This window comes from Archangium sp., from assembly GCF_045802675.1.
Classification (GTDB): domain Bacteria; phylum Myxococcota; class Myxococcia; order Myxococcales; family Myxococcaceae; genus Archangium.
The window spans coordinates 1-56,805 of record NZ_JBJMQO010000052.1; the positions used below are offsets into that span (position 1 = coordinate 1).

Annotated in this window: 47 protein-coding genes and 2 pseudogenes (1 of these 49 only partly in view); 19 read left to right on the top strand and 30 right to left on the bottom strand. The window is 67.6% G+C overall.

From position 1 onward, the window contains the following. Positions 1-456 (bottom strand): dihydrofolate reductase family protein (locus ACJ8AN_RS15455; protein WP_407756118.1); only part of this gene is annotated, 456 nt, incomplete at its 3' end. A 386-nt stretch (positions 457-842) separates the two neighbouring features. Next, complete coding sequence (locus ACJ8AN_RS15460; RefSeq protein WP_407756119.1) at positions 843-1,655, bottom strand: hypothetical protein; 813 nt, start codon at positions 1,653-1,655, stop codon at positions 843-845. Positions 1,656-1,944: 289 nt separating this feature from the next. On the opposite strand from ACJ8AN_RS15460, the gene ACJ8AN_RS15465 reads away from it, so the two are divergent. Beyond that, positions 1,945-2,109, top strand: coding sequence for a hypothetical protein (locus ACJ8AN_RS15465; protein ID WP_407756287.1), 165 nt, complete (start codon positions 1,945-1,947; stop codon positions 2,107-2,109). A 124-nt stretch (positions 2,110-2,233) separates the two neighbouring features. Here the strand turns inward: ACJ8AN_RS15465 and ACJ8AN_RS15470 are convergent. Then, positions 2,234-2,611: pseudogene (locus ACJ8AN_RS15470) on the bottom strand (class I SAM-dependent methyltransferase); the annotation flags it as partial. Positions 2,612-2,746: 135 nt separating this feature from the next. Here ACJ8AN_RS15470 and ACJ8AN_RS15475 point away from each other — a divergent pair. After that, on the top strand, positions 2,747-3,436 hold the full coding sequence (locus ACJ8AN_RS15475; RefSeq protein ID WP_407756120.1) for a hypothetical protein: 690 nt from the start codon (positions 2,747-2,749) through the stop codon (positions 3,434-3,436). 177 nt (positions 3,437-3,613) lie between these two features. Here the strand turns inward: ACJ8AN_RS15475 and ACJ8AN_RS15480 are convergent, their stop codons facing one another. Further along, positions 3,614-4,750: a hypothetical protein gene (locus ACJ8AN_RS15480; protein WP_407756121.1), complete on the bottom strand. Its 1,137-nt coding sequence runs from the start codon at positions 4,748-4,750 to the stop codon at positions 3,614-3,616. Positions 4,751-5,338: 588 nt separating this feature from the next. On the opposite strand from ACJ8AN_RS15480, the gene ACJ8AN_RS15485 reads away from it, so the two are divergent. Continuing rightward, positions 5,339-6,556, top strand: a complete 1,218-nt coding sequence (locus tag ACJ8AN_RS15485; protein WP_407756122.1) for an adenylate/guanylate cyclase domain-containing protein — start codon at positions 5,339-5,341, stop codon at positions 6,554-6,556. A gap of 3 nt (positions 6,557-6,559) precedes the next feature. Here ACJ8AN_RS15485 and ACJ8AN_RS15490 read toward each other — a convergent pair whose 3' ends face one another. Both ACJ8AN_RS15490 and ACJ8AN_RS15495 read right to left on the bottom strand, forming a co-directional pair. After that, positions 6,560-8,749 (bottom strand): hypothetical protein, encoded by a 2,190-nt coding sequence (locus ACJ8AN_RS15490; protein WP_407756123.1) that lies wholly within the window; start codon positions 8,747-8,749, stop codon positions 6,560-6,562. 37 nt (positions 8,750-8,786) lie between these two features. Beyond that, a complete protein-coding gene (locus ACJ8AN_RS15495; protein WP_407756124.1) occupies positions 8,787-9,722 on the bottom strand; it encodes a carbohydrate kinase family protein in 936 nt (311 codons plus the stop codon). A gap of 303 nt (positions 9,723-10,025) precedes the next feature. Here ACJ8AN_RS15495 and ACJ8AN_RS15500 point away from each other — a divergent pair, with 303 nt between their 5' ends. The 6 genes from ACJ8AN_RS15500 to ACJ8AN_RS15525 all read left to right on the top strand — a co-directional run bounded on the left by ACJ8AN_RS15500 (position 10,026) and on the right by ACJ8AN_RS15525 (position 17,482). After that, complete coding sequence (locus ACJ8AN_RS15500) at positions 10,026-11,435, top strand: M20/M25/M40 family metallo-hydrolase (RefSeq protein WP_407756125.1); 1,410 nt, start codon at positions 10,026-10,028, stop codon at positions 11,433-11,435. Between the two features lie 43 nt (positions 11,436-11,478). Further along, a complete protein-coding gene (locus ACJ8AN_RS15505; RefSeq protein ID WP_407756126.1) occupies positions 11,479-13,026 on the top strand; it encodes an ABC transporter substrate-binding protein in 1,548 nt (515 codons plus the stop codon). Then, positions 13,023-13,934, top strand: a complete 912-nt coding sequence (locus ACJ8AN_RS15510) for an ABC transporter permease (protein WP_407756127.1) — start codon at positions 13,023-13,025, stop codon at positions 13,932-13,934. The genes ACJ8AN_RS15505 and ACJ8AN_RS15510 overlap by 4 nt, the downstream gene beginning before the upstream one ends. Further along, positions 13,931-14,752 carry an ABC transporter permease gene (locus tag ACJ8AN_RS15515; RefSeq protein WP_407756128.1) on the top strand — a complete coding sequence of 274 codons (822 nt, stop codon included), beginning with the start codon at positions 13,931-13,933 and terminating at the stop codon, positions 14,750-14,752. Before ACJ8AN_RS15510 ends, ACJ8AN_RS15515 begins: the two co-directional genes overlap by 4 nt. Before the next feature lie 496 nt (positions 14,753-15,248). Further along, complete coding sequence (locus ACJ8AN_RS15520; protein WP_407756129.1) at positions 15,249-16,007, top strand: 2OG-Fe(II) oxygenase; 759 nt, start codon at positions 15,249-15,251, stop codon at positions 16,005-16,007. A 164-nt stretch (positions 16,008-16,171) separates the two neighbouring features. Beyond that, the gene (locus tag ACJ8AN_RS15525; RefSeq protein WP_407756130.1) at positions 16,172-17,482 is read left to right on the top strand and encodes a hypothetical protein; all 1,311 of its coding nucleotides are present in this window, start codon (positions 16,172-16,174) and stop codon (positions 17,480-17,482) included. 114 nt (positions 17,483-17,596) lie between these two features. On the opposite strand, the gene ACJ8AN_RS15530 is transcribed toward ACJ8AN_RS15525, so the two are convergent. Further along, a complete protein-coding gene (locus tag ACJ8AN_RS15530) occupies positions 17,597-17,821 on the bottom strand; it encodes a hypothetical protein (RefSeq protein WP_407756131.1) in 225 nt (74 codons plus the stop codon). Positions 17,822-17,998: 177 nt separating this feature from the next. On the opposite strand from ACJ8AN_RS15530, the gene ACJ8AN_RS15535 reads away from it, so the two are divergent. Both ACJ8AN_RS15535 and ACJ8AN_RS15540 read left to right on the top strand, forming a co-directional pair. Next, the gene (locus ACJ8AN_RS15535; RefSeq protein ID WP_407756132.1) at positions 17,999-18,742 is read left to right on the top strand and encodes a hypothetical protein; all 744 of its coding nucleotides are present in this window, start codon (positions 17,999-18,001) and stop codon (positions 18,740-18,742) included. Between the two features lie 105 nt (positions 18,743-18,847). Beyond that, the gene (locus ACJ8AN_RS15540; protein ID WP_407756133.1) at positions 18,848-19,522 is read left to right on the top strand and encodes a hypothetical protein; all 675 of its coding nucleotides are present in this window, start codon (positions 18,848-18,850) and stop codon (positions 19,520-19,522) included. Positions 19,523-19,711: 189 nt separating this feature from the next. Here ACJ8AN_RS15540 and ACJ8AN_RS15545 read toward each other — a convergent pair whose 3' ends face one another. Beyond that, positions 19,712-20,767, bottom strand: a complete 1,056-nt coding sequence (locus ACJ8AN_RS15545) for an alpha/beta hydrolase family protein (protein WP_407756134.1) — start codon at positions 20,765-20,767, stop codon at positions 19,712-19,714. 116 nt (positions 20,768-20,883) lie between these two features. On the opposite strand from ACJ8AN_RS15545, the pseudogene ACJ8AN_RS15550 reads away from it, so the two are divergent. Continuing rightward, positions 20,884-21,012 (top strand): annotated as a pseudogene (locus tag ACJ8AN_RS15550) (NAD(P)-dependent alcohol dehydrogenase); the annotation flags it as partial. 1,019 nt (positions 21,013-22,031) lie between these two features. Here ACJ8AN_RS15550 and ACJ8AN_RS15555 read toward each other — a convergent pair. The 8 genes from ACJ8AN_RS15555 to ACJ8AN_RS15590 form a co-directional block, all read right to left on the bottom strand. Next, positions 22,032-22,511 (bottom strand): DUF2019 domain-containing protein, encoded by a 480-nt coding sequence (locus tag ACJ8AN_RS15555; RefSeq protein ID WP_407756135.1) that lies wholly within the window; start codon positions 22,509-22,511, stop codon positions 22,032-22,034. Continuing rightward, positions 22,505-23,755, bottom strand: coding sequence for a hypothetical protein (locus ACJ8AN_RS15560; RefSeq protein ID WP_407756136.1), 1,251 nt, complete (start codon positions 23,753-23,755; stop codon positions 22,505-22,507). Before ACJ8AN_RS15560 ends, ACJ8AN_RS15555 begins: the two co-directional genes overlap by 7 nt. 344 nt (positions 23,756-24,099) lie before the next feature. Next, on the bottom strand, positions 24,100-25,056 hold the full coding sequence (locus tag ACJ8AN_RS15565) for a DUF2381 family protein (protein WP_407756137.1): 957 nt from the start codon (positions 25,054-25,056) through the stop codon (positions 24,100-24,102). An 85-nt stretch (positions 25,057-25,141) separates the two neighbouring features. Further along, complete coding sequence (locus ACJ8AN_RS15570) at positions 25,142-27,358, bottom strand: serine/threonine protein kinase (RefSeq protein ID WP_407756138.1); 2,217 nt, start codon at positions 27,356-27,358, stop codon at positions 25,142-25,144. Between the two features lie 181 nt (positions 27,359-27,539). Continuing rightward, positions 27,540-27,947, bottom strand: coding sequence for a helix-turn-helix domain-containing protein (locus ACJ8AN_RS15575; RefSeq protein WP_407756139.1), 408 nt, complete (start codon positions 27,945-27,947; stop codon positions 27,540-27,542). Next, positions 27,944-28,423: a helix-turn-helix transcriptional regulator gene (locus tag ACJ8AN_RS15580; RefSeq protein ID WP_407756140.1), complete on the bottom strand. Its 480-nt coding sequence runs from the start codon at positions 28,421-28,423 to the stop codon at positions 27,944-27,946. The genes ACJ8AN_RS15575 and ACJ8AN_RS15580 overlap by 4 nt, the downstream gene beginning before the upstream one ends. Continuing rightward, positions 28,407-29,612, bottom strand: a complete 1,206-nt coding sequence (locus ACJ8AN_RS15585; RefSeq protein ID WP_407756141.1) for a serine/threonine-protein kinase — start codon at positions 29,610-29,612, stop codon at positions 28,407-28,409. The genes ACJ8AN_RS15580 and ACJ8AN_RS15585 overlap by 17 nt, the downstream gene beginning before the upstream one ends. A gap of 35 nt (positions 29,613-29,647) precedes the next feature. After that, positions 29,648-30,259: a hypothetical protein gene (locus ACJ8AN_RS15590; RefSeq protein WP_407756142.1), complete on the bottom strand. Its 612-nt coding sequence runs from the start codon at positions 30,257-30,259 to the stop codon at positions 29,648-29,650. Between the two features lie 616 nt (positions 30,260-30,875). Between ACJ8AN_RS15590 and ACJ8AN_RS15595 the strand changes: the two genes are divergently transcribed. From ACJ8AN_RS15595 to ACJ8AN_RS15605, 3 genes are all read left to right on the top strand, one after another. Next, a complete protein-coding gene (locus tag ACJ8AN_RS15595) occupies positions 30,876-32,333 on the top strand; it encodes a hypothetical protein (protein WP_407756143.1) in 1,458 nt (485 codons plus the stop codon). Continuing rightward, positions 32,334-32,849 carry a hypothetical protein gene (locus tag ACJ8AN_RS15600; protein WP_407756144.1) on the top strand — a complete coding sequence of 172 codons (516 nt, stop codon included), beginning with the start codon at positions 32,334-32,336 and terminating at the stop codon, positions 32,847-32,849. A 435-nt stretch (positions 32,850-33,284) separates the two neighbouring features. Next, entirely contained in the window at positions 33,285-34,058 is a 774-nt protein-coding gene (locus tag ACJ8AN_RS15605; protein ID WP_407756145.1) for a hypothetical protein, read from the top strand. Here ACJ8AN_RS15605 and ACJ8AN_RS15610 read toward each other — a convergent pair. Then, the gene (locus ACJ8AN_RS15610; RefSeq protein WP_407756146.1) at positions 34,025-34,759 is read right to left on the bottom strand and encodes a fatty acid desaturase family protein; all 735 of its coding nucleotides are present in this window, start codon (positions 34,757-34,759) and stop codon (positions 34,025-34,027) included. The genes ACJ8AN_RS15605 and ACJ8AN_RS15610 overlap by 34 nt on opposite strands. 145 nt (positions 34,760-34,904) lie before the next feature. Next, a complete protein-coding gene (locus ACJ8AN_RS15615) occupies positions 34,905-35,879 on the bottom strand; it encodes a sterol desaturase family protein (protein ID WP_407756147.1) in 975 nt (324 codons plus the stop codon). Positions 35,880-36,228: 349 nt separating this feature from the next. Here ACJ8AN_RS15615 and ACJ8AN_RS15620 point away from each other — a divergent pair, with 349 nt between their 5' ends. Beyond that, positions 36,229-36,783, top strand: coding sequence for a YceI family protein (locus tag ACJ8AN_RS15620; RefSeq protein WP_407756148.1), 555 nt, complete (start codon positions 36,229-36,231; stop codon positions 36,781-36,783). Between the two features lie 84 nt (positions 36,784-36,867). Then, positions 36,868-37,890: a pirin family protein gene (locus tag ACJ8AN_RS15625; protein WP_407756149.1), complete on the top strand. Its 1,023-nt coding sequence runs from the start codon at positions 36,868-36,870 to the stop codon at positions 37,888-37,890. A 114-nt stretch (positions 37,891-38,004) separates the two neighbouring features. On the opposite strand, the gene ACJ8AN_RS15630 is transcribed toward ACJ8AN_RS15625, so the two are convergent. From ACJ8AN_RS15630 to ileS, 3 genes are all read right to left on the bottom strand, one after another. Then, positions 38,005-39,051 carry a hypothetical protein gene (locus tag ACJ8AN_RS15630; RefSeq protein WP_407756150.1) on the bottom strand — a complete coding sequence of 349 codons (1,047 nt, stop codon included), beginning with the start codon at positions 39,049-39,051 and terminating at the stop codon, positions 38,005-38,007. Positions 39,052-39,233: 182 nt separating this feature from the next. Further along, on the bottom strand, positions 39,234-39,935 hold the full coding sequence (locus tag ACJ8AN_RS15635; protein WP_407756151.1) for a hypothetical protein: 702 nt from the start codon (positions 39,933-39,935) through the stop codon (positions 39,234-39,236). Between the two features lie 224 nt (positions 39,936-40,159). Beyond that, on the bottom strand, positions 40,160-43,903 hold the full coding sequence (gene ileS, locus ACJ8AN_RS15640; protein WP_407756152.1) for an isoleucine--tRNA ligase: 3,744 nt from the start codon (positions 43,901-43,903) through the stop codon (positions 40,160-40,162). Positions 43,904-44,101: 198 nt separating this feature from the next. Between ileS and ACJ8AN_RS15645 the strand changes: the two genes are divergently transcribed. Both ACJ8AN_RS15645 and ACJ8AN_RS15650 read left to right on the top strand, forming a co-directional pair. Further along, positions 44,102-44,962, top strand: coding sequence for a fatty acid desaturase family protein (locus ACJ8AN_RS15645; RefSeq protein ID WP_407756153.1), 861 nt, complete (start codon positions 44,102-44,104; stop codon positions 44,960-44,962). A gap of 163 nt (positions 44,963-45,125) precedes the next feature. Then, a complete protein-coding gene (locus ACJ8AN_RS15650; RefSeq protein WP_407756154.1) occupies positions 45,126-46,439 on the top strand; it encodes a PPC domain-containing protein in 1,314 nt (437 codons plus the stop codon). 60 nt (positions 46,440-46,499) lie between these two features. Here ACJ8AN_RS15650 and ACJ8AN_RS15655 read toward each other — a convergent pair whose 3' ends face one another. From ACJ8AN_RS15655 to ACJ8AN_RS15695, 9 genes are all read right to left on the bottom strand, one after another. After that, a complete protein-coding gene (locus tag ACJ8AN_RS15655; RefSeq protein WP_407756155.1) occupies positions 46,500-49,238 on the bottom strand; it encodes a glycoside hydrolase family 44 protein in 2,739 nt (912 codons plus the stop codon). Further along, positions 49,238-50,842 carry an exopolysaccharide biosynthesis glycosyltransferase EpsD gene (gene epsD / locus ACJ8AN_RS15660; protein WP_407756156.1) on the bottom strand — a complete coding sequence of 535 codons (1,605 nt, stop codon included), beginning with the start codon at positions 50,840-50,842 and terminating at the stop codon, positions 49,238-49,240. The genes ACJ8AN_RS15655 and epsD overlap by 1 nt, the downstream gene beginning before the upstream one ends. After that, the gene (locus tag ACJ8AN_RS15665; protein ID WP_407756157.1) at positions 50,839-51,510 is read right to left on the bottom strand and encodes a hypothetical protein; all 672 of its coding nucleotides are present in this window, start codon (positions 51,508-51,510) and stop codon (positions 50,839-50,841) included. The genes epsD and ACJ8AN_RS15665 overlap by 4 nt, the downstream gene beginning before the upstream one ends. A 95-nt stretch (positions 51,511-51,605) precedes the next feature. Next, entirely contained in the window at positions 51,606-53,132 is a 1,527-nt protein-coding gene (gene wzy / locus ACJ8AN_RS15670; protein WP_407756158.1) for an exopolysaccharide repeat unit polymerase, read from the bottom strand. A gap of 38 nt (positions 53,133-53,170) precedes the next feature. Further along, the gene (gene epsU, locus ACJ8AN_RS15675) at positions 53,171-54,364 is read right to left on the bottom strand and encodes an exopolysaccharide biosynthesis GT2 family glycosyltransferase EpsU (RefSeq protein WP_407756159.1); all 1,194 of its coding nucleotides are present in this window, start codon (positions 54,362-54,364) and stop codon (positions 53,171-53,173) included. Positions 54,365-54,377: 13 nt separating this feature from the next. Next, positions 54,378-55,886: a GumC family protein gene (locus ACJ8AN_RS15680; protein ID WP_407756160.1), complete on the bottom strand. Its 1,509-nt coding sequence runs from the start codon at positions 55,884-55,886 to the stop codon at positions 54,378-54,380. A gap of 6 nt (positions 55,887-55,892) precedes the next feature. Next, positions 55,893-56,291, bottom strand: a complete 399-nt coding sequence (locus tag ACJ8AN_RS15685; protein WP_407756161.1) for a PleD family two-component system response regulator — start codon at positions 56,289-56,291, stop codon at positions 55,893-55,895. Between the two features lie 21 nt (positions 56,292-56,312). Further along, entirely contained in the window at positions 56,313-56,486 is a 174-nt protein-coding gene (locus tag ACJ8AN_RS15690; RefSeq protein ID WP_407756162.1) for a hypothetical protein, read from the bottom strand. A gap of 12 nt (positions 56,487-56,498) precedes the next feature. Next, positions 56,499-56,805 carry the 3' portion of a hypothetical protein gene (locus ACJ8AN_RS15695; protein WP_407756163.1) on the bottom strand. It continues 911 nt past the right edge of the window, so the window shows 307 of its 1,218 coding nt (coding positions 912-1,218); its start codon lies off the right edge, out of view; its stop codon occupies positions 56,499-56,501.

A 56,805-nucleotide genomic window follows, 5' to 3' on the forward strand; every position in this document is an offset into this window, starting at 1 on the left:
GGTCGGGCCGTGGCCGGCGATCCTGGGGTGGACGAGGAACTTGTACTCGTCGATCAGATCCAGCCGGTCCAGCTCGGTCGCGAGCTTGCCGCTACCGAGGAGCACGCCGGACGGGGTTGCATCCTTGAGCTTCTGCACAGCCGTGCGTAAGTCGCCGGCGATGTGGTGGCTATTGGTCCACGGGAAGTCCTTTCGCGTCGACGACACCACGTACTTTGGCTTGTCCTCCAGCTTGATCGCCCACTCGCGCATCGCTGGCGGCGCCGACTCATCGCCCCGGGCGACCGCCGGCCAATAGCTCTCCATCATCTCGTAGGTGACGCGGCCCCACAGCATCGCCCCGCCCTCGTCCATGAGGCGGGTGAAGAAGGCGTGTGTCTCGTCGTCGGCGATTCCCTCCTGGTGGTCGACGCAGCCGTCCAGGGTGACGTTGATGCTGAAGGTCAAGAGTCCCATGCGGCCAGTCTAAGCACACAGCGGGCTGAATCACGGCTCGAACGATGCGAGTACGTCTCGCCCTTCGGGCAGCGGTCCTCAGCTTCAAGACGAGCGGTCCCTGGGTCCTCCCGTCCGGGCGGCACCGCGTTGGGACGTCGCGCTGCGCAACACTTGAGCGTCGTGAGGGCCTGCCGTGTTGCACGTATGTCGCAGGAGCCTGCGGAATGACCTGGAACGGGGTGGGACAGGACGGGACGCGGCGGGATATCAACTCACAAGCATTCCGGGCGGTTACGAGGTAAGGGCGCGATTCTGCTGGGAGTTTCGCACCGCCCGGCGTGGGTTCGATTCCCGCCGCCTCCACTTCATATCTCCCGGAAAGGTTCAGCTTCCGGAATGGACAATCACCTGCTCCGCGCCTTTTCCTGCGCTGCAATTCTCTCCTGCTCCCTCCGCCAGTCTTCCAAGATGGAGATGGGGTGCAGCGAGCGGTAATCGATCTTCTTGTGATACAGCGCGAGATGGTGCTCGCCCGCGATCTGCATGAAGACAGACAGGGGTGGAACAGGGTGACCCTTCCACCAGACCGCTGCCTCCGCAAGGGTGTCGAACGAGGCCTCCGAGGCAGGCATCCCGCGTGACGTGACGGCCTCGATGAATCGTTCCAGTGCGTAATCACGTCGGAGGGCACGCACGTCCCTCTCACGAGAATAGAAGACCTCCAGATAGTCATTCCCCACCAGGATATATGCGCTGCTGGGCGGCTCGGGGAGGTTCCTCAACCAGGTCTCCGCCTCGTCGCGCGTCTCGAATCGGGCGATGACTGGAGGAGGATTGCGGTAGAAGGTCTTCAAGTAGTCGTGAAATTCCTCGCATTGGCCTGTTGAAGCAATGAATTCGAGCTGAGCCCTGGCGACCTGGATGAGCTTCTTCTTCTTCGCGGCTCTCAGGGGGTCGCCGATTCGAGAGAGCGTCTGCCAGGCTCCGCTTGCCTCCTCGCCATTCTCGCCACGCCAAGAGGTTCTCACATCGACAGCACGGTCTGCGGGTGGGCGTGCGAGATAGTCCTCGAAGCGATAGAGCTGGCCTGTTCGCCAGATGAAGAAGCCTGCCTCTTTCAGGAGACGGTATGCCTTGGGGTCGCCGGGTGGCTGGAGCTTCTGCCACTGGTCGGAAACCAGTGCTTCCGATGCGGAGAGCAGTTGGGAGATCGTCACGGTGTCTCCGGCATCAACTCGAACCCCGAGGGGTTGCCTGAGGAAGCCATCAACACGACCGGTACGAAGACGAGCGCAGCCCCACCTGAAGTGCCGACCACGGGCAATGAAGGTGACGCCGGCAATGACGATGACGGTACCAGCCAGGAGATGAGCACGTACCTGGACAGATCCTGTACCCCAGTGGGACCGAGGACTGGGGACCGAGTCACACTACAGGAAACAAGGATCAGGCCGAGCAATGAAGCGCCAAACCTCTGCGTAATAGATGGTTTATTCATTGAGGGCGTTGTCGGCGAATGGAGCGCCTTCGGGCTCGAGATGCCCTCGCGTCTTCGGGCTTCCCAATCTGCTCCAGGTGCTCAACCGGCTGGTGGAAGCGGGCAACACGGTGCTGATCATCGAGCACAATCTGGACGTCATCAAGGCCCGACACGGCGGCCCCGCGGCGTGAGCGTGCGGCATGACAGGGCGGCGGCTTCGCTTCCCGCCGCCTCGAAGAGAGGTTGCCCGCCAGGGTGAGGGCTGGAGCGGAGGGGCCGGGGCGGTTCGCGGACAGGGCCGACCGAGCAGCGTGACTACGTTGTCGCAACGAGCAGCTCTTCCGAGTTGTCGGGCGGACGAAGACCATCGGTCCTGCCGGCGAAGTAGCGCCGGGCAAGGGCTTCCGCCGACACGTGCTGGACATCTCGAAAACCCGCTTCGCGGCCCAACGCGAGCATCTCCGTAGGCGTGAAGAAGCTGATGAAGGGCGTACCGTTTGCTCGCGCCCCCTCCGCCGCTCGCATGATGCCGGGGCGAACCTCGGGGTCCGCCAGCTCAATCGGCAGCATGAACGACATGGCGAGCGTCGAGCCCGGCGCGAGCGCCGCGACCTGGCGCAGCGTGGCCTCTATCGCGTCCTGGGTGAGGTACATGCTCACGCCGGTAGAAGCCACGACCGCCGGCCGGCTGGCGTCGAAGCCCGGCGCTGACGGCCTACCGCGCGCGGCGCAAGGACTCCTCGTCGTAGATTGCTCGGCAGTGAATTATTTCCACGGCGAGTGCGTCCACGGGGCCGCTTCACTCAACCCTTGCTGAAGGACCCCCCCATGTTTCGCTCCTCCGCCCGCATTGCCGCTGGTGCCGTCCTCGCCTCCGCCCTGCTCCCCCTGAGCGCCCTTGCCGCCGAGCCCCTGGAGTCCCCGGCGCCAGCGCCGGACGTGGCGCCCCTCGAGCGCAAGCAGCCCCTCGTCGTCGTCCACTCGGGCGTTGCCGGCCTCTGGGGCCATGGCACGCAGAGCTTTGGCATCGGCGCCGTGGTCGAGCCGAAGTGGAACATCACCGACTCCATCGCGGCGGGCCTCCGGGTGGATGGTGGCGTCGTGTTCGGCGGCCGGATCGTGCCGCGGGGCACCACGTCGGTCGCCATGGGGGCCATGGTGGGCACGCTCCTCAAGGGCGAGTACCTACTGGGCAGCAGCGGCGTGCGTCCGTTCGTCGGGCTGGGGGCCGGCATGTATACGCTCGTGAGCCAGGGCGCCGCCGTGGGCGACGAGGGCGCGGGCGTCAACCAGTCCGTCGGCCGGTTCTATGGCCTCGCGCCGCAGCTCGGTGTCGACTTCGGCGGCGTGCGGCTCGGGGTGACCTACAATTACATCGTCGGCGGGGCGATCCTCCTCGAGCAGGACGTCAACGCGGGCCTCTCGGCGCAGAAGCTCCCGCGCAACTACATCCAGCTGGAGCTCTCCTTCCGGTCGATCAAGATCGGCGGCCCGCGCGACCTCGTTGGCGGCCCCTGAGTGGCACCGGGGACTGAGCGGACGCGCGGCTGGCGTCAGCTCTCCGGGGACCATGCGTGACACCGCCACTTCCTACACTCGCGCGCTGGAAGTGCACCTTCGCCAGTGGATTGCCGTGGTGGGTGCGAAGCCATGGCAAGGTTGGCGGCGAACGTCCCCTCTGGCCTGTTCGACAGCTCAGTTCATCCCTCCTGAATGCGCGACGGAGGTCCACCCCTTCGCTGATGAAAGATAGAGCTCGTTCGAGTGGACTCCGGCGTCGCCGTACCAGACTGAGTAGTCATCCACTCCGTCGTTGTTGATGTCGCCCACGGAAGAGGTGCCGGCAGAAGCGCTCTCGCCCATGCGGAAGACCACATCGGTTGCTCTGCCCGTGGCGCGAAAAGAAAAGCGGCACTCGGTTTGGGAGCACTCCCGGGAGATGTTCTTGTCCTCCGCCCCTTCCGTCTGTCGAGGTGGGCGGTACGGGCCGGTTCGGATTCCCATGACCCCCGGTCCGATGACGGGTCCTTCGCACGGACTCCGGTACCGATAGTTCGGATGTGGGTTCGTCGCTTCCGGGTGGTACCCGACTCCAGCGAGCGTGACCTCGATGAGCTCGCCGAGTGCTTCGATCTTCTTCGCTTCTTCGCAGAGGACCCGCGCTCCTGGATTCACAGGAGTGTCCGACTCGAACGCCTCCTGGCTCGCGTTCGCGAAGAACCTGTCGCTCCCCTGGTGGTTGAATCTCCAGGTGGTGTTCCCGAGGTCATCGATGTCCCTCGTCGATACGTGCTCGATGAGGGCCTGGGTGACCGACGAATCCGCGCTCTGATCGCTGTAGAGGGTGTAGCCCTTGATGACGTCGGCTCCGGGGGCGCGCCTGGCACTGCCGATGAGGGTGCGGACGCGGTGCGCCCCAGCAGGGCTCAGGAAAACGAAGTCGGAGTTGAATCCGGAGAGGAGGACGCCCTTCCCGAAACGAGCTGTCAAGCAGGCGTGGAGTTTCTGGGTGGACGCGCAGGAACCTTCCTGGCGTTTGGGTTGCGTTGCCTGCGCTGCTCGCCGGATCTCCTGCACCTGAGCCAGAGCCATCAGCGCCACATCGCAATCACCTTGCGCACCGGAGGTCAGCACGCACTTTCGCGAGAGCCAGGTGAACTGCGATTGGTAGTAGTCGAGGACGCGCCGGGTTTTCTCGGGTCCTCCTGGGGCAGCTTCGACGAGCGCGCGCTTCGCTTGAAGCTCTGCCTGCTCCTGCGCCTCGAGCTCCTGCGTGGTCCAGGGTTGCGAACGCATCAGCTCACGCGGCGCGTAGCCGGTCGCGTTCCGCACGCTCCCGAACTCACAGCTCCACAGTGGAACCGCTGCCTGCGGTTCTGTCGTCGTGCACTTCGCGTTGATCGGAACCGTGGCTGCGACTTGTGGCGGGTCGGCGTCGCCTCTCGAGTGGCTCAGGTCAAGCGTCGCAGACGATACATAGAAGACAGCGGGCGTCGGAGCGGAGGCCCGCGCCGAGGACACCGACACGTTCGCGCAGAGGGCACCGAACAGTAGGAGCGAGCGGGAGGCCGAAAGGCGCGAGAGCGGGATCATTGTGGTTCACGGACCATTCGGGTCGCGTGTGGATGCGAAGGGCCTACGAGTCGTCTGATACCATTCTCGGGACCGGTAGGCGCGGGTTCGCTTCCCGCCGCCTCGAAGAGAGGTTGCCCGGGTGAGGGCTGGAGCGAGGAGGGGCCGGGGCGGTTCGCGGACAGGCTTCGTCGGAAGCAGTATTCCAATGCGGCCGGAGCAACTGTGTCCAGTGCCAAAGGACACGAGCAGCGCCGGAGCGCTTCACGCCCGTCACCCACCAGGGGCATCCCATCCCTGTGCCGGGGACTGAGCGGATGCGCGGCTGGCGTAAGCTCTCCGGAGACCATGCGTGACACCGCCACTGCCTACACCCATGCGCTCGAGGAAGAGCGACTCCGGGGCGCCGACCGTCTGATGTCGTTGCGCGTCCTCGGGATGCTCGGCTGGTTCCTGGCCATGGCGCGCGAGCCGAGTCAGTCGGCGGGGGCCTCCGTGGTCCCCTGGGTGGGCCTCGGCCTGGCCGCGGCCACGCTGCTCTGGCTCCTCGCCCGGCGCTTCCCCGGGGTCCGCCGCGCCAGCTTCGCCGCCATTCCGCTGCTGGACCTGCCCATCGTCTTCTTCGCCCAGTCGCGCGGCATCGCTCGCAGCTCGGTCCCCCTGCTCGCCGTCGGGTTCACCGCCTGCCTGTTGATGAGCATCATCATCCTCTCGCAGGTGTCGATGCGGCCCCGCACCATCCTCGCCACCGCGCTGGCCAGCATGGCGGTGGAGCTCGTCCTCCTGGTCCGCTACCACGTGGGCGGCTACTGGCTGAACGTCGTGCTCCTCTTCGGGCTCGCCGCGGCGCTGCTCGTCTTCGTCTCCGGCCGCAATCAGGCCCTGCTCCGGCTCGCCGTCCGCGAGCAGCTCATGCGGGACCGGCTGGTGCGCTACTTCTCTCCCCTGGTGGCCGAGCGCATCATCGCCTCGGGCGCGGGGACCCAGGAGGGGGAGCACCGTGAGGTCACCCTCGTGTTCGTGGACCTGCGCAACTTCACGTCCCTGGCCGAGGAGATGGAGGGGGCGCGCGTGGTGGCGCTCCTCAATGCCTACCACCGCGCGATGGTGGAGGTGCTGTTCCGGCATGGGGGAACGCTCGACAAGTTCCTGGGCGACGGAATCATGGCGTACTTCGGTGCGCCCCTGGAGCAGCCAGACCATGCGCGCCGCGCGGTGGCGTGCGCGCTGGAGATGGTGGAGGCCCTCGAGCGGCTGAACGCCGAGCGGGTGCGCTCGGGCGAGGTGCCGCTGCGGCTGGGCATCGGCATCCACACCGGGCGCGTGGTGCTGGGGGACATCGGCACGGACGAGCGGCGTGAGTACACCGCCATCGGCGACGCGGTGAACGTCGCCTCGCGTATCGAGGGGCTCACCAAGGCCCACGGCGTGCCGGTGCTCGTCTCCGAGGAGACCCGGGCGCGTGCTGGTGGCGCCTTCGGCTGGCACGAGCTGCCGGCCTCGGCCCTCCGGGGGAGGACCGGGCCGGTGCGGCTCTGGGTGCCGGTGTCCTCACGAGCGGGGTAGGGGTCAGCGGCCGCGATAGAGCCACAGCCCGCGCTCTACCGCTCCGCCGCGCATCAATGCGGCGGTGAACGCGTGGATGAGCCCCTCGTCGGTGAACGCCGTCGCGCCGGGCGTGTAGAACGGCAGGGAGAGCACCGTCTCCGCCTGCGTGTGTCCGTCCGTGAGGTTCAGCTCGAACCGCTGCAGCTTCTGGCGCTGCGCATCGGGCGCCCAGACGGTGACCTTCTCCGCGTCCGCCCTCGCCGCGGCGAGCATCGGGAAGAGCCCTGACGCGATCAGCCTCGGCTTCAATGGCGGTCCCTGGTCGGGAAATTCCGCCGCCACGAGGCCTCCGGGATGGGAGACGACCACGAACGTGCGCCCCGCGCCGCGCGCGACCCGCACAGGTCCCGCCTGCAGCTCGAGCTGACCGCGGTCGACGACCGAACCCTCCGCGTTCACCTTCGCGTACGGGACCACTTTCACGAACGGGTTGGCGCCGTTGCCCGCGGCGATGAGCCAGCCACTGCCGGTGGTCGCGGCCGAGATGACGGGATAGGTCGCCTCCGGGGCCGGGCTCAGCGTCGGCACCGGCTCGCCCACGGGCTTGCCCTCGGCGTCCACGCGAAGCGTCGCGAGGTACATCGAGGTCCGCGAGCGCGTCAGTCCAAGCAGCAGGTGCCTCTCTCCCGGAAGGAAGAACGCCGCCTCGCCGGGGATGGTGGAGAGCGGGCCGGTGAGGCTTCCATCGGCGGAGACGCCGTAGAGCAGCGTGAGGGCGCCGTTCGGGCCCCACCCCGTCGCCGCGACGAGCTGCTTTCCCCCGAGGAACGCGGTCTTCAGCGCGCTCAGCGAGTTGCCCGCGGACTCGGGGAGCGTCACCGCCGGGCCTCGCTTCGCCACCGCGAGCGACTGCGGATCCAGCACGTTCACCGAGATGTCTCGCCGGTTTCCGAGCACTGCCATCAGCTGGCCGGTGGGGGACCAGACGAAGTCGATTCCGGTGGCCTCGAAGGCCTGGCGCACGACGCGAGCGGGGGGACCGTTCGTCGCATCGCACGTCTGCGCGTCGATTTTGCAGTCGGCGGTACACTTCAGCGCTCCGCTCCGAAATCCGAGCGCGGCGCACGAGACGCCCGCGACGTCCTCGCCATCGCAGGCCTCGCTACCTTCGCGCCGGCCGTTTCCGCAGACCTCCGCGGGAGGCTGCGCGCCGAGGCCTTCGGGAAGTCCCACGTACCTCGAGTCGACCGGGTCGCCCGCCGGGGAGCCGGGGCAGGCCCGGAAACCCCCCTTCGAGGCCTCGGTGAGATCGACGTTCGGCTCGAGCCGGAGCCCCGCGGGCTCGAAGTCCGTCAACGCGAGGAGGCCGCCGTTGGCATCGAGCACGAGCTTCTGTCCGAGCTCGACACCGTACCCGTAGCGCACCGGCATCGAGCTCTGCTGCGGCGGCATCCCCCGGTAGACCACCTCGCAGGGGAGGCTCGTCTCCACCATCCGCATCACGCGGCGGTGGAAGACGACGCTCAACGTCTTCGTCTTGTCGTCCCAGAGCGGAAGGAGCACGTCCGTGACCTGCTCGCCCGGACCGGGCGCCGGCTTCGGCTTGAACGTCTTCTGCTCCTTCGCGAGCAGCGACTGGATGGCGCCCCGCTGCGTACCGAGGAACCGATCGAACTCCGCCCGGGCGCTGTCGAGCAGCTGCACCGCCGTGCGCGGATAGCCGGCCTGTCCTTCGACGATCCGCACGTTCGAGGCCTCGACATTCGCGTTCGCCGTGAGCGCGCTGCCGAAACCGTTGCCGACCTCGACCTCGGCGAGGTGGGCCTCCGTCTTCAGCCCGTAGCGGTTCTGCGAGCCGGGAGCGAGCTCTTCCCCGTTCACGTGAAGGACTCGCACGCCGATCTCCGAGCCGTAGAGCTCGTAGGCGCGCTTCACGCCCTTCGGGAAGACATACGCGTTCGGAACGGCCGCCACCGCCTCGCCGATCCACTCGGTGCTGCGCCCCCACTTCGACTCCGCCGGCATCACCAGCACCACCACGTGTCCGGGCATCGGGGTGAAGCCGAAGCTCGGCAACGTGCGGTCGAGCATGCCGCTGCCGGGCTCGTGCTTCTCGGTGAAGTTCGGAGCGCGGGAAGGGGCCGGCGCCGTGGCGCAGACGGCGAGCCCCAGTCCGAGTACGGCCAGCGTCGTCACGGGTGAGCGAGTCATGCGCGCTCGACGCTAGCGCAGTCCGGGAGTTTCCTGCTCAGTCGAGCGCGTAGCCGAACTGCTCGCGGAACTCCGTGGCGAATTCGTCGTAGGTGAACTTCTGGTTCTGCGTGCCGGGGTGCCCGACGGTGAGCGCGCCCATCAGCGAGGCCATGCGGCCGCAGGTCGGCAGGTCGAGGCCGCGCATCAGGCCGAGGATCAGGCCGGCACGGTAGGCGTCGCCGCAGCCGGTCGGGTCGACCACCTCCCGCTCGCGCGCCGGCGGGATGTCGTGGCATGTGCCCTGCGCGTGGATCCGCGAGCCGCGCGGGCCGAGCGTGGTGATGTAGGCGCGGACCTTGGAGGCGATGGTCGCCTCGTCCCAGCCGGTGCGCTCCTGCAGCAGGTTGGACTCGTAGTCGTTGACGACGACGTAGTCGGCCAGCTCGATGAAGTGGCGGAACTCGTCGCCGTTGAACAGCGGCATCATCTGGCCGGGATCGAAGATGAAGGGGATGCCGCAGTCGTGGAATTCACGCGCGTTCTGCAGCATGGTGTCGTGGCTGTCCGGCGCGACGATGCCGAAGGTGACGCCCTTCACGTCGCGCACGTGGTAGTCGCGGCTGCGGCTCATCGCGCCCGGATGGAAGGCGGTGAGCTGGTTGTTGTCGACGTCGGTGGTGATGAACGCCTGCGGCGTGAACATGTCCTCGAACACGCGGACCTGATCGAGGCGGATGCCGCACTTCTCGAAATGCGCGCGGTAGGGCGCGAAGTCCTGGCCGACCGTGGCCATCGGCACCGGGTCGCCGCCGATGAGCTTGAGGTTGTAGGCGATGTTGCCGGCGCAGCCGCCGAACTCGCGGCGCATCCGCGGGACCATGAAGGACACGCTCAGGATGTGCACCTTGTCCGGCAGGATGTGGTTCTTGAACTGGTCCGGAAACACCATGATGGTGTCGTAGGCCAGCGAGCCGCAGATCAGCGCAGACATCGATACCTCCCCGAGGCAGCCGCGCCGCGCCCGGCGCAGTGCGTAGCGTAGCGGTTGGCCCTCGCCGCGGCCAGCCGTCCCCGATGCAGGAGAGGAGGAGGCGAGCATGGCGCCGTGCATCAAAGGAATGGGGGCAAGGTCGATGGGAGCGGGTTGGAGCGGAGAGGCAGAGGAAGGCCGCTGAGGGGAGCCCAGGAGAAGGGCGCCATGGCGGTGCACTCCGGGTGTAGTCCGGTATGGCCCTCTTCCGCACGCACCCCGGACATGCTTCAACAGGCCGCGACCATGTCGGGAGGCAGGCAGATGAAGAATTGGGTGGTGGCAGCCGGGGCGATTGGCCTGCTGGGGGCAATGCCGGCGGCGGCGCAGGAGCTGCGCCCGGACCAGGTGAAGTTTCGCGAGCTCTACAAGGAGCTGGTGGAGACCAACACCACGCTCTCCTCCGGCAGTTGCACCCTCGCCGCCGAGCGCATGGGCGCCCACCTGAAGGCCGCCGGCTATGCGGATTCCGAGCTCACCTATTTCTCGGCGCCAGAGCATCCCAAGGAGGGCGGGCTGGTGGCGGTGCTGCCCGGCACCTCCAGGACGGCAAAGCCCCTCCTGCTTCTGGCCCACATCGACGTGGTGGAAGCCAGACGCTCGGATTGGCAGCGCGATCCGTTCACGCTCGTCGAGGAGAACGGCTATTTCTACGCGCGCGGCACCGCGGACGATAAGGCCATGGCTTCCATCTGGACCGATCTGATGGTCCGCCTGAAGCAGGAAGGCGCGAAGCTCGAGCGGACGGTGAAGCTCGCGCTCACCTGCGGCGAAGAGACCACCGGTGCCTTCAACGGCGCGCAATGGCTGGCGCAGAACCGCCCCGGCCTGATCGCCGCCGAGTTCGCGCTGAACGAAGGGGGCGGCGGTCGCACCGACGGCAAGGGCCAGCTGCTCGTCCAGAACATCCAGGTGGGTGAGAAGGCGGTTCAGAACTATCGGCTGGAGACGACCAGCCCGGGCGGTCACAGCTCCATACCCGTTCCCGACAATGCCATCTACGAGCTCGCCGACGCGCTGGTGAAGCTCCGCGACCATGAATTCGCGGTCCAGCTGAACGACACGACCCGCGCCTACTTCGCCAAGGCGGGCGCGGCTCGGGGCGACGAGCTGGGCCAGGCGATGGTGGCGATCGCCGCCCATCCGAACGACAAGGCGGCCGAAGCGGTGTTGAATCGCGACCGCACCTATCATTCCTTGCTGCGCACGACGTGCGTGGCCACGCTGCTGGAGGGCGGGCACGCCAACAATGCGCTTCCGCAGCATGCCGAAGCGAACGTCAATTGCCGGCTCTTCCCCGGCAATACGGTCGAAGCGACGCAGGCGGCACTCGAACAGGCCATCGGCAATCCCAAGGTGACGGTCACCCGGGTGCCGCCGATCCGGCCGCTGGCGAAGCCGCCGCCGCTCGAGCCGAAGGTGATTGGCCCGATGGAGAAGCTGGCGGCCAGATACTTCCCCGGCGTGCCGGTGATTCCCTCCATGACGACGGGCGGCACGGACGGCGTCTTCCTCGGCGCGATTGGCATTCCCGTCTATGGCGTGCCGGGGCTCTGGTTGGATCCGGACAGCAACGGTGCGCATGGTCTCAACGAGCGCATGGAGGTCCGGGCACTCTACACGGGTCGCGACTATCTGACGGAGCTGGTGAAGACCTACGCCAACACCCATTGAGGCGTATGAGAGGAATGAGCACTGTGACACAACGAGGGCGCTGATGGCCCCGCCGCTCCGCCCCCTCGTCCTGGCACTCCTCGTGGCGCTCATCCCCGGCTGTCGCTCCGAGCGGCCGCCCCCGGGCATCACCGTGCTCATCGAGTCCCCACCCGAGAGCCTCGACAGCCGGCTCACGCTCTCGGCCACTGGCCAGCGCCTCGCCCAGCTCATCACCCCGGGCCTCATCATCTCCGACGACAGCGGCACGCCCGTGCCCGACCTCGCCGAGTCCTTCCGCGAGCTGTCCCCCACACTCGTGGAATTCACCCTGCGCCCGGGGCTCACCTTCCACGATGGCAGCGCCCTCACCGCCGAGGATGTGAAGGCCACCTATGACAGTCTGTGGGACGCGGCCATCGCCAGCCCCCGGGCGGAGCGCTTCGCGGCCCTCGAGCGCGTCGAAGTGGTGGACGCGCGCACGGTGCGCTTCCATCTGCGCCGGCCCTACACGCCGCTCATCACCGACCTGTCCCTGGGCATCCTCCCCGCCGAGCGCGTCTCGGCCGCGGACAAGGAAGCCCAGGGCCGGGCTCCCATCGGCGCGGGCCCCTTCCGTTTCGACTCGCAGCCGGACGAGGACCACCTCACGCTGGCCCCCTTCGCCGGCCACTACCGCGGCGCACCCGCCATCCCCCGGCTGTACTTCCGCGTGGTGCGCGACGAAACGACGCGCGTGCTGGAGCTGCTCAAGGGACGCGCGGACCTCGTCCTCAATGCGCTTTCTCCCGCCGTGCTGCCCGCGTTGGAGCGCGAGCCCTCGCTGCGCATCCTCACCAAGGCGGGCACCGGCTTCGCCTATCTGGGCTTCAACCTGCGCACCGGTCCGCTCGCGGACGAGCGGGTGCGCCAGGCCCTCTGCCACCTCGTCGACGTGGGGCCGCTCGTGCACTACAAGTTCCACGGGCTGGCCACTGCCGCCAATGGCATGCTCCCGCGCTCGCACTGGGCCTGGGCTCCCGTCGAGGGCTGCAGGTATGACCCGGCCGAGGCCGCGCGATTGCTGGACGCGGCGGGCTACCCGGATCCGGACGGCCCCGGCGGTGCGCCCCGCCTCTCGCTCCAGCTCAAGACGAGCACCGACCGTTTCCGCCGCTCCGTGGCACTCGTCCTCCAGGAGCAACTGGCGCGCGGCGGCGTGGCCGTGGAGGTGCGCTCGCTGGAGTTCGGCACCTTCTTCAACGACATCCGCCGCGGCAACTTCGAGCTCTTCACCCTCAAGTGGGCCTCCGTCATCGAGCCGGACCTGATGCGCAGCGCGTACCATTCGGGCGGCGTGCCCTCGGAGGCCAATCACTGGGGCGGCTTCAACCGCGGCGCGCTGCGGGACGAGGCGTTGGATGCCCTGCTCGACGAGGCCAGCCGGGTGTCCACCCCCGAGCGCAAGGCGCTCTACGCGCGGATTCAGGAGCGGCTGGACACGCTGGTGCCCGTGGTGCCCCTGTGGCACGAGGACTCCGTGGCCGTCGCCTCGCGGCGGCTCCAGGACTTCGAGCCGAGCGCCCATGGCATGTTCACCCCGCTGGCGCGGGCGAGGATGGTGGAGCCATGAGACGGCTCGCCGCGGCGGCGGTGACGCTGGTGGGGGCGCTGCTGCTCGTCTCGCTCTTCCTCCACCTCGTGCCGGGGGACCCCATCGACGTGATGCTCGGCGAGCAGGCCACGAGCGTGGACCGCGAGGCCCTGCGCCACGCCGTGGGCCTGGACCAGCCCGCCTGGCTCCAGCTCTGGAGCTTCACCCGGGACCTGCTCACCGGGGAGCTGCGCACCTCGCTGCCGCCCTTCCAGAAGAAGGTGCTGCCCTCCATCGGCGCGGCGCTGCCCTTCACGCTGCTGCTGGCGCTCGCGGCCATGAGCGTGGCCCTGGTGCTCGCCCTTCCGCTCGGGGTGGCCGCCGCGGCGCGCCGGGGCACCCGGGTGGACGCCGCGGCCATGAGCGCGGCCGTGGCCGGCGTGGCCCTGCCGCGCTTCTGGCTCGGGCCGGTGCTCATCATCGTCTTCTCCCTGAAGCTGGACTGGCTGCCCGTGTCCGGCGCCGACTCCTGGCGGCACCTCGTGCTGCCCGCGCTCACCCTGGGCACGGCGCTCGCGGCCTTCCTCGCGCGCATGACGCGCGCCTCCATGCTGGAGGCCCTGCGCGAGGACTACGTCACCGTCGCCCGCGCCAAGGGGCTGAGCACGCGCGCCGTGCTGTGGCGCCACGCCTTCCGCAATGCGCTGCTGCCCATCCTCACCGTGCTCGGACTGGAGTTCGGCGCCCTGCTCGGCGGCGCCATCGTCACCGAGAAGGTGTTCGCCTGGCCCGGCATGGGCACCCTGCTGCTGAGCGCCATCGAGAAGCGCGACTACAACACCGTGCGCGCCACCGTGCTCGTCTTCACCTGCTGCTACGTGCTCATCAACACGCTCACGGACGTGGCCTACGGGCTCGTCGACCCGCGCGTGCGGAGGCGCGCATGAGGCTCCGCCGTCTCTCCGCGGGCGGACGCTTCGGCCTCACGGTGGCGGGGCTGTTCGTCCTCACCGCGCTGCTGGCGCCCGTGCTCAGTCCTCTCCCCCCGGACGCCATCAACCTCGCCCGGGAGCTCGCTCCGCCCAGCCTGGGCTACCCGCTCGGCACGGGGGAGAACGGCATCGATCTCCTCTCCCACCTCCTGTACGGCGCCCGCGTCTCGCTCGTCGTCGCCGTGTTCGCCGTGGCGCTCTCGGCGCTGGTGGGGACGGTGCTCGGCGGCCTCGCGGGCTACGTGGGCGGACTGCTGGACGAGGCGCTCATGCGGCTCACCGACGTGCTGCTCGCCTTCCCCGGCATCCTCCTGGCCATCTTCATCACCGCCGTGCAGGGGCCCTCGCTCACGCATGTCGTCTTCGCGCTCAGCTTCACCGGGTGGACGGGCTACGCCCGGCTGGCGCGCGGGCTGGTGCTCACCCTGCGCGAGCGCGACTACGTGCAGGCCGCGCGGGCGCTCGGCGCCAGCAACGCGCGCATCCTCTTCCACCACGTGCTGCCCAACGCCGCCGGGCCCCTCGTCGTCCAGGCCACCTCCGCGCTGCCCGGCGCCATCCTCGCCGAGGCCTCGCTCAGCTTCCTCGGACTGGGCGCGCCGCCGGGCACGCCCTCGTGGGGGGCGCTGGTGGACCAGGGCACCCAGTACCTCCTCGTCGCGCCCCACGTCGCCCTCTTCCCCGGCCTCGCGCTGGCGCTCACCGTGCTCGGCTTCCACCTGCTCGGCGATGCCGTGCGCGATACGCTGGACCCCAAGCACCTGGAGCGTTAGGCCCCACGGCCCATCAGTGCTGGCCGCGCCGGGTGGAGAAAAGGCGCTTGAGGCCATGGTGCAGGCCGGGGGTGCTGCGCTTGAACCCGGTGTCGACCAGGTCCACCACTGCGCGATGTAGAGCACGCTGCCATCATCGCTCACGGGGACGCCCGCGAGCCGGCTCAGCTTGGGCAGGCCCAGGCTGATGACGCGCTCCTGCTGGTGGGGCAGGAACTCCCGCTGGCTGCGCGGCCCGTAGGCGAGGAAGAAGTCACAGGCGAAGAAGCGCCGGTAGTGGCTCCAGAACTGGAAGAAGCCGTGCTGGAAGGCGAGCACCGGCACGCCCTCCAGCTACGACCTGGGCGCCCTGTAGCGCCCGCGGGTATGCTTCAGCCCTTGAGCTTCCATTCGCGATTGCCTCGGACGGAGAAAGATTCTTGGTTCAGGCGGCGACGAGCGGCGAGATCACGAGGGTGATCAAGTAAAAGGCCGGCAATTTCGGCGGAGAGGTCCGGTGAGCGTCGCAACCATCGAAGAAGGCCCGTTGCTGGGCCCGAGCTTCTTCCTCTCCCGTACGGCGCTCCGTTCGCTCGCGCTGGCCCATCGTGACACCTACGGCGCGGCACGGCCCTATCCTCACGTCGTCATCGACGGCTTCCTCGGGGAGCGGCTCGCGTCAGGACTGGCAGAGGTCTTCCCGGGCGCAACCGAGGCGAGCTGGAAGCGGCGCGATCACCAGGAACAGGCGGCGCGCCTGGGACAGCTTCAGCGCAAGGCGTTCGAGGGCGTGCACGGAGCGCTCCGGCACCTGCTCTCGGAGCTCTCGAGCATGTCGTTCCTGGACTTCCTGGAGACACTCACCGGAGTCCAGGGGCTCATCGCGGATCCACATTTCCGGGGTGCCGGGCTGCACCTCACGCTGCGTGGGGGCCATCTGGCGCTTCACGCGGACTTCAACCGTGACCGCTTCCGTGCGCTCTCGCGGCGGCTCACCGTCCTCTACTACCTGAACCCCGGCTGGGAATCCGCCTGGGGCGGCGACCTCGAGCTGTGGAATTCCGACCTCTCCAGGTGCGAGACCCGGATCGCTCCGCTCCTGGATCGGCTGGTCGTGATGGCGCATGGCGATGACTACTGGCATGGCCACCCGGCCCCGCTGGAGTGTCCCGAGGGACGGGGCCGAGCCGCGGTCGCGGCCTACTTCTATACGGCGGAAGCATCCCCGGACGCGCCGGAGGCCCACAGCGCCATCTGGGCGCCAACGCGTTCCTAGTCCTCGGGCGTGAAGCGCTCACTCCCTGGCCTGAGTGGCAGGCCAACTGCCGCCGCTGTTCATCTCAGCACTCCCGACATCCCTGGAGAACAGCGGCTGGCCCGTCCCGCCACGTGCACCGTTCGGGGTGCGGGAGCCCTCTCGGCTCCGGCAGGAGGGGAACCATGAACCGGCAATGGACATGGATGGGGATGTGCGGAGCACTGGTGCTGGCGGGACTCTCGGCCTGCGGCGGTGCCTCCGCGCCCGAGGATGCGACGGAGCCCTTGGCGGCGCTCTCCCAGGAGCACCGGGAGCAGTCGTCACCGCCGGAGCCGAAGTGGGTGCGCAACATCCTCGCCACCAGTGCGAGCGAGACGGTGGCCCTCCGGCATGACCCGCGAGGCAATGTCGTCGTCCTCGTCACGGACATCGGAGGCCCCATCGACTTTGGCGCCGGGCCCATCAGCCCACCGGCCTCGGCTTCGAGCTCGCGCATCGCGGGGCTCGCCCGGTACGCGCCCGATGGCCACCTGCTGTGGGGCATCGTCCTCGCGGGCGAGTCCACCCCCGAGCTGCCCGCGGCCGGCGCCTTCGGGGCCGCGCTGGCGGTCGATTCGAAGGGCAACATCCTGCTCTCCCTGAATGTCGGTGGCCGGCTCGTCCTGGAGGGCGTGACGATGACGACGGGCGAGTACCTGCTGAAGCTCGGCCCGGACGGGCACGCCCTCTGGGCGATCCGGCTGCCCACTCGCGCGCGGAAGGTCGCGGTGGACGGGAATGACTGCATCGCGATTACCGGCTCCCTGGAGGGCGCCACCGGATTCGACTTCGGCGAGGGCCCCATCACGGGCGCGGACTTCCATGCGTTCGTCGCGAAGTATTCCTCGCGGGGCAAGCTCAAATGGGTCTTCGTCGACGACGTGATGGCCAGGCCGGCCTCACTCACCGCGGACGAGCACGGGAACTTCTACTTCGGCGGCTTCCGCTTTCCGGAAGTTCCCATCGATGCCGGCACACCCTACCTGCGCAAGGTCTCCTGCTCCGGCGAGGGCGAGTGGTCGCACGCGCTCGAGGGCGCCACGGGGACCGTCTCCGACCTCGCGGCGCGCGACAACCGCGTCGTCGCGGTGGGCTTCTTCCTCGGCTCCTTCGAGTTCAAGGGGCGGACGTTCACCGTGGAACCTCCAGAGCTTGCGGACGGCTTCGTGCTCGCCTTCACGGGCAGCGGCCACGAGCGCTGGGGACAGAAGCCGGTGGGTCTGATCGCCTCCGTCGACATCGACCACCGCGGTGGAGTGCTGGTCGCGGGTTCCGCGGGAGCCTTTCCCGACCCGCCGCTGTTCATCGCCCGCTACCGCCTGGACAACGGCCGCGAGGACTGGTCGCGCATCTTCAACGAGTTCCGGCGCGGGGTGGACTCCTCGGTGAACAAGAAGGGAGAGCTGGCCGTCACCGGGAATGGACCCCTCTACGTCATCCAATTCGGCCGCTGACTCCTGAGGGAGGAGTCACCGCGCCTCGACGGCGAGGTCCAGGCGCGGCTCGGCCCGAGGGCCAGCCAACAGAGGGTTCCTGGCTGTCTTGCTCCTCAACAGTCGCGAGTCAACCTACGGCGCTGTGCCCGCGGGACTTTGCTCCCGCGCCGCTTTCCGAAAAAGCCGGGCCGAGGTGAGCCACAGCGCGACGAAGAACCCCGTCAGGATCGTCCGTACCCAGGTGTAGCCCAATCCGGCGATCAGGGCGATGACAGCGACCAACGCCTGAGCGAGCGCCGTCCCGACCAACGCACGTGCCATTGCATGTGGCTGGAAGCGCGCGATGATGGCACCCACGAGTCCGACGGCAGTCCCCCCAGTGCGGAGTCTGGGGTTGGATGAGGGGACCGCCACCCAGCTCGAAGCGCTCGCCCGACTCTGGCCGGGTGAGGAAGAGCGCCACGGGAAGGGTGAGCAGGAAAAACGGTTTTATGAGAAGATGCGGTTCTCCCTCGTTTTACCAGGAGCCGCGACATGTCCCCCCCCTCCCGAGAAGACGCCCCGCCGCGCCGCACGACCCGCTGGATTGTCCTTGGCTGGGTGGCGGTGCTGACGGTGGTTGCCTGGCACCACATCCCCAGCGCCCACGCCAACCACACGCATACGGGCAGCACCCAGCTCCACATCGCCACCATCCACGGCAACAACGGCACCAGCACCGGCCCGGGAGATCAGGACGAGCAGTACTGCGTCCAGTCGCGCACCGCGAGCATCGACGGCACCCACATGGCGAGCTTCATCGAGGAGACGCTCACCAAGCTCACCAACATCTGGGACGGCACCGCCAGCTGGCGCGTGGACCTGTGGCGCACCTCGAAGTTCTGCTTCGACTACGACTCGGCCACGCGCGCCACCATCGAGTACGAGTACCACATCAAGGACGACTGGTACGAAGTCTCCCTCTGCGGCGGCTACTACAGCTGCGTCGTCTTCGACAACGCCGTCTATGACGGCTACCACACCCACTACAAGTGGGGGTACTCGTACCTCCAGACGGAGCACGTCAACGGCTACGACACCCGCGCCCGCAAGTTCATCAACCACGAGACCGGTCACATCCTCGGCCTGATGGACCCCAGCTACAACGGGGACTGCATGAACAGCGTCATGCACAACGACCTGTACTCGAGCATGGGCTGCACCGACCCCGTCTGGTACCCCACCGCCAGCGACAAGTCCTCCGTCACCCGGGTCGCCGACCGCACCAACACCTGGTGAGCCCGCCGCGCGTCCCCCGCTGTCTGGCTTGTGTCTGGCTTGTGTCTGGCTTGAAAAACCTTTCGCGTCCCGGATGGGATGCCCCCGCTGCAAGGGATTGAAACCATGAGAAAGTTCGCACGACGTGAGTTGCTCCACGTGGCCGCGATGCTGAGCGTGCTCGTATTGGGTGTGCGCTGCGCCGGAGAGCCGGACGACACCGGGTCCGAGGACTCCCACCTGCTGCTCGACAACGCGCTGCTGGTGGCCGAGCGCCGGGGCCTCCAGCTGTGTGTGGAGCTCGCGCCCTCGCTGGAGGGCCGGAGCCAGGAGCTGATGGAGAAGCTGAAGGCGGACGTGGCGGCGCTCGAGGCCCGCCACCCGCTCTGGGAGAAGGCCGGTTACGCCCAGGCCCCGGTGCGCCTCCAGCGCGGGTGCCCCGGCGCGGCCCTGCCCGCGGGAAGGCTGGAGAGCAAGGGCGGCCTGGCCGGCCCCGGCGTGAGCGCTCGCCCGAGCCCCTTCCGCACCTTCCTCTACGTCCTGGATGACGCCCAGGCGCAGGCGGTGCTCGGGGACGAGCCCGCCATCCGCGCCCGCGCCGAGCTGATGAAGGTGGAGGACCATGTGCTGGCGGAGGTGTCCACCGCGCTCGTCATCCGCGCCTCGGCGCTCGGGACGCCCGCCTTCCGGGAGACGTTGCTGCCCACGGGCGTGGGACTGCGGCCCCTGAGCGAGCCCGCCGAGGTCCCTCAAGCCGACTCCCTGCCCAAGTCCTCCGAGGGCAGCGGGGTGGGCCCGTAGCTCCAGAACGACGGGGGAGGCCGCCTCGTGGCGCCTCCCCCTGGGACTTCCGAGTCGTCGGGACGCCCGGAACGGTGGCCCTGGCGCGCTCGGCGGGCCTGCAGGTGCCGGCGCTGAAGAAGGACCAGTCCGCGTCGTAGCCGCGAGGGCCGGAGGCCGCCGGGTGTCCCCGGTGGCCTCCCTTCCTTGCTACCGAAGGTCGAGCGGGTGGCCCAATTTCTCGGAGAAGAACTCGAGCGCGTGGGCGTGCTCGAAGACGATCTCCCGGGGCTGCTCGGTGAGATGCCCGTGCTCGGGCACGATCATCAGGGAGACGTCCTTGTGCAGCCGCCGGGCGGCTCTCACGAACGTGTCCGCGTCGGAGAGGGACACCTTGGGGTCGCGGCCACCGAGCATAAGCGCGATGGGGCCTTCAATCCTGTCCACGTAGGCCGCTGCCGAGGTTGAGCGCATCAGGTCCGCGTCCACGCCGGGATCGCCATACTCCGCGGACCGTTGTGCTCTCAGGCCCTCCGGCGCGTGCTTGAAGAAGGAATAGAGGTCTGTCTTCGCGGAGAACGCGAAGCCGGCATCGTACACCCCGGCGAAGCGGGTCATCGCGACGAGTGTCTCGTTGCCGCCGAAGCTCCACCCCAGCACCCCTACCTTGGGCGCCTTGCCGTCGCGGGTGAAGCGCTTCCTCAGGAACCTTCCGCACGCCTCGATGTCCATCTGGGCCTCGAGCCGCTTGGGGCCGTCGTCGGCGTGACGCCACTCCTCGCTGCAGGATGTCCCCCGGTTGTTGGGCTCCGCGAAGATGTAGCCCGCCCTCAGGAAGAACTCGGCCCGCCAGTGGTACCGGGGCCGTGCGCATCCGCCGCTGTAGTGAACGATGACAGGACACGCTCGGTCCGCGCACGGGGGCGGTACGCGAAGGATGATGGGAATCCACACCTCGCCGTTCTGGCAGAACTCTTCCGTGCCCGAGGCACTCCACCGAAGCGTCCTCCCTTCATCCGCGAGGATTTCGGCGAGGCGCGCGGCAACCTTCGCGTCGGGCTCTCGCCGGGGGTACGTCTCGAGGAGTTCCTGCGCCGACCGTTCTCCCGAGACGAGCGCCGAGCCCAGGTACGCTGGGTCGTTTGCCGCGTCGGGATGTGCTCCCAGGACGTGAGTTGGAGCCGGGGGTTGGCCCCCTGAGTGGGAGCAACCGGACAGCCACACCGGCAGAAGGAGGCCAAACAGCCTCGACACAGGGAGCTTCATCGCAGTCGCCTCGCAGGAGAAGAGCAACTCCCCACCCGGCGCGCGGCGCGCTAGAAATCCGGGGCCACGAAAGTCTACGAGATTCGCGACGGATTCGGACTGGACAAGCTGGTGCCGGGGACCGGGTGATGAGCCTCTTCGCGCAGGCGTGGCTCGCCGGAGAGCCCTCGCGCGCCGCGCAGTCCTCCACGCTGGGCGGGCCTCTCGATGGCGCGCTCGGCGACACGATGCTGCTTCACGAGGACGCATGCCGCAGCAGGGCACCGGGGGCGTTTCCATCGGTACTCCCACCCGTGCTCCCCCACCTGCCCCTCCCCGGCCACACCTCGCCAGGGCGCACGCTACCGCCAGGCTCCCTCTGGGAGTGACAGGCGGCGGGTTCGATTCCCGCCGCTTCCACTTCCCACCGCCCGGCGTTGCGCTGGGCGGGGCGCCGCTTGAGCTTGGGCGCTGGCTCACGTTTGAGCTTGGGCGCTGGCTCGCGGCTGATGCCGTCAATGAGAGCTTCAAGGCTGGGCAGGTCGATCATGGCCACCTTCCCAAGCTTCGGGGCACGACGGAGGGCGCCACTCTTCAAAAGCTCGAAGATGCGCGAGCGCCCGCAGCCGAGCAGGGCCTGCGCGGCTTCGACGGAGACGGCCCGCGCCACTTGAGCGGGAGCCGTGTTGCTGAGCCGGTTCGTGATCTCGCGCATGGACTCGCGCAGGCCCCGCACTTCCTCGTAAAGCGCCCGCAGTAGGTCGGACTCGCCGCTTGAGTCAGGGGGGGCCGATGGCTGCGCCCTGGCCTCTGGAGCACCCTGCGCACCCGCAGAGGCGCATCCGCAACAATCAGAGGCGCCCGCCCGCCCGCCAGCCGTGGAGGGAGCCCCCTCCGTACACACGTCGATCTCCGCCATACCCGCCACCCATCCAAGCAACCAACCCCGACCAAACAACCCACCAGATACACCGACGGGGGCCAAAGTGACACAACCCTTTGGGATGTGTCCAGGCTGCTAGTAGCGGGCCGCCGCTGACTGGCCTGCGCATAGACAGGCAACCAAGTATCGCGGGGCGCGCCACCACCGGGGCCACCACCGGGGCCACCACCGTGCCACCACCGGGGCCACCACACGCCACCACCGGGGCCACCACCGGGACGGGGCTACCACCGCGCCGCTGTAGCGAGCATCCAGGCGGGCCGCCTGGGCTGCCCTGGAGGGCTCCACAGCGCCCGACACGCCCGAGCTTCGGCTGCGGACCTCAGCACGCCCCGCACAAGATCAACCGCCGGGTTTGTCCCGCTTGCTTCCCCTCTGTCTGTCAGTAGCGGCGCGCTCCGTGCGCGGGCGGCTGCGCCTGCTGGGCGACGCTGGGCGGGGAGCTTCCGGCTGCCCCGCCGCATCCTCGGCAGGGTCCAGGGCCCAAGTACCTTCCTCCCAGCGTTTCAAGGTTTCGGAAGCTCCAAAGGCGACAAGCCCCTTTCCCGTTGCTGCCTCTTCTAATATTGCTCTTGCCTCCGTCGTGCGATGGCGCAACAAAAGAGCCGCCGCAGCCGTCCGCACGTCCATGCTTGGATGGGTGAAAAGCGTTGCGAGCGCATCCCGCCCAACATCCCCGTGGGAGCAAAGCTTTTGGAATGCTGCAAGGGCTTTCTTAGCGTGCTTGTTTCCGGTCCTTGAGTCACCTCCGAATATTTCCTTGGTTTGAGCCTGTACGTGAGAGGCAAAATCCGCAACGAGTGTTTCAATACTTTTTACCATACCCCATTCCTAACGTTGGTGATCGCTAGCAGACCAAACGCGCGCTGCGCCTCGTAAGACTGAGTGCTAAGCCACTGCCGCACCGTCATGGTGTTGGATCCGGTAATTCTCCAGTAAATCGACGAGTAAAGACGGCTGACATCTGTGTGTAGAGTCTTGTCTAGCGCAGTGATGTTCTCGGTATTCTGTAGGGCCTCGCCTCCAAATCGCTTCACGTTGCCGGGGGTTTGCTCAATGATATGATGCCATTCCTTCCCCGCACCCGCTGAGCCCATGGCCGACTTGAAGCCACTAAACGACTTCCACGCCTTGTGTCCGTTAGGGAGGAGTTTACCCCTGCCCGGAGCGGGACCCCCAGCAGCAACGCCCTTCGCAGCCATGGCCACTGCGGGGGGCGCCAACACCACGCGGATCGTCCCCTCGGGCACAGAGATAACAAATCGCTCGGCTCCGGTGGCCGCATCCTGCAAGCGCAAGCCAGTATTAGCCATGAACCTCTCGGAAGCCTGCGCAAAGCCCGGTAGGTTCGGTGTCTTGGAAGCGAGCGCCGCCGTTTCCCCTATCGCCGCCGTTCCCACGATTACGAGAATCCGCACACTGTTGGGGCCGATGACACGCCCGAATCGCACGCCAAACTCTCGCAACTCGGCAAAGGTGGAGGCTCCCGGCGCGTCCTCGTAAAGCTCCCCATAGGCTTTTATCAGATTGAAGAACTCCCACCCCAGATATGCCCACATGGCCGCGCTGAAAACCAGGGCCGCACCCTTTGTCACGGGGTCGGGCACGGGCGCCAACAACAGCGCCATATAAACCGTTATGGTGATGCTAAGCATCGTCATAAGGCGCGTGGGGTTGAGCATCGCCCGCACTTCCGCGTTGACACCTTCCAAGGCAGGGCCCACCGCAAGGGCAACCGCAAGGCGGCGCTTATCATCATCCTGGAAGCGGGGCCCGTCTTCAAACAGTGTCAGGCAATCCCCTGGAATGCCGCACCGCTCGCAAAACTGCCCATAGGACCTGGCCAAGTCTGATTGCCACGCTTCGCCACTCAAGGGCGCGGAAGCCAACGCCAGCCTACGCCCGACATACAGAGGGGGGCGGGATGAAGCCACCCGCAGCGGCGCGTTCAGCCAGAACGTTGTCAGGGTTGCGGTAAGGTCGGCATCACTCACCTGCACGGGCGCGAAGTCTGCTGGCAGTTTGGTAAAGACTGCCTCTCCTTGGCTCCCGTCGTCGGCTTCCATCTCCGGCGGTTCCGCCTCGAGCGAGTCGTGCGGCACGAATGGGCGGTAACGGTTCGCCGTCAACCCTCCCCCCGTGGGGGCCCCCGTGGCGCACGCTGTAACCAGCATGAGCGCCGCAAGGGCCAGCGCCCCTACGCGCATGGGCCGCCGCGCTTCCCTGGGTCGAGTTCCCACAGAATGGCTAGACATTGCCGCACCTCACCGGGCTAGCCTCCCGAGATGGAAGGCCGAACCCGCTGATTACAGGGAGCGGCATACAGGCAGGTCAAGCCGTCGGGTCTGGTGAGGCGCTGGGAGCCCATCAGGTAGGTTGGGTTTTCCTCGGGCCGGATGGGGCGGCGGCGCTACTCGCGCGCCGGGCCTTGCTTTGCATCCGGGAACGTGACGTTCCCGAGGGTGACAGTGCGGGCCCCCTGCGCTTCCCACAGCTTGAGGTTGCAGGGGCAGGCGAGTTGCCCCGGCTCCCTTTCAGTGCCCACCACGACAAAGCCAAGAGTACCGGGGGCAATGGCCGACGCTTGCCACGCGGAAAGCTCCACTTCTGCCCCCGCCGCGTCCTTCAACATGGCCCCCGCCGCCGTCCAGGGCTCGGCGCCAGGGTTTAGGAGTTGAAGCCTTACCGCCATGCCTCCCGTTACTGTTGCGCCGTTTGGGTGGCCGTAGCTAAAGGCCCTCTCTGTCTGTAGTGCGTTTGCTGGGTGCTGCTTCAACCCTTGGGCAATGTCGCGTGACGCAATCTCCTTTTCACGCTCCAGCCATGCGGCGCCCATGAGCCCGCCGGGCTCCTTGCGCTCGGCCAGGAGCCGCGCCTTGTCCTCCTGACATTGGCGCGCTTCTGCCTGTGCTTCGTCTTTCTCTTTCTTGAGCACGTCCGCCGGGCGCGGCTCGCGGAACACCTCCACGCGCCGCGTCCCCCTTACCGCATGGCCCACCAGCCAGAAGGTTGCGCTTGCCGGGGCCGCGCCATCCGCGAAGCGCACCGTTACCTTGACCCTCTCCCCTGGCAGAAAATCCCCCTTGGGAATGACGTGAAGGGTCAGACCCTCTTTGCCTTGGGCCCAATCCGCAAGGCGGCCCGCAGGCTGAAACTCCACCGCTCCCGCCGCAAGGGGAGAGCCAAAAACAAACGTCGTCGTCTCGTCCGGACTCACGCACACCTCGGACGCCTGACCCGTGGAGTCCGCCGACACGTCAATACGGGAGGTGGCCGCGCAGCGGGGGACGGGGGCCGGTTCGGCGGCCTGTGTGGCGCCAGCGACGAGGGCAAGCGCCAGGAGGGCGCCATGGGACGGGGGCAGCACGGGAATTCAACCTCCAGAATTGCAAGCGGGCCCGCGTCAGACAACCGGCGGGCCCGTGTTGACCGCAACGGCGCGGCGGCACTGACTAGAAACACCCGCCCCGGTAGCACTCGCCCTTCGGGAAAACAAGAAAGCGAGACAGAGCTTTCACATTGCCGGGCCTGCTCTCGGGCGCGGGACAAAAGCCCAACCCCGGGGGGCAATCCGGGCCAACCGGCATGGCCGCCTCTATGTCTTGGCCAATGACCAGACAAACGGGGTAGGTGTCTCCGCCTGGAATCTGCGCTTGGGTGAAGGTGCCATAAAAACGGCTGTCCCCAGGCTGCCACGTTCCGTTAAGCAAGGCACCCCGAGGCAGCTTGCCAATGCCGTCCCCGCCCAGCACCACGGAAACGGGCCCCTCCCGCACGGGGGCCCTCTCCGCTGGCTCGCCCTTATACCCTTGCAGCCGGACGATTTCCCCGGAGTCAATGCCTAGCCTCTTGTGTACCTCCTGCCAACCAGCGGGGCATTCGACGGGCGCGGGCGTGGGGCGCACCTGTTCCGTGCTGCTCGTGCATGCGCCGTCAAGCAGCGCACAAGCCGCGCCCACAGCGGCGGAATTCTTCAAGTTGGGGATCCTGCCCGCACGTTGCGGCTGCGGCTTGGGCGCGTCGTCTGGCTTTTTCGTCGTGTCTGGCTTGCGAAACATGGCGGTAGGGGGAGGCGCGGGGGGTTGGGCCCTCACGGGCGCCGCGCCCCTGTTAGCTTCGGCTGGGTTGCCCGGCTGCGCCACTTCGCGGACGGGTGCGGCCCCTTCCATCTCCTCCCCCCTGGCAGACGCGCTAGGTGGGGGCGCCGCCTTCGCTGCCACCGGAGCGGGCGGAGCTTCCCGGGCGGGGGCTGGCCAGCGCCACGCGCCCACGGAGCCCACCACGATCGCCACCAGGGCGAGCAACGGCACCAGGACCAGGGGGGGCCGCCTGAGCGAGTCCAGCAGCAGGCGCCCCGACGGAAAGGGCCCCATGCCCAGCAGCCAACGGCGCACGCCCGAGGCTCCCCTGCGCGCGTGCGCTTCGGCGGCGGCCCGAGCTTCGGCCCGCCCCTGCACCAGGGGCACGGCACCGCCAGCCCCCGGCCCGGCGGGAACCTCCGGGGGCTGTGCGGCGGCTGCGTCTTGCTGCACCTCGCCCGGGGCTACGTCCACGGCGGGCGCGTTAGACGAGGCCCGCGCCTGTACTTCCTGGACACACGCGGGCGGCAGCAGTTCGTCCGGTGCGGGTATGGCTGGCGGCGCGAGTGCTTCGCCTTCCGCCCAACGCCCCCGCCGGGGCTTTTCGCCTATCCATTGCAGCACCGCCTTATCTAGCTCGTTCCTCGGCTGTTCTGCGTTCGGCCCCGCGACTGTTGGCGCGTTGTGAGGTGAATCCGGATCAATCAACGGCAAATCCCAGCTTTCCTCCCCCTCATGGGCAGACAGCAACGATTTCACTGCACTGATTATCTCGTCATGCGTTTGGAAGCGTGCCTGCGGGTTCTTCTCCAACATGCGGAGACACAGGCGGCTGGCCGTCTCGGGTAGTCTCGGGTTGGCAATTTGCGGATTCGGCGGAGACTCCACGCGGATGCGAGCTTGAAGCCCCGGCTCGTTCCGGGTGCCAAACGGCATCACGTCCGTTAGCAGCCAGTAAAGAGACACCCCGAGCGCCCAAAGCTCGTCGGCAAGGCTGTATGTGTAGCAGTCCTCTTCCGTCATGCCCGCCAGGAATCGCATGGCCTCGGGGCTTCGATACTCGGGCGTTCCCGGGGGCAGCATTCCCGGCCTTGTCACAGTAGGGACGCCAGCGACGGAGCTAAAGCCAAAATCTATCAATACCGGCTCGCCGTCATCCTCGCGAATGATGATGTTTTTTTCCTTGATGTCCCGATGTAACACCCCGAGCCGGTGGACTTCCCGAAGCGCCTTGGCAATCTTCAAGAAGATAGTGAGTGCCCGCCGGGTGGATGGGTTGTGGCGTAAGGCGTATGTGTCGAGCGGCAGCCCCGAGACAAATTCCATGACGATGCAGGGATAACCCGTCTCGGCATCCGGCCACCTGTCACAGCCGACAAAGCGCACCACGTTGGGAAGCGGAAGGTTGACAAGGGCCGTCACCTCGCGCCGCGTCCAACCGTCCAGTTCCAGCGTGTTCAGGACTTTGACGGCATAGAACCGCCCGCCGCGCTTGGCCTTGTAGACGTAGCCGCCGCCACCCTGGCCAAGTTCTTTGATGATTTCATATGCGCCAACCTTGGCGCCCTTTTGGGGAAGGTGAATGACCAAGCCGGATGCCTCCGAAGGTTCGCCACTCTAGCAGAACCCCGCGCGTCCGGTTGGTGCAGTGGGGCGGATGCCCGCCCGGGTTGGAAGCTGGGGCCGGGGCAATGGGTAGACCCCTCCAAGGCGTGGCCATGCCGAGCACGGCCACACTACCCACGCCCCGGCCCCAACACCAAAGCGGCGCCTAGTCCACGGGCTCGGACTCCCTCAAGAACTCCACCCGGACAGAGGGCGAGTCGAGCGCCTTTGCCATGCGGGCCAGCAGGTGGACCTTTTCGTCAGGCCACGCCCGCAGGGTGCGCATCAGCTTGCGAAGCTCGGGACTTGGCGGAACCTCGGGCGCGGGCTCGCTCAGGGTGCGCGCTACCTCCTTGGGGCTGATGCCTAGCAGCACATCCGCCGAAATGCCGAGCGCCGTGGCTATTTTTCGCAACGTGGGAACGGCGGGCAACATCTGGCCGCGCTCTATGCGTCCGTAGACGACGGGCGAAATGCCAGCCGCACGCGCTACCTCGGCTTGATTCATTTCGAGCCGTTCCCGGGCCTCCCGGGCTGCCTGTCCTACGGTCTTCATCAGTTCTTCGGGGATCATGCGTTCTGTCCCTGCGGGCTTGCGTCGTCTGTGTCTGCCGGTGCGCCGTTTGACTTGGCAAAGGTGCTGGCAACATGCCCAACGGCGCTGAGTTGGGTAGGCGTTAGCCGTCGCAATGAGCGGAGCACTTGCCGAACCCGGGGGGGTTCTTCCTGTGTCTCGAATACGTCCAGTGACACCAGCGGCAAGCCTGATTTAAGCCCAAGCAGCGCGTTGGCATCCGCATGGAGGGCTGAACACAACTTTAGCAGGGTGGGCACGCTCGGAAGCATGGCCCCGCGTTCCAGTCGGCCATAAACCTCCGTGGCAATGCCGACACGCTCGGCTACGTCGGCCTGTGTCAGCTTTGCCTGCATGCGGGCAGCCCGCGCCGTCTCGCCCAGGTGCCGTGCAATTTTTATCTTTGTCTTGCGAGCTTCGGGGGTTTTGTGGGTGTCAACCCTTGCGACTCGCTTGGGTTTAGTATGTCTGCCCATTGTCTAGCAACTCCTCTGGAGTGGGCAACACGCCTCTTTCGATGGTCTGCGCCGCCAGTAGTTTGCGTTCGGTTGCCTCGTTCAGGATTGCTTTCCGCTCCTCTTCCAACTCCAGCCGCCCGAAGCCGGACGCGCCCGAGGCGCGAAGATAGAAACGCAAGTCGTCGCGCATTTCGGCGGCGGTGCTGTAACGGTTTGCCGGGTTGGGCTGTAGAGCCTTGCGCAAGATTGCCCGAAGTCCCTCGGGGACTAGCTCGGTTTCGCTCTCTATCTCCTCGGGCCCGAAACTGAGGACGCGATTAGCCAAAAACTCAAGGCTAATCCACGTCGGGCGCTCGGTGCGTAGACCCGGGGGAAAGCGGGTTGCTGGACGACTGGGCACGAGCCCCAACGGGTCAAGCGGGTATTTCGCTGTCAGCATTTCCAGCAGTATCAGCCCGAGGGAGAAAATATCTGCCCGTCCGTCAAGCTCCCTCGGGGTCAACGGGTCCGCGTTGCTTTCATTGGCTGCGAACATGGAGCGCAACAGTTCCGGGGCGATGTAGGCCGGATCTCCTCTCAGCAGGTCGCGGGGCGTGGCCATGCGTCCGGCCAGTTCAGAATACGCCGCGCCGAAGTTGCACAGCTTGACCCGGCCATCCGCCCCCAAGCGGATGCGCAGCGGCCCCACGGCCCGGTGTACGAGCCGCAGCGGCGTTCCCTCCTCAGTCTCGCAGTTGTGCGCGTATTCGAGGGCATCGGCCACCTCGGCGGCAACGTAGACGGCGAAGGCAGGGGAAAGCCTTGTCTCCACGAGCGCCGCCGCATGCATGACGGAGAGCAGAAAACAGCCCTTCATATGCTCCATGACGACATAGGGAATCCCCTTGTGGACAATGAAGTCATGGACACGGGAGATTTTGGGATGATTCAGGAGCGCCGCGAGGCGGACCTCTTCCCGTGCGCTGGCGCGTGCGTCGCGGCCGGGAAGCATGTTCACCCGTTTAAGCTCCACCTGACGGCGCGGCCCACCTTGAAGGGGCCGACGATACGCAAGCAAAAGCGTGTCATAGTCGGGATGGAGCACGAGCGGATTCGTTACCTCGTAGTGGTATGCGCCCGCATCGAATGTGAAACGGTAGTCTTCCAGCTTGACGGCATAGCGGCGGGGACTGTCGCGCCGTGGCGTGTCTCTTGGCGTTGAGGGCATGGGGAGTCGTGTCCTTCTGGAGTCTTTGGAGAGGGTTAGGGGCTGCGCTCACCAGCGGGGCGGAAGACGACGCGAACCCATCCGCCGTTTCCATCGGGCGAGTAGAAGCCGCCCACCTCGAAGTCACCCGCGAGCAGGGCGCCGTTTCTCACCTCCACCGGGCCGACGCACTGTGCGGGGGTGCCTGTGAGGGCAGCGGAAAGGAAGCCATCGGGCCCCATCACCCGCAGGTGTTGGTAGCGCAGCAGGCGCACGGAGAGGGCGGAGCGCATGACAGGAGCGCCGCCCGCGAGGACTTCCCGCAGCAGCGCATCGGCAACGAGCCGCGGGCCGAAGGTGCGCGCGGTGGACGGGTACAGGCCGAAGGAGACCCGCAGCCGCGTGGCGTCCTGTGGCGTCAACTCCGGGCCCGTGGGCAGTGTGTCCGCCGGAAGTCCGGCCTCCAGCAATAGCGCGCCGAAGTCGTCCAACTGCGCGAGTGCTTCCCGCATGGCCCGGAACACCTCGGGGCGCGGGTTGCTGGCGCACGCGACGGGGCACAGCAGCAGCGCGGCCAGCAAGGCGAACGGGAACGGAGAGGGCTGGGCGCGGGCGCGAGCGCGGGGAACACGAGCCCCTACCCGGCACGCATGGGGAGCGTTCGGCATGGAAACCTCGGGTTTAGGACAGCGGGAGAGCGGATGGATTGCCAGTACAGCATGGTGGCGTACTGCTAGGTAACATGCGGGACCGGCAGGGGGAAGAGACACCCGACTGGGGGGCACGGGACCTGGCTTGAACGGGAGTGGGTGAACTACGCCCACGCGGGCACTAGGGGGGTTGCTCAAGTTGGCCGGAATATGCAGCCCGGTGGGCTCGCCTTGTCCGGTCTCTGTTCCACTTGGGTAACTCGGTTGCTCCCCACTATGCTCGGGTGGTACTAATCGGTGGTACTTGAGCACTGCCAATCACTCTGGGGGGATGATGAGCCGTCACGCAGCCGTGATGAGGGCCATAATCGCGTGTTCGCTACTACCATCGACTCTCTTCATATTCGCCGGATGTGAGACCACTCATGTCCGAGCGCCGAATACGCGTCAGCCCATCGCCCAATCACAATTGCTTAAAGACTCATCGCAGTTGAGGGGATTGGTTCGCTACCTTGCCCCGTCTAAGGACACGCGTACGGCAGAAGTTATTGCTCGCGACCTGTGGCAACAAGGGTGGCTACGATTCGTCGAGCTGGAGGGCGAGTGGACGAAGTACCGACCGGACCCACAGTACGTGCGCTTCCTGGCTGGTGCTCAGCATAAAGCCGCCGCAGTGTGTATTGAAGATCCTGAGCCGTTCTCCGGGATGAGCTTCTTTGAAACCACCTTCTCTGCCTATGTGTCCGCTTGGGGGGTTGCCACGAACTACGAGATGCAAGCCGATGCAAATACCGCCGCATTGCATCAATGCGCCCTTGCGAAGGACAAATACGGCCACCAAAACTGTGTTTGCAGGCTGATTGCCGACAGCTCGGGTCCAATCGAGGATCCACCGGAGAACTGGTCTAAAGCCATTCCATCATTGCGGCGCGAGATGGATGCATGGAGCGAAGAGCGGCTTCGTAAGTCCGCAATGTCGGTGACACTTGATGTGGTCTCCTCAATCGCCCCGCCGCTCGAAACAGTAAGCGACGATATGCAAGGCTCAACTCCCAATGTAAGGCTCCGCGCACCAGAGCCTGTCAGGCTCGGCTACCCAGACCAGCAGCGAGACTATGCAAGCGCCTGCCATGACAGAATTTCATATGCCTTGCTACCTGTCGCAGGTGTTGACCTTTCGGCAGTCGAATCACGCCTTGCCTCATTAGAACCAGAACTCGGCAGAATGTATGGGTGCTATTCGATTACTGTTGACACCACCGAGGACCCTACCGTCGATTGGGGAAAACCGATGGAGCGACAGTGCAGATACTTGGATCGAATCAGTCAAGTTGATCGCATGAGTGTTGATGGGGAGTTCTTGCCCTCCAATTGGAAGAACGAAGTGGACGTAGAAAGTATCTCAGATATTTGGGTAGAAGGGGTTGTGCAGGTCGACGAGCGTGGGTTTCCGTTATCAAAACGGCCACTTGCGCGCCCGATTGCGATACGCACGAAAGCAGGCCTCCTACTCGCTGTAGAGATCGTAGCGCCGAGGCCGAATGGCGGCTGCAATGTATCAAGCCCTTTCTATGGAAAAGTATTCGACTTCGCGGGTTGTTCCGATCCATACGAATGTCGGTATCTTTCAAATGAAAAGCTCACGCAAGCACTTGAACTTCGATTGTCGCAACCCCCGTTTGGCGCTGAGCGCCAAAAAAATGTAAACCTGCCGCCAGGAGAGTTCCGGATGGAGCGGAAGGAAGAGCGAAGCCTTGTGCTTGGAGGCGCTTACTACGAGCTTGCTACCTACAGAGTGCTCACGTGGAGTGCCGACTCGGAAAATCCCCCGGACTCACTGTATAGGCGATCCACATATCGCGGGCTACAAGCTCAGGACCCCCGCTTCCTCTTTCTACATCTGGAGCACATCTATACGGTTTCGAAGCACAGGTTGGGCACTTACCGGGAGCCAGAGGCGGTAGATATCAAAGCATATGAAACGACTCTGCGTGGCGTAGTCCCCGAGGTGCTCACTCAGGTGTGTGCATCACTGGCAGGACGGATGATTGACAGCGTTTGCGTTTTCCCTGGCGCAGGCAGGAGCAATTGAATGAAACTCGCCGAAGCACAGAAGTGGCTAGGTCTCTATTTTCTCATGACGACAGGCATCACGGGAGCTGTCATCCTGTTGTTTGGTGGGGGGACTATAGTGCCTATGGAAGAAAAGGATGTTAGCAATAGCTTTCAAATAATAATCCCAGTGTTGCTTGGACAGCTTACTGTGATCTTCCAATGGCTGGCGAGGCAGGAAGCCGTAGCCTCAAATGACGCAGAATGCCCCGTCCCTGCCTGGGCGATTCGGACCCCACCGGTGTTGGGCGCCACTATCATGTGTGCCGCCGTAGTGCTGCTTTTCGTTTCGAATCGGCCCGGTATGACTTGGATCCGATTCGGTCCGAACAGGTTTCAAACAACGCTTACGTTTGTAACTGGCCTACTTAATGCCAGTACAATCTTGCTGGTAACGCGGCTTTTCCCATCAACTGCTGCTGCCCACGCGCAAGGAGAAAATGCCTCTCCGCTAGAACCGGAGGTGGAGAACCCGCCTAAAGAGAAGGCCGCCTAATACGACCCGGTCACTTTTCCGAGCACCGCCGTAGACTCCGAGGGGGAATCCTCTTCGGAGAGTGCTCGAAGCGACCGAGTAGTATTAGTAGACTATGGCATCGGCGCCAGAAGCCAGAACGAGGCGCGGAGTGCTCGCCGCTCCCTCTCGGTGAGGGGTCCAAGGGGACCAAAAAAGGACCAAACCGAACGGACGCGCCTGGACTCGCCCGGACAGATGGGCGCCCCACTTTCAGAGGGAAAACGGGGGGGGTGCCTCTGGTCCCGAGTGGAGGCGGATCCACCCTTGGCGGCTTCGATTCCCGCCGCCTCGAGTCGAACTCTCTCCTGACGAGGAGGCGCGGAGCGCCTTGGGGACCCAGCCGGTTCTTGTCGGACCCGATTTGGACCCACCCCTGCCTCGTCCGCTCGGACCTGAGTGTGATGGGATGACGCCATGGCCTCCACCCGCGGCGTCGATACCTCCCACCTCACGGTCGTGAAGCTCAGCAGGTATGGCCTGCCCTGGACGCTGGGCCTGGGCGTGGGCACTGGGGTGGCGGCCCTGGTGGCGGTGCTGGGCTACGGGCGCGTGTTCATCTCCTGCACGCGCGCCAACAGCGAGGCGACGCCCCGGTGCGCCCTCGTCACCCGGCACCTGGTGGGCGAGGAGCGCGAAAGCCTCTCACCGTACGCCTCCTCGGTGCAGATGTCCGAGGTGGAGCTCTCCGACGAGGATCTGCGGCCCACGCTCGGGGTGACCGCGGAGCGGGGTACGCGCTGGCTGCGGCTGGGAAGGCGCGACGAGGAGGTGGTGTCCGCCTTCGCGCGCTTCCTCGAGTCGCCCGGGGAGGCGCGCCTCGAGCTGTTCCTGTCGGACGACGGCGGGGGGCTCTTCATGCTGCCGTTCTTCGGGCTGCTCGCGCTGGGGTTTGTCCTCCTCCTGCAGACGACGGGGCGCATCACCCTGGACATGAGAACGGGCGAGGCCAGGCTCACCTCCAGCGGCTTTCGTGGCCCCTCCCTCGAGGTGGGTTTCAACCTGGACGAGGTCTACGCCTTCGAGACAGAGGCCGTGGAGGACACGGAGTTCCGGGCGTTGGTGATGGTGAAGGGAGGGGAGCGCTCCTGGCTGCTCACCGGTGGCGACTCGGACACCCACGAGGCGTGCGATGCGCTCCAGCGGGCGCTGACGGCCTACCGCGCGCGGCGCAAGGCCTCCTCGTCGTAGGCCTCGGGCGCAACCACCTGCTTCAAATCATCCACCCGGGGCCGCTGCCCGGTGACGGCGGTGATGAGGCGCTCCAGGCCGGGGAAGAAGCCCAGGGCCTCCAGCGGGCGATTGAGCCAGCCGGTGGTGATGCAGTAGTGGCGCTCGTACGGCGCGCGGTGGTGCACGTCATGGTGCGCGCGGTTGAGGATGAGGCCCCGGGCCTGCAGCCAGCCAATCACCGGAGAGACGTGCTCCTGGTGCGCCCACTTGTGGAACTGGTTGGTCCCGAAGACGCCCAGGCACAGCATCAGCACGAAGGTGAGCACGGCCGACGCCAGCGGCGCCTCGGGCCCGGTGGGCAGCAGCAGCGCGAGCGCCAACACCGGCACCGAGGCCAGGCAGTTGTGCCCGTTGGTGGCCACGAAGCCGTGGCGGGTGATGTCGAGCGGGTCCTCGTGGTGGACGCGGAACGGGGTGACGAAGGTGGGCCCCAGGACGGGCGTCACCCGCGAGAACCACGTGTCGAACAGCCAGTGCACCACGCCGGACACGAGGTCGGCGGCCACGAAGCCCACCAGCGCGCTCACCGCGAGCACCAGGGCTGTCCTCGGGGCCGCCGCCTGCACCACGCGCAGCAGCAACAGCGCGCACAGGATGAAGAAGAGGAGGACGCCGAGCGTCTCGTGGAAGTGGGCGCGGCGGGCGGCAGGGGCGGACATGGGACCTCGGGGCGCGGGCTTGGCCTGGGAGAGGCCAGCTGCAACCCGTCCGCTACTGTATACGCAGTGGCCGGTGAGCTGCCCCTGGGGACCGGGTGCGCCCATTCCGAGCGCCTGGACGCCAGGCCGGGTTCGACGCCGCTCCCTACGGCGCGCGGTAGAGGGGCTCGATGAGCTCCTGCCAGAGGGTGCGCGTGCCCACCGGGTGCACGCCCACCTCGAGGGGGCCCTCCGAGGGCCGCCGGAAGGTGCGGAAGACGCGGTCCCAGAGAATGGTGTGGCACCCGTAATTGGAGCGGCTCGCGTCCAGGTCGGCGGAGTGGTGCACCTGGTGGTACCGGGGATAATTCACCACGAGCCCGAGCACCCCTTCCGTCACGTCGATGTTGCTGTGCGCGAGCAGGCTGAGGGTGGCGCCGAAGTAGACGGCCGTGACGACCTCCTCGGAGCCCGCGCCCAGCAGCAGCAGGGGCACGTACCGCGCGACGTAGAACAGCACGTTGTCGAGGGGATGGGTCCTCAACGCCTTGAGCGCCGTGAGCTCGGTGGAGAAGTGGTGGGTGCTGTGAAACCGCCAGAGCACGCCGGTGTGGTGCGCCGCGCGGTGGAACCAGTACGAGCCCAGCTCCATCAGCAGGAACACGAGCAGCACCCGGACGGCGAATGGCCAGGAGGTGGGCCACGGGGAGTGCGAGTGGCCGAAGCCGAAGCCCCAGGACTTCAGCGTCGACTCGACCTGATGGGACGTGAGGAAGATGAGGATGGCCGTCACCTGCGTGATGACAAGCAGGTACAGCACGTCCCTTCCCAGCCGCTCGAATCCCGTCCAGCCGCGATCGCCCGGAGCCATCAGCCGGTAGTTCCAGTCGGGATGGGCGGGATACAGCTGCTCGGCGCACCAGAGGAGGACGATCGAGACGAGCAACACCGCCGTGGTGAAATCGAGCGCAATGGACGAGGCCTTGAGGAAGCGCGCCCCCTGTTCGTGAAAGGCCCACGAGGCGGCCGAGAGCGCGAGCAGGCCCGGGACGAAGAGGTGCCGGAACACCGCGTGTCCCCAGCGGCGCTCGGCGGGTGCGGCACGGGAGGCCACGGCGGCGGGGACGGCGGGGGAGTCCATGCGCCGCCATGCTACCCGAAGCGTGCGAGCGGGCCGTGGATGCCACGGGCCCGGCAGACGCCTGCTCACTGGCCCGACGGGCCGGCGTCTGGTGCTAGCCTCCGTCCTCCGCTGTCCGCTCTGAAGAGGGGGAGTCATGTCGCGTAGCCGCTCGCGCTGGGGTGCCGTCCTGCTGCTCACCTCCGCCTGTGCCACCGCGCCCAGGCTCGCGTACGGGCCCGCGAGTCGTTCCATGGATGGAACAGTCCTTCTCGTCTGGCCCATCTAATCCCAGGCGGCGTTCCTCGTTACCTTGTCTCTCGTTCGGTCACACGAAACCCAAACGACAAAAACACGAGGAACGACACACATGGCCACCACCACCACCTGGAACATCGACACCACCCACTCCGGCATCCACTTCTCCGTGCGTCACATGGTCGTCGCGAAGGTCCGCGGCTCGTTCAAGACGTTCAGCGGCGCCGTGCTGCTGGACGAGCAGTCGCCCGCCAACTCGTCGGTCTCGGTCCGCATCGAGACGGCGAGCATCCACACGGCGGTGGATCAGCGAGACAACCACCTGAAGAGCCCCGACTTCTTCGACGTGGCGAAGTACCCCCTGATGTCCTTCGACAGCACGAAGGTGGAGAAGGGCTCGGGCGACAACCTCCGGGTGACGGGCAACCTCACCATCCGGGATGTCACCCGCGAGGTGGTGCTCGAGGTGGAGCAGCTCGGGGTGAACAAGGACCCGTGGGGCCAGCTGCGCGCGGCCTTCGAGGCGAAGACCTCCATCGACCGGCGTGACTTCGGCCTGACCTGGAACCAGGCGCTCGAGGCCGGCGGCGTGCTGGTGGGCGAGAAGGTGGAGATCGCCCTGGAGCTCCAGGCCGTCAAGGCGCAGGCCGCCGCCCAGGTCGCCTGAGCCCCTCCTGCCTCCCGGTGTTCAGCCGGGGGAAACCGCCGCCGCGTGCGGGATGGATTCAACCGCGTTACATCTGGAGTCACCATGAAGAGCCCCATCCTCGAGACCCGTCCGCTTGGCTTCCCCTGGGTCACCGCCGATCCCTTCCTGTTCTGCGTGCACCACGATGACAAGTACCCCGCTGGCAACGAGCAGCTCGGGCCGGCGGCCTCGCTGGCGGGCCGTGACATCGGCCAGGACTTCGAGGGCAAGGACGGCTGGCGCATGTACCACGGCGAGGTCGTCCCCGGCTTCCCGGGGCACCCGCACCGCGGCTTCGAGACGGTGACGGTGGTGCGCCAGGGCCTCATCGACCACTCGGACTCGCTCGGGGCGGCGGCGCGCTTCGGCCACGGCGACGCGCAGTGGCTGACGGCGGGGGCGGGCATCGTGCACTCGGAGATGTTCCCGCTGCTGGAGCCGAACAAGCCCAACCCGGCCGAGCTGTTCCAGATCTGGCTCAACCTGCCCGCCGAGGACAAGCTGGCGCCGCCGCACTTCGCGATGCTCTGGAGTCAGGACATCCCGCGTGTGGGGTTCACGGATGAAGCGGGCCGGCGCACCGAGGTGACGGTGGTCGCGGGACAGTTGGAGGGACGCCGGGCGCCACCTCCGCCGCCGCACTCGTGGGCCGCGCGCCCGGACACGGACGTGGCCATCTGGAGCATCCGGCTGGAGGCGGGTGCGGTGTGGACGCTGCCGCCGGCCGCGAACCCGAAGGCCAACCGCATGCTCTACTTCTTCGAGGGCGGCGCGCTGAAGCTGGCGGACCAGTTCATCCGCGAGCACCAGGCGATGGTGGTGCGGAGCGACGCGGCGGTGCGCCTGGAGGCGGTGGACGGTGCGTGCGAGCTGTTGATGCTGCAGGGGCGTCCCATCGGCCAGCCGGTGGTGCAGTACGGCCCGTTCGTGATGAACACCCGCACGGAGATTCAGCAGGCGCTCAATGACTACCAGCGCACGCGGTTTGGCGGCTGGCCGTGGAAGGACAGTGACCCGGTCCATCCGCGGGACGAGGGGCGCTTCGCACGCCACGCGGACGGCCGCATCGAGCGGCCTTCCCGCTGAGTGGCGAGGCCGGATGCGAGGGGCATCTTCCCATCCTGGAAGGTGCCCCTCTCCCCATGTCCAGTCAGCTCGCTGTGACCCACACGCGGTGGGAAGCGCTTTCAGCCAGCGGGCTCAGCGGCGCGGCCACACCGCCAGCACCAGCTCCGCGTCCACCGTTCCGTCCTGCGGCTCCACCGTCTCCTCGCGGTTGCCGCCATTGAGCTGGCTCTGCCTCTTCCAGAGCGCCTTGCCGGTCAGCCGCAGCACCAGCCGCTGCGCGGTGGCGCCCTTGGTGTGCAGCTCGACGACGTCGTTCTCGGAGCAGGGGTCCGACGCCCGCTGCGCGAAGCCCTTGAGCTGCTCCTGGGTGTCGCCCCGAGGCTCCCACTTGAACGTCTCCTTCGCGGTCCAGCTCGTCTTGCCCACCCGCGAGTTCTCATAGGCGAACTGGCGTCCCGCCTTGCACTTGCCGTCGGTCTCCACGAACTCGGTCCCCGCGGGGAGCATGTGTTTGGCCTTCTGCTCTTCCAGCCGGGTGCGGTTCTGGTCGCGCACTTCCGCGCGGATGGCGATGGGCAGGCCCGAAACGCTGACCTGCCTGCCCTGCACGAGCTCCTCCTCCTTGCCGCCCGTGATGACGAAGAGACGCAGCTTGCTCGCGCCCGCCGTGAGCTCGCGCAACTCCACCGCGCCGACCTTGTCGTTGGCGAGCGAGGCATTGGCTGCGTCGAGCGCCTTGCCCACCTCCAGGGTGGAGGCACTCACCTCGTTGGCGGTGCGCTCGAGGAAGCCGCTGCGCACCGCGTTGAGCAGCGTCTTGTTGTCGGCGAGGTTCGCGGTGAGCACCTTGAGGCGCTCGCGCGCGGCCTCCAACCGCTTCTCCGCCTCGGCGAGGCGCTTGAGTGCCGCGGCGTTGTCCTTCGGGCTGGTGTTGAGGCGCTCGCGCTCCGCCTTCAGCGCCTGCGAGGCGTCGATGAACTTGCGGCTCAGCTCTCGCGACTTGTCACGGATGGCGTCGGCCCGTTTCTCGGCCATCGCCTCGGTGCGTGCCTCGGCGGCGAGGTTGGCCATTTCGGCCGAGGCCTGCTCGCAGGCGACGATGGCCTCGCCATAACCCACCTGGGCGAAGGCGGGCAGGGCGCTGAGAAGCACCAAAAGGATGACGACGTGAGTGCGCATGGTTCCCCCTGTGAAAGGAGGGGGACCTTAGCCCTTCTGGCGGCGAGGCACACAGGGCCCCCCAGGAGCACCCCATTCAAGGTCCTGGCGGACATGGGCACGGACGACCCGGTGCCGTGGAGGGGGGCGGCGGGACTCGAGGACTTCCGCCGCCCTTGCCGTCAGGCGCGCTCCTTCCTGACCTACCAGAACGTCACGTTCCTGAGGCAACTCCAGTCGAAGGCCCAGAGGGTCATTGAAAGGTCCCGCAGAACCGTCTCGGAGACCTCCTTCCCGTTCCGGCTCACGGGCCCCCAGATGCGCAGTGGGTTGTGCGCCGTCTCGATGACGGAGATCTGGGCCTCAATGCCCGCGCGCGCCAGTGCTGCCTGGGCTTCGTGTCGCGCGTACTCCAGGTAGTCGGATGAGCGGCTGAGAAGTGCTTCCCCATCCTCGAAGCCAAACTTGCCAGTCAGGTTGTCGAGGGAGAAGGCCACTCGCCGGAGCGGCTCCCGGTGAGCGCCATCCTCGGTCCTAATGAGAGGGCCTCTGCCCAGCCGGATGAGCGACGGGAGGAAGGAGCGCAACAAGTCCTCTACGGAACCAGCGCCGTCCCACCCGAGTGCGCCACGTACAGGGCCTGCCCAGGGACATTCCCGCGCGTGCACTTCGATGTTCGCTGCCCGGAGCACCGCCTCACACTCCTGAGGTTCCAGGAACCGGAAGAAGCCGATGAGGGTGGCCGCGTCCTCAATGGCGCCATCCGTCCCGAGAAGCACCCGCCGCAGGGCCAACTCGTGCGTCAGCCACGATTTCCACTCCGGCCCCATCGCTGGCTGGTCGAGGATGATGGCCAGGTAGGACGGCACGGCACCATTGCCCGCGGCGAGAGTATCGGGATTCACTGCGCCGCCTTGCGTTCTCTCCGCTGTCCACCGGTGAGCGGCGGGACAGCGGGCGGAGACGTCCGCGCCGGGTCCGACTCTAGTTGCCTCAGTTGTCCTGCTGAGCCCGAGTCTGCGTGAGTCGCATGGGGGAGGGACATCTTCCAGTCCTGGAATGTGCCCCTCGCCCCTTGTTCCACTAGCGCGCGGCCACTTCAGTGGCTTGGTGTTCCACGCTGTTCCCGTCAGGCGCGCTCCACGCGGATGCGCGCGGGCAGGCCGTTGAGGGCGAGCTCCTCCTCCTGGCCGGTGAGGCCCTCGGGGCCCACGTGCAGCTCGGAGGCGAGCGTCTCCCGCGAGATGGACTCGCGCGCCTCCTGCGTCACCTTGCGCACCCGCGCATCCCCGTCCACCCACAGGCGGATGCGGTCCGTGTACCCGAGCGCCATGTCCTTGCGCGCCGCCTGCACCCGGGCGAGCAGCTCGCGCACCAGGCCCTCGTCCACGAGCGCTTCCGTCAGCTCGGTGTGCAGCACCACCACGCCCACCCCCGCGCCCGCGGCGGCGTAGCCGGGGTTGGCCTCCACCAGCACCTCCAGCTCCTCGGCGGGGAACACCATGGCCTCGCCCTCGACGGTGAGCGCCACCTTGCCGTCGCGCGAGAGCTCTCGCTGTAGCTTCCGGCTGTCCGCCGCGTCGAACGCCTTGCGCACCGGCGCCAGCTTGGGCCCGAGCCGGCTCCCCATCGCGCGCAGGTTCGGCCGCACCTTGTAGCGCACCACGTCCGCCTCGCTGCCCTCCTCCAGGAAGCGCACCTCGTGCACGTTCAGCTCGTCCGCGATGAGCGCCTGGTACACGGCCACGCGCTCACGCAGCTCCGGCCTCGCGAGGATGACGTCCGCGCGCGACAGCGGCTGGCGCACCTTGAGCTTGTTGTCCGTGCGCACCTTCAGGCCCAGCGACACCAGCTCGCGCACCGCGCCCATCTCCGTGGACAGCGCCTCGTCCACCAGGCTCAGGTCCGGCTCGGGGAAGCGGCCCAGGTGCACGCTCGCCGGCTGGCTCGTCGGCCACGGCCGCACCACCAGGTTGCTCCACATCTCCTCGGCGAAGAAGGGGATGAACGGCGCCGACAGCGCGGCGATGGTGGTGAGCGCCTCGTACAGGGTGAAGTACGCGTCCAGCTTGTCCTGCTCGAGCCCGGGCCCCCAGAAGCGCTCGCGGCTGCGGCGCAGGTACCAGTTGGAGAGCGCGTCCACGAGCGCCACCTGCCTCTGCGCGGCCTCGTAGACCTGGTAGGCCTCCAGGGCCTTGGTGACGTCGCGCACCACGAGCTGCACCTCGGACAGCAGCCACCGGTCGAGGTCCGTACGCTGCTTCGGCTCGCGCCAGCCCGAGCTGCGGCGGAGGGCGAGCCAGGGCACCTCGGTGGCGTCCGTGTTGCCTCGGGCCGGAGAGAAGCCGTCGATGTTCGCGTAGATGGTGAAGAACGAGTAGACGTTGCGCAGCTTGACCTGGAAGTCCTTCTGCAGGAGCCGCACGTTGCTCAGCGAGTGGCGCGTGTTGGACCAGGTGGGGCTGGCCGCGAAGAAGAACCAGCGGAACGCGTCCGCGCCCGGCGAGCGGGTGGACGGATCCTGCATCACCACGCGCTCGGTGGGCGCCAGGCGGGGCACCTCCACCGGCATCACGTCCGCGCCGCGCGCCGACACCGCCACGCCGAGCGTCTCCAGCTCCTTCTTGGACAGCAGCACCACGCGCCGCTTGAGCTTCTTGTGGGCCTTCACCGTGAGGGTGACGGACTTCTCCGGCGCATTCGGGCGGAAGACGCGCACCTGGGCGCCCTCCTGGATATCGAGGCCCTCGAGGTCCTCGCGGGCGATGAGCGCCTCGCCAGCCACGCCGGGGACACCCGCCGCCTTGTCATCGAGCACGGCGAAGTCCATCCGCACTTCGTCGAGGATGATTTCCGGCGGGGTGTAGTTGCCCTTGGACTTGGACTCCTTCTTGCCCTCCTTGTCGGACACGTGGCCGAGCACGATGCAGCTCTTGTACGGCATGGGCCAGCCGCGCTGGGGAGAGAGCCCCTCGCGCTTCTGCGTGTCCTCGTCGAAGACGAGGGTGCTAATCATTAGCAGGGAATAGAACCAGCCGCGCGTCTGGTCGATGGCCTCGGAGATGAAGTCGGCGGGGAAGGCCTGGGCGAACTTCTCGCGAGAGCCGGCGGCGTGCGGGTAGCCCCACTGCGCGAAGGGCATGCACCCCGAGTCGAACCACACATCCACCACCTCGGGCACGCGCACGAAGCGGCCGGGGGTGCCGGGCTTCTCGTAGGTGACCTTGTCGATCCACGGCTTGTGGACGATGAGGTGCTCGGCGCTGGTGGCGCCCTTGGGGCGGGTGGCGAGGAAGGCCTTCAGCTCGGCCTCGACGGCGGCGAGGTTGCTGCCGTGCTTCTCGCGCAGGGCCTGGAGCGAGGGCATGGCTTCCACTTCGCCCGTCTCCGAGTGCACCCAGAGGGGCAGGGGGGTGCCCCAGTAGCGCTCGCGCGAGAGGGCCCAGTCCACGTTGTTGGCGAGGAAGTCGCCGAAGCGGCCCTCCTTGATGTGCTCGGGGACCCAGTTCACCGCGCGGTTGTTGGCGATGGCCCTGTCCTTCACCGAGGTGGTGCGGATGTACCAGGCGGGGCGGGCGAACTGGATGAGCGGGTCGTCATCGGCGCGCCAGCAGAAGGGGTACTCGTGGCGGTACTGCTCGATGAGCGCGACCAGCCCGCGCTCCTTGAGCTCGCGTTGGATGTCCTTGTCCGCGTCCTTGACGAAGCGGCCGGTGAGGCTGGGGAAGTCCTCGGAGAAGGTGCCGTCCGGGCGGATGGCGCAGAACATCTCCAGGGCCTCGGGGCGGGCGAAGCGGGTGCGCTCGCGGCGGAAGGCCTCGTAGTCGTCCTCGCCGAAGGCCGGGGCGATGTGGACGATGCCGGTGCCGCTGGAGAGGGTGACGAAGTCCGCGCCGATGACGCGCCAGGCGGGCGAGTCCGTGCCGCCATGGGCGAGCGGCAGCTCCGTGTTGCCCGCGCGCTGGAAGTACACGTCATACGGAGGCGAGTAGCGCTTGCCCACGAGCTCGCTGCCCTGGTGCGTGGCGAGCACGGGCAGGTCCTTCTTGAGCTTCTTGCCCATCTCCTCGCGCAGGGCGGCGGCGATGATGAGCTTGCGCTCGCCGGCGTCCACGGTGACGTAGTCCACCGAGGGATTGACGGCGGCGTACATGTTGGACGGGAGCGTCCAGGGCGTGGTGGTCCAGATGAGGAGCGCGGTGCCGGGCTCGTCGCGCAGGGGGAAGGCGACGTAGGCGCTCGGGTCATCCACGGTGCGGTAGCCCATGCCGACCTCGCCCGAGCTGAGCGCGGTGCCGCCCTGGGGCCACCACCAGACGATTTTATGGCCGCGGTAGAGCAGGCCCTTGCGGTACAGCTCGGCGAGCGCCCACCAGACGCTCTCCACGTAGCTGCGGTGGTAGGTGACGTAGGCTTCGGGCAGGTCCACCCAGAAGCCGATGCGCTCGGTGAGCCGCTCCCACTCGCTGGTGTAGCGGAAGACGGACTCGATGCAGCGCTCGGTGAAGGGCTCGACGCCGTAGCGCTCGATTTCCGCCTTGCCGTGGATGCGCAGCTCCTTCTCCACTTCCACTTCGACGGGCAGGCCGTGCGTGTCCCAGCCCGCCTTGCGGGGGACGCGGTAGCCGCGCATGGTCTTGTAGCGGGGGAAGAGGTCCTTGATGACGCGGGTGAGGACGTGCCCGTTGTGGGGCAGGCCGTTGGCGGTGGGCGGGCCCTCGTAGAAGACGAAGGTGGGCGCGTCCTCCCGGCCCTGGAGCGTCTGCTCGAAGATGCGGCGCTCCTTCCAGAAGGCGAGGGTGCGGCGCTCGTCAGCCGGGAAGTCGATCTCGTTGGGGACCGTGGCGAACAGGGGCGTGGGGGACTGGGACATGGCGTCGGAGTGATAGCACCCCTGGCACGGCTCGGGACGGCCAGAAGAGCCGCCGCCCGCCCCCTTGCCGGAAGTCAATCTCGCCTCCGGATGAAACCCGGAAACCGGGCCTCATCCTGTATACTGGGGCACATTCATCCCGAGAGCGGTGGGGCTTCCTTCCAGGGGAGTCCCGCCCGTTTTCCCAGTGAAAGACTCATGACCCTGTTCCGTCATCCCGAGGATCGCATCCCCGTCCTGCTGTTCACGTGCGTGTTCGCGCTCGACCTCACGGTGTACTTCACGGCGCACAGCTGGTGGCTGCCCATCCTGTGGTTCGGGATTGGCATCATCCCCAAGGGGTGGATCAGCGCGTGGAACCACCACCACCAGCACGTGACGATGTTCCGTTACGCCCTGCCCAACCGGCTGCTGGAAATCGTCTTCGGCTTCCAGACGGGGGTGACGTCGCACGCGTGGTTCCTGCACCACGTGGTGGGCCACCACCGCAACTACCTGGACCAGGAGAAGGACGAGTCGACCTGGAAGCGTGCGGACGGCTCGACGATGGGCGAGATGGAGTACGCGCTGAGCACGGCGCTGACGGCCTATCCGCGGGCCTTCAAGGTGGGGCGCAAGTACCCCGAGGCGCTGCGCGTCTTCCTGGCCATGGGCGCGCTGCATGTCGTGCTGCTCGGGCTGCTCTTCTGGCACAACGGGTTCAACGCGCTCTTCGTCTTCCTGCTGCCCATGGCCGTGTCGCTCTACGTGACGGCGTGGGCCACGTACTTCCACCACGTGGGGCTCGAGACGAAGGAGCACGCGGAGGCGTCGTACAACATCGTGCACCGCGGCTATAACCTGCTGACGGGCAACCTGGGCTACCACACGGCGCACCACACCAAGCACGGGCTGCACTGGTCGAAGCTGCCCGAGCTGCACGCGCAGATGGCCCGCGACATCCCCGCCACGCTCTACCGCCAGCCGGGCATTCCCTTCGTATGGAGCGGCTCCGAGGCGAAGCTGGAGCTGAGCACCGAGCAGGTGGAGTCGCTCGCCGCTCCCCGCGCGGAGGCCTGACGCTCTCTCCCCGGGGGGCGCGCGGCGCGGGGGGCGCCGCCTCGGAAATCGTACGCCGAGTAAAGGTGGTGCTATTGTAAAAATCCGACCAAACGGCATAATCCGGCGCGGAGACATTGTCTCGCGAACGGTAGGCCGCCTCGAAGCACCCAGGGGAACGTGTATGCGCGGGTGGATGCAGGTAGGGTTGATGGTCTTCGTGGCGGTGATGCCCACGGTGGCCGGGGCGCAGTTCCAGCGCTGTCAGAACGACGCGTTGCCCGCGGACCTGGCCGCGCAGCGACTGGAGTGGATGCGCCGGTGCGCGCTCCAGGAGAACGTCCGCACTCCGGGTACGGGCTACGGCGCCGGGGTGACGTCCTCCAACGGCGCGGGCGAGCTGGTCGAGTACGCCGAATCGGACTCGTCCAACTTCTGGGGGCTGAACAGCTACACGGGCACCTCCGATGGCTTCGAGGTGAACACCGCCTACATCGGCAAGCTGTACTCCTCGGGGGCGACGTCCCAGACGTTCGACGCGAGCGGCTTCGCCCTGTGGTCGCGGTCCGCCTCCGTGAAGAAGCCCCGCCCGCAGTACCCCATCTACGGCAACGGCCTCGACATCAACACCTCCACGCAGCTCTACCCCCACCCCACGCTGGCGGACTGCAAGCTCTACCCGAACAAGACGGGGACGTCGGCCGTCACGTCCTTCTACATGAATGCCTTTTGCGACTCGGCGCCCGTCACCGCCCTGGCCAGTGGCGCGGCGCAGAGCGCCTTGTCCGACGCCCAGGGCGCCACCCGGTACTACTCGCTCAGCGTGCCCGCGGGCGCCGGCCGGCTCTCCTTCGAGGTGTCGGGGGGCTCGGGCGACGTGGACCTCTACGTGAAGTTCGGCGGGAGCCCCACGCTCACCGGCTACGACTGCCGGCCCCTGCTGACGGGCAACACCGAGTCCTGTGTCTTCGACAACCCTGGCGCGGGTACGTGGTACGTCATGCTCCACGCCAAGGCCGCGTACAGCGGGGTGACGTTCCTGGGCCAGTATCCGCTCATCAACGTGGACACCGCGGGCTGCAACACCAACGTGGCCATCAACAACGCCATCGCCCAGAGCTTCCGGGTCTCCGCCGCCAGGACGCTCGACAGGTTCGAGGTCTGGATCAAACCCGAGCTGTACTACACGACGTCGTACGCGGTGGAGCTGTACGACGGCGAGGGGACCTCCGGGACGAAGCTGGCCACCTCGGGCTCCCTCACCCTGGGCTCGCAGACGGGAGGCGTGCCCTCCACGTGGTATGCCTTCTCCTTCCGGGGGCAGGGCATCGTGTTGCAGCCCGACCGCGCCTACACCCTCAAGCTGGTCCGGCTCTCCATGTACTCCGGTGCCTTCTCCGAGTGCGGCAACGTCTACTCCGGTGGCATCCAGTACTGGCTCGGCTACAGCGCTGACTCCTATTACGACGTGGCCTTCCGGCTCTACACCACGTCCTGAGCCCCGGGGAAACACCCCGCGCCGGGGCCTGACGGGCGGTGCCGTGGGGACGGGCGCTCGCTAGCGGGCGAGCGTCACGTCCAGCACGGTGATGGACCAGGGCGGCAGCATCACCTGCAGGGAGCCGCCGGACTGGAGGAAGGACTTGCGCTCGGTGAAGCCCGAGGGCTCGCCCGCGTAGCCGAGCACCCGCGCCTGGGCGAGGTTGCCGCAGCCGCGCAGCTCCACCTGGGCGTTGCGCGCGGCATCCGGCTCCAGGTTGAGCGCCACGGCCACCACGTGCTTGCCGTCGCCGCTGCGCGAGGCGAACAGCGACATGCCCTGGGTGTCCGACTCCTTCTCGAACTTCGCGGGCACGAAGGTGTCCTGGAAGCGCCCGCCCTTGCCATCGAAGTTGCGGAAGGCGCGGAAGGCCCAGAACGTGGGGCTGCGGTAGGGCGGGTAGGTGAAGTGGAAGGCCGAGGTGAGGTTCTGCTCGGCGAAGCGCCCGAGCGCCTCGGCCTGCGCGAGCCCGCCGCTCATGTGCCCGGTGGCGCCGAAGTTGTACTCGCCGATGGACAGGCCCCGGCCCGGGTAGCTCTCGGCAATCCAGCGCTTGATGCGCGGAATGAGCTCCACCTTGTCGTCGATCCAGGACTCGTCCTTGTACTTGGGGTCCCAGAGCGCGCGGGTGGAGCGGATGCGGCGGGCGGAGGTGTCCGGGTCGGTGGCGCCGCGCTCCTCGAAGCCGATGCCGTCACCCTGCGGGTAGAAGTGGACGTCCACCACGTCGAGGATGCGGGTGCCCGTCTGCTGCTCGTACTCGTTGAGCTTCTTGAGGTACCAGGGCAGCAGCGGCACGTTGCCGTGCGCCTTGCGGTCCTTCTTGTTGCCGCCCGGGGCCACGTCCGCCGCCGAGTTGAAGTAGTTCGTCCAGCCCCACTCGGCCGGGCCGGCGATGACGGCGTCCGGGTCCGCCTGGCGCACGGCGGTGCCGTAGGCGAGGGTGCGCTCGAGCAGCTCGTCGTAGGTGGCGGGCTCCGGGTGCACGTCCCGATGCGTGGTGTTCCAGAGCATCGGCTCGTTGTCGAGGATGTACATCTGCACGCTGCGCCCGCGCGCCTTGTCCTTCTCGCGGATGGAGCGCACCCACTCGTGGATGAACGAGGGCGGTGCCTCGACGCTCGTCTGGGTGGGCAGGGGCGGGGTGAGGGCCTCGCCCGAGGAGGACAGGCCATTGCCGGCCTCCGTGACGTCCGGGTCCATCTTCTGCTGCGCGCCGAAGAGGGCCTTGGGGAAGCTCACGGACGTGGAGTCCTTGGCCACCCAGCCCAGCATGGGGACGGTGAGCGCGGACTGGAGCCCGTGCTGCTGGTTGCTCTGGAGGAAGGTGTCGGAGGTGTACTGGGGGCTGGTGCCGAGGACGATGTTGCGGAAGAAGTAGTCGTTGGCCGTATTCCAGACGTTGCCCAGCTTCCAGTTGTAGCGGGACGAGGGATTGCCGCCCCAGCGGCGCGCGGTGGCGCCGAGCTCCCACTGGTGGGTGTCCTTGAGCTCGCGCAGGTTGTTGAAGGCGATGCCGTAGATGAGCGGGCTGATGGGGTGGCCGGGCGCGGTGCAGTCCACCACCACCTTCGCGGCCCTGGCGTCACCGAAGGCCACGCGCCCACCGCCCACCGCGGCCGCGTCCTGGGGCGTCTGCTGCGGCGCCATCGCCGCCGGGGTGACGAGCCGGGCGAGCCCCACCTGGTTGAGCTCCACCGTGTCGTCGCCCACCTTCTTGTAGGCGCGCATCACCAGTTGCGTGAAGGGGTGCTTCTCCGGGTTGAGCTCGTCCATGGGGACGAACACCTGCGTCCAGCCGCCCTCGCGCGCGGTGACGTACGCGTCCGACAGCTTCACGCGCGGGAAGAGCGTCTCGCCCTCGGAGTCCAGGCGCACCTCGAGGAAGTCCCCGAAGCCGGAGGGCGCGCGGTAGCGCAGCGTGAGGCCGCCGTAGTCTCCCCGCAGGCCCTTCTTGTGGAGAATCCACCCGCCGAGGTTGGCCAGGTGCAGCTTCGCGGGCGTGGGGCCCTTGAGCTCGCGCATGGACCAGCCATGGTCCTCCCAGCCCGCCTGCAGGCCGTTGTCATAGGCGAGCTCCACGGGCTCCACGAGCGCCTTGGGGGCCTCGCCCGGCTGCGTCTGCTGCTGCGCGAAGGCGGTGCCCTCGGCGGGCGTCATGCCACCGGGCGCGGTGAGGCCCACCTGGTCCAGCTCCACCCAGTCGTTGCCCACCTTCTTGTGGGCGCGGATGACGATGCGGGTGAAGGGCACCTTCTCCGGGTCGAGCTGCTCGAAGGGGACGAAGAGCTGCACCCAGTCGCCCTCGCGGCGCGCCACGTGGCTGCCGTCCACGCGCACGCGGGGGAAGAGCGTCTCGCCCTCGGAGTCCAGCCGCACCTCGAGGAAGTCGCCGTAGTCCGAGGGCGCCTTGTAGCGCAGCGCGAGCCCGCCGAACTCACCCTGGAGGCCCTGCTTGCGCAGGTTCCAACCGCCGAGGTTGGCCAGGCGCAGCTTCGCGGGGCCGGGGTTCTTCAGGTCGCGCTCGGCCCAGCCCTCGTCCTTCCACCCCGCCTGGAGGCCACCGGCCCAGGCCGCCTCGGTGAGCGGGGGGAGGTTGTAGACGCCCGAGGGCGAGCCCTGCGAAGCGGTGGCCGCCTGCGAGGTGTTCTGCCGGCACGCGTCCAGCACGGGCGCGCACAGGCACACGCCAGCCAGCAGGGCCGCGGGGGCCCGCTTACCGTACCTGGGTGCGGCGCTCCGGCGGGACCCGCGCATCACTCGCCGTCCACGTCCTTCTTGCGAGGCGTGATGCGCGCGGGGATGCCCACGGCCACGCTGTCCGGAGGCACGTCCTGGAGCACCACCGCGTTGGCGCCGATGCGCGAGCGCGCGCCGATGGTGATGGGGCCGAGGATGCGCGCGCCGGCGCCCACCCACACGTCCTCCTCGATGACGGGGTAGCCGTCGTCCTTGGCGGTGCCCACGGTGTTGTTGCCGTAGAAGCGCACGCGGTCACCCACCTTCGCGTCGCCGCCCACCACGGTGCCCAGGCTGTGGACGAAGTACACGCCGCTGCCCAGCTCCACGTCCTTGCCAATCTCCACGCCGAGCACCGCCGTCTGGGCCACGCGCAGCGCGTGGTTGCCCAGCGGAATGCCCAGCCCGAGCGCCGCCTCGCGCAGCCGCTGCAGCGCCAGCACCCGGAAGCCGTCCGAGGTGAGCACCATGGAGGCCACGGCCTTCACGCCGGGCTTGCCGTGCTCGGAGCGCGCCACCTCGAGCGCGTCCTGCTTGAGCGCCTTCGCCAGCTTCAGCACCTGGCCGGGCCGGCCGCCGCTGAGGGCGTAGCGCGCCACGTGCCGCGCCGCCTTGCCGAGCGAGCCCGCCTCGGTGCGCGCCCCGCGCAGGTACTCCATGGCGTACGTCACCGAGGTGCCCATGAAGGCGGCCTTCCGCAGGCCCGCCTTGTCCGCCAGCCGCGCCGCGCTCATGACGGCTTCCGTCACCGGGCGCGTGGCCTCGGGCGCCACCACCGCCGCGGCGAGCAGCGGCCGGGCCAGCGGGTTCATCTCGAAGAGGAAGCGCCAGGGGTCCACCTGCGGCACATCCGGGTGCTTGCCCGCCACGCGCGAGTCGAAGATGCCGTAGCGGTGCGCCCGCTTCAGCCACTTCTCGAAGCTGGTGTGGTCCGAGCCGTGGAGCACGTACGCCTCGGTGCAGAACTCGAAGCGGCAGCCGGCCTTCTCCAGGCGCACGCCCAGCTCAATGTCCTCGGACTGGCCGAGGCTCTTGTCGAAGCCGCCGGCGGACACATAGTCCTCGCGCCGGAAGGAGACGTTGCCGGTGAAGAGCTGCCAGCCGCGGGCGCGCCGCTTGGGGCCGCTCATGCTCGCGGCGATGCGGTTGTTGAGCCACGCGTACCACCGCTCGAAGAGCGGCATGTCGGAGATGGCGGGGTCGGGGCGGATGCCGCCGATGACGACGTTGCGCGAGCCCACGGGGTGGCGCGCCATGTGCCGGGCGAGGAAGTCGTCCGCCACCTGCATGTCGTCGTCGGTGATGAGCACCACGCCGCCGCGCGCCGCGAGCACCCCGCGGTGACGGGCCGCCGCCGCACCGGCGTTGGCCTGCGTCTCCACGCGCAGGGTGAAGGGCAGCGAGAGCTTCTCCAGGTGGGGCGCCACCGGCTCGCGCGAGCCGTCATCCACCACCACCACCTCGAAGTCCGAGGGGCTCAGCGTCTGCCGGGCGAACTGCGCGAGCAGGCGCTGGATGAGGTCCGTGCGGTTGTACGTGGCAACGACGACGCTCAGCCTCGGGCGCATGGCCGCGGGCCGGGGAGGAACAACGGCGCCAGAGGCGCCGGGGGCTGCGCTCATTTCTTCGGAGCTCCGGACGAGGGCTGAAGGGTGACGCTCCCGAGGAAGCGCTCCTTCCCAATCAGCTCCAGCGTACGACGCGCCGAGGTGTAATCCGAAGCACCGAGTGACACGGTGAGCAGCGCCCGCTCGGCCGCCAGCGCCACTTCCAGGCCCACGGGGTTGGCGACGACGGAGTCGATGAGGACCACCACCCGGTCCCCCTGCTCCACGTACGCCAGCATCTCGGCCACCACGTGCTGCGCCGCGCCCAGCTCCAGGCCCTCGGCGTCCAGGAAGTGCACCGGCGTGCTGCCCTGCTTGCTGGCCACCTCGAGAATCGACTGCGCCGTCTGCAGGCCCGAGCCCCCCTCGTGCGAGGGCACCACCACCAGCGACGACCAACGGCCGCGCTGGTTGAGCATCGCCCACAGGTGCAACAGCGAGCTGGGAAGGGCGGTGCTGGCGGGTTTCTGCTGGGGCTTCTGCTGCTCGACGACGGCCGGCGCCGCGCTCTCTCCCGTGGGAGGAGGCGGGGGCGGCTGAGACGGAGGGGCGGGCTGGGCTCGGTTGCCCCTCACCACGGACAGCGGCTGCACCACGCGCCGTTGATCCGGTGGGTTGGGACCCCCGTTCCGAGAGCCACCCTTCGTCTTCTTGTCGTGAGGCTCGAACATGGACAGGCCCATGTTACCGCGTCCCCGGGCGTTTGACACCTCCGAAGCGACCGGATTCCGGGCCGGAGTGTCGTATTTTCGTGGCCTCTTCGGTTTGCGGTGCGCTATCATACCAGATTTCCTACCGGGCTACCCGACTTCTCAGGTTCCAAGACCGTGTTTCGCGCGGGCTGGGTATTGGGCCAGGCCTGGGTGGCCATCGCGAGCTGGCTGGCACAGGCGAGTGCCATGGCCGCCATGATGGAGTTCATCCAGCTGATGCTCCCCATGTCGCCAAAGCACTGGTTGACATATGCCACAAACACCGACAGCGCCACCAATCCGCCCGCGCGGTGTTGCGGCGCATGGGCGCGGTGGTAGGCGCGCACGGCCAGGAAGACGCCGACGGGTAACCACATCCACAGCCCGGAGAAGCCCACCACGCCGCCGAAGGCGAACAGCCCAATCACCGAGTTGTGCGGGTGGTACAGGTAGTCGGCGAAGGCGTGGGAGATGTCGGGGAGTTTGATGACCTCGTCGAAGGTGTGCCCCCAGCCGCTGCCGAGAATGGGGTTGCGGTTCCAGGTGTGGACGTCGTTGAAGTTCTCCATGTCGCGGTAGTCCATCTGCCCCTTGGCGAGGTTCTCGCCCTCCAGCATGGACTTGAAGATGCCCACCGGCGCGAAGATGCCCGTGGGGCTCTGCCAGCCCACCGCGAGGTAGAAGGGGAAGATGGGCGCGAGCACCAGCGCGATGCGGGTGATTTTGCGCTTCATCCCGCTCCACGGGCTGACGATGAAGCAGGCGATGAGGCCGAGCTGGAGGCTGGCGTAGGCCAGGCGCCGGTCGTTGTAGTGCATGCCCATGAAGATGAAGGCGGACACCCAGACCATGCGCCAGAAGTGCTTGCGGGTGGGCTGCTCCATCCAGGACCAGATGACGCACGCCAGGCCCGTCACGTACTGCACCGAGTCCGAGTGCGTGGTGGCGTACTCGAAATACCAGCCGCCGGGCCGGGCCAGCAGCACGACGAACCAGGCGCTCAGCACCGCCTTGATGCAGCAGCCCACGACGATGATGCGCCCGAGGATGCGGTAGTCGTCGGGCCCGCGCATCGCGGCGTTGAAGAGCAGCACCATGAACACCAGCGACACCATCTGGTGCCACTGCCACGGGGCAACGCGCGACTCGCCGCCGTTGACGTAGATGCCCCACACCTGCATCCAGGCCACGGTGGCCAGCAGCACCACCAGGGCGGCGCGCACCGGGCTGGGCAGGGGCGTGGGCTCGGGGTCTATCTTGATGCCCATGGCGCGCCGGTAGGTCATCAGCACCAGCAGCCCGATGACCGCCACGTCCAGCAGCGGCAGCTTGAAACCGGGCACGGTGTAGAGCAGCTTGCCGGGGAAATAGAGCGGCGAGTGCCAGTGGCCCTCGTAGGGGACCTCGGGGACGACGTCCACCGTGACGGCCAGGGCGAACACCGCGAACGTCAGCGTGCGCAGCGGCTGGTGGCACACCCACCAGAGGAAGGCGGCGCCCCCCACCGGCAGGAGGGCGAGGGCGGGGGCGGCGACGATGAGCCCCACCGTGGCCAGCACCAGCACGGCCAGCAGCGCGAGGAACACGTAGGGTCGCGAGAGGAACTCTTGCATCGTCGTTGAGAGCGGGTTCCCCCTCCCGCGGGTTCACATCAGGGCTTCGGGGTCTCGCGCGCGGTGCGCACCCACTCGCCCTTCTTCTCCTCGGGGCGGCTCATCATGAGCCAGATCTTCCAGGCCACATAGAAAGGCGCCCAGGCGAGGGCCTTCAGCCCGCCCACGCCCATGCCGGACACCCACCAGCCGCGCAGCACGTAGAGGGTGATGGCCCCCACGCTCGCCGCCGCCGCGTACGCGGACAGCGCCAGGTGCCCCTGCCACAGCGACAGCGCGCCCGAGGCCACCGCCAACAGCCCCGCGCTCAGCACCACCCAGCTCATCGGCGGCACCAGCAGGTCCATGGCCAGGTCCACCAGCACCTTGTCGCCCTTGCGCAGGCCCTCGGTGAGCAGCGGCAGGCCGTAGGTGCGCATCATCGCCATGCGCCCGCCATCCCAGCGGCGGCGCTGCGAGCGCGCGGCCTTCTCGTTGGAAACCATCTCGCCCAGCACCTCGGCCTCCCACGCGTAGTGCACGCGGTGGCCGGCCTGTCCCAGGCGGATGCCGTACTCCAGGTCCTCCACGATGGAGAAGGCCTCGTGGGGCACCTGGCGGATGACGGCGTGGGTGAAGCACATGCCGTTGCCGCGCAGGCCGCACGAGACGCCCAGCCGCTCGCGGCCCATGGAGCGCACCTTGTGGAAGAGCGCCAGGAAGATGGTCATCAGCTCCGTGCGCCACGAGGCATGCGGGTTGAGCACGCCGTAGTGCGCCTGCACCGCCTGGGCGCCCGCCTCCAGCCGCAGCGCGTAGGCGTGCAGCAGGTTGGGCGTCACCTCGGTGTCCGCGTCCACCACCACCACCGCGTCGGCGAAGCCGTCCTTCAGGCTCTGCTCGAAGGCGAGCTGCAGGGCGTACCCCTTGCCGCGCAATTCCTGGTTGTGGCGCACCAGCACCGTGGCGCCGGCCTCGCGCGCCCGGTCCGCCGTGGCGTCCGCGCAGTTGTCCGCCACGACGATGATGCGCCGCTGCTCCACCGGCCAGTCCACGCGCGAGAGGTTGGCCACCGTGCGGGCGATGCCGGCCTCCTCGTTGTGGGCCGGGATGATGACGTCGAACTTGAGCCGCGGAGTCACCCGGGCCGGTGCCTCCTTCTCCCCGGACAGGAGCGTGAGCAGCAGGAGGTAGCCCGCGGCGGCGAGCACCGGGAGGGCCAGGAGGACGAGCAACGAGTCGAGCGGCATCATGGTGAAGCGGGGCTCACTGGGACTGGGTTTCCAACGGGGACGGCTGGGCTTCGAGCTCCGCCAGCACGGGCAGGCCCAGGCCACGCTGCACCTGCCAGGCCTGGAGGAAGCGGCCGCTGAGCACGTCGCGCGCCAGCGCCGCGAAGACACCGAGGATGAGGCCCGCCACGATGCCGCCGAGGGCGATCACCTTCGCGTTGGGCTTCACCGGGTTGCGGGGGAACTCGGCCGGGGTGAGCACGGCGTAGCGGTACTTGAAGGACGCCTCGACGATGTCGCGCTCCAGCTTCGCCGAGTCGATGCGCTTGCGCAGCTGCTGCATGATGATGGTGCGCGACTGGAGCTCGTCCAGCGCCACCACCGGCTTGGGGTTGTCGCGCACCGACGGCAGAATCCCCATCAGCACGCGCTCCAGGCCGTACGGGTCCGGCATCGGCTCGTCGGGGAAGGGCACCGCCTGGCCGCCGAAGCGCTCGTACTCGCGCGTCAGCTCCTTCTCCTCGCCCTGCAGCACCGTGGTCTGCGGCGAGGTCTGCGCGCGCAGGCCGGCCATCCGCTGCTGCAGCTCGACGATGGCCGGGTGGTTGTCCCCGTACAGCTTGCGCTGCGCCACCAGCTCCGCGTTGAGCTGCTCCAGGCGCCGGCTGTGCTGCTCCTCGGAGTCCGAGATGGCGCGCCGCTTGGCGCGGATGAGGAAGCGCAGCTCCGCCAGGTGCTGGTTCGTGTTGAAGCCGCCCACCCGCGGATCTCCAATCGCGCGCCGGCGCTCGATCATCAGCTGCTCGAAAATCTTCTCGAACTCCAGGTAGGCCTTCTTGTAGTTCTCGTTGGCCGTCTTCTCGTGCTCCTCGAGGATGCTGAGCGCGTCGGTGATGCTGGCCAGGTCCTCCTTCTGGCGCGCCTCGAGGAAGCCCTGCTGCGCGGCATCCACCAGCTCGTACGCCAGCTGCGGGTCCGGCCAGATGACGGAGAGGGACACCTTGCCGTCCTCGGTGCTCACCGACAGGGACTTCTCCAGCATGCCCACCATGGCATCCAGCTTGATGTCCTCGGTGGGGCGCCCGGAGATGAGGTGCATCACCGTGTCCTTGAGGCGCAGCAGCGGGGCGCGCGTGGCGTCCCAGCGGTCCAGCAGGTTCACCCGCTTGATGATGGCCACCAGGTTCTCGCGCCGCATCACCGCCTGGGCGGCCGAGCGCGTCACCGAGTCCACCTCGCCCGGCGGGCGCAGGGGGTTGGGTGGATCCGGGTCCAACGCGGGAATGCGGTCCGGGTTGACGAGCGCGGCGATGGTGGAGGCGCGCTTGGGCAGCAGCGATGCCTCGGCGTAGTAGCTGCGCGGCAGGAACTTGGCGAGCGCCAGCCCCAGCGCCGCCGTGACCACGAAGGTGGTGAGCGCCAGCAGCTTGTGGCGCAGGATGGCGTTCCTCAGGTAGCCGAAGTAGTCGCGCAGCGCTTCCCAGTCGAAGATGTTCGCCTGCGCCCGCTCCACCTCGGGCAGCTCCTCACGCGACGGTGCCATGAGCCGTTACGCCTCCTTCCGGGGACGCGCCGCCATCACCCGCTCCACCTGCTGCTGGAGCTCCTCGGGGGTGAAGGGCTTGATGAGGTAGCCGCTCGCGCCGGCCTCCTCGGCCTGCGCCCGGTCCATGGTCTGCGTGCGCGCCGAAATCATCAGCACCGGCACATGCTGCAGCTGCGGCGTGGCGCGGATGTGCTCGCACACCTCGTAGCCGGAGATGTCCGGCAGCGTCAGGTCCAGACACACCAGGTCCGGGCACTGCTCGCCCAGCAATTCCTTGGCGGCATTCCCGCTGAAGGCCTCCAGCACGCGCGTGAAGCCCAGCGTCTGCAGCATGTCGCTGAGCATCCTGCGGAACATGGGCGAGTCCTCGACGACGAGGACGGTTCCTTGCTGCTGCGGCATAGAGTCTCTCAGGCCTTTGTCTCAGTCTTCCAGCTGCGTCCAGATGACCAGGACGAGGAAGGCATAGAGGAAGTTGTACGCCACGAACATCGCCACCGCCCGTTTTACGCCTCGCACCGCGTTGCGTTCGCGCGCCGCCAGGCTGGGCAGGATGATGGTGGCGTACAGCACCGACATCAGGATGAACTTCTTCATGGCCTGGTGCGCCTAAAGCCTACCACGGTCATACCGGACCACCAATCCAACGCTCGTGTACCACTGGACGACTGGCTGGTTGGCGATGACCACGTGGTCCGTCCAGGTGTACTGCCCTTTTCCCTGCACGTAGAGGTAGCGGGAGAGCGGCAGTGGGTAGAGGGCCTCCACTTCCACCTTCGCCTCGGCGTCGTTGCGGTGGATGCCAGGGGTGAGCGGGTGGGCATAGCGCAGCTTTCCGATGACCTTGGCCTCGCGCCGGCCCTTCCACTCCAGGTCCAGGCCCACGTCGCCGCGAGGAATGAGTTGGCTGGTGAGG

Excerpts from the sequence above, each read along its gene's own strand:
- ACJ8AN_RS15615 (WP_407756147.1), bottom strand. The coding sequence starts at position 35,879 with ATGGACTCCCCCGCCGTCCCCGCCGCCGTGGCCTCCCGTGCCGCACCC.
- ACJ8AN_RS15665 (WP_407756157.1), bottom strand. The coding sequence starts at position 51,510 with ATGGGCCTGTCCATGTTCGAGCCTCACGACAAGAAGACGAAGGGTGGC.
- ACJ8AN_RS15620 (WP_407756148.1), top strand. The coding sequence starts at position 36,229 with ATGGCCACCACCACCACCTGGAACATCGACACCACCCACTCCGGCATC.
- ACJ8AN_RS15490 (WP_407756123.1), bottom strand. The coding sequence starts at position 8,749 with ATGACTCGCTCACCCGTGACGACGCTGGCCGTACTCGGACTGGGGCTC.
- ACJ8AN_RS15560 (WP_407756136.1), bottom strand. The coding sequence starts at position 23,755 with ATGGAAGCCGACGACGGGAGCCAAGGAGAGGCAGTCTTTACCAAACTG.
- ACJ8AN_RS15625 (WP_407756149.1), top strand. The coding sequence starts at position 36,868 with ATGAAGAGCCCCATCCTCGAGACCCGTCCGCTTGGCTTCCCCTGGGTC.
- epsU (WP_407756159.1), bottom strand. The coding sequence starts at position 54,364 with ATGATGCCGCTCGACTCGTTGCTCGTCCTCCTGGCCCTCCCGGTGCTC.
- ACJ8AN_RS15585 (WP_407756141.1), bottom strand. The coding sequence starts at position 29,612 with ATGCCCTCAACGCCAAGAGACACGCCACGGCGCGACAGTCCCCGCCGC.
- ACJ8AN_RS15590 (WP_407756142.1), bottom strand. The coding sequence starts at position 30,259 with ATGCCGAACGCTCCCCATGCGTGCCGGGTAGGGGCTCGTGTTCCCCGC.
- ACJ8AN_RS15580 (WP_407756140.1), bottom strand. The coding sequence starts at position 28,423 with ATGGGCAGACATACTAAACCCAAGCGAGTCGCAAGGGTTGACACCCAC.
- ACJ8AN_RS15525 (WP_407756130.1), top strand. The coding sequence starts at position 16,172 with ATGAACCGGCAATGGACATGGATGGGGATGTGCGGAGCACTGGTGCTG.
- ACJ8AN_RS15535 (WP_407756132.1), top strand. The coding sequence starts at position 17,999 with ATGTCCCCCCCCTCCCGAGAAGACGCCCCGCCGCGCCGCACGACCCGC.
- ACJ8AN_RS15510 (WP_407756127.1), top strand. The coding sequence starts at position 13,023 with ATGAGACGGCTCGCCGCGGCGGCGGTGACGCTGGTGGGGGCGCTGCTG.
- ACJ8AN_RS15680 (WP_407756160.1), bottom strand. The coding sequence starts at position 55,886 with ATGGCACCGTCGCGTGAGGAGCTGCCCGAGGTGGAGCGGGCGCAGGCG.
- ACJ8AN_RS15610 (WP_407756146.1), bottom strand. The coding sequence starts at position 34,759 with ATGTCCGCCCCTGCCGCCCGCCGCGCCCACTTCCACGAGACGCTCGGC.
- epsD (WP_407756156.1), bottom strand. The coding sequence starts at position 50,842 with ATGAGCGCAGCCCCCGGCGCCTCTGGCGCCGTTGTTCCTCCCCGGCCC.
- ACJ8AN_RS15630 (WP_407756150.1), bottom strand. The coding sequence starts at position 39,051 with ATGCGCACTCACGTCGTCATCCTTTTGGTGCTTCTCAGCGCCCTGCCC.
- ACJ8AN_RS15690 (WP_407756162.1), bottom strand. The coding sequence starts at position 56,486 with ATGAAGAAGTTCATCCTGATGTCGGTGCTGTACGCCACCATCATCCTG.
- ACJ8AN_RS15600 (WP_407756144.1), top strand. The coding sequence starts at position 32,334 with ATGAAACTCGCCGAAGCACAGAAGTGGCTAGGTCTCTATTTTCTCATG.
- ACJ8AN_RS15555 (WP_407756135.1), bottom strand. The coding sequence starts at position 22,511 with ATGGTAAAAAGTATTGAAACACTCGTTGCGGATTTTGCCTCTCACGTA.
- ACJ8AN_RS15485 (WP_407756122.1), top strand. The coding sequence starts at position 5,339 with ATGCGTGACACCGCCACTGCCTACACCCATGCGCTCGAGGAAGAGCGA.
- ACJ8AN_RS15505 (WP_407756126.1), top strand. The coding sequence starts at position 11,479 with ATGGCCCCGCCGCTCCGCCCCCTCGTCCTGGCACTCCTCGTGGCGCTC.
- ACJ8AN_RS15605 (WP_407756145.1), top strand. The coding sequence starts at position 33,285 with ATGGCCTCCACCCGCGGCGTCGATACCTCCCACCTCACGGTCGTGAAG.
- ileS (WP_407756152.1), bottom strand. The coding sequence starts at position 43,903 with ATGTCCCAGTCCCCCACGCCCCTGTTCGCCACGGTCCCCAACGAGATC.
- ACJ8AN_RS15500 (WP_407756125.1), top strand. The coding sequence starts at position 10,026 with ATGAAGAATTGGGTGGTGGCAGCCGGGGCGATTGGCCTGCTGGGGGCA.
- ACJ8AN_RS15545 (WP_407756134.1), bottom strand. The coding sequence starts at position 20,767 with ATGAAGCTCCCTGTGTCGAGGCTGTTTGGCCTCCTTCTGCCGGTGTGG.
- ACJ8AN_RS15575 (WP_407756139.1), bottom strand. The coding sequence starts at position 27,947 with ATGATCCCCGAAGAACTGATGAAGACCGTAGGACAGGCAGCCCGGGAG.
- ACJ8AN_RS15540 (WP_407756133.1), top strand. The coding sequence starts at position 18,848 with ATGAGAAAGTTCGCACGACGTGAGTTGCTCCACGTGGCCGCGATGCTG.
- ACJ8AN_RS15495 (WP_407756124.1), bottom strand. The coding sequence starts at position 9,722 with ATGTCTGCGCTGATCTGCGGCTCGCTGGCCTACGACACCATCATGGTG.
- ACJ8AN_RS15645 (WP_407756153.1), top strand. The coding sequence starts at position 44,102 with ATGACCCTGTTCCGTCATCCCGAGGATCGCATCCCCGTCCTGCTGTTC.
- ACJ8AN_RS15475 (WP_407756120.1), top strand. The coding sequence starts at position 2,747 with ATGTTTCGCTCCTCCGCCCGCATTGCCGCTGGTGCCGTCCTCGCCTCC.
- ACJ8AN_RS15655 (WP_407756155.1), bottom strand. The coding sequence starts at position 49,238 with ATGCGCGGGTCCCGCCGGAGCGCCGCACCCAGGTACGGTAAGCGGGCC.
- ACJ8AN_RS15650 (WP_407756154.1), top strand. The coding sequence starts at position 45,126 with ATGCGCGGGTGGATGCAGGTAGGGTTGATGGTCTTCGTGGCGGTGATG.
- ACJ8AN_RS15515 (WP_407756128.1), top strand. The coding sequence starts at position 13,931 with ATGAGGCTCCGCCGTCTCTCCGCGGGCGGACGCTTCGGCCTCACGGTG.
- ACJ8AN_RS15685 (WP_407756161.1), bottom strand. The coding sequence starts at position 56,291 with ATGCCGCAGCAGCAAGGAACCGTCCTCGTCGTCGAGGACTCGCCCATG.
- wzy (WP_407756158.1), bottom strand. The coding sequence starts at position 53,132 with ATGCAAGAGTTCCTCTCGCGACCCTACGTGTTCCTCGCGCTGCTGGCC.